We start from the raw sequence: 57,671 nt of genomic DNA on the forward strand, positions 1-57,671 counted from the left end.
TGTGGTGTTTCCTTTGTGGTCAGGTGATGGTCGGTAATGATCACCTGCATACCATGCGCCTGTGCCTGTGCTACACCAGCATGGCTCGAAATACCATTATCGACCGTAATCAGCACATCTGGAGTAAAGCTCACGAAGGCCAAATCAGCAATGGCAGGTGTCAGACCATAACCATATTTGAAACGATCTGGAACCAGATATTCAACATCCGCGCCCATATCACGTAGTGCCAAGACCATCAATGCAGTACTGGTCGCACCGTCGGCATCATAATCACCAACAATGACGATTTTCTTTTGAGTATCAATTGCTTGATCGATTATTTCAATCGCTTGCTCTAAACCCTTTAAGTTTGGCGCATGTAAGTGCTTAAGCTTCAATTCCAGCTCTTGTGCGGAAGAAACCCCGCGACGTGCCAATAAATCAGCAATAAACGGGGCAACGCCCTGAATATCTTCAGGGCGCGTCAAATAGGGTCTTTGTTGAATTAAAAGTTTAGACATTTATGGCATCAGTCGCTGTAAAACCCATTGACCATCCTGTAGTTTATAACTCAAGCGGTCATGTAAACGATTCGGACGGCCTTGCCAAAATTCATAATAATCCGGAACTAAACGATAGCCACCCCAAAACTCAGGTTTCGCCAATACGTCTTTGCTTTCCACTTGATCATGCAAATTTTGGAAACGCTGTTGTAATTCTTCACGACTAGCGATAACACCACTTTGTGGGGTGCTAATGTGCGCTGCAATTTGGCTATCACGCGGTCGCTTATGGTAATAATCTGTCGATTCTTCGAGAGATATCTTTTCGACACGACCACTGACCCGAATTTGACGTTCCTGCTCTTGCCAATAAAACAATAATTCTGCATAAGGATTATCGAGCAGATCATTGCCTTTTTGACTGTCATAGTTGGTGTAGAAGTCATAACCTGCATGGGTCGCACCGCGCAACAAGACCGTCCGCACGTGCGGACGACCTTGGGCATTAGCCGTCGCCAATGACATAGCATAGGGTTCATGCAATTGTGCTTCTAAGGCATGGTTAAACCATAATAAAAACTGCTCATGTGGATCACGGTTCATCTGATCTTCATGCAACTCACCTTTTTGATAAGTTAAACGCAGTTCACTTAAGTCCTTAATCACATCATTCATGCAATTTCCCCTCTTGATTTAAGCTGCATTGGTACGAACAGCATCGGCCAAATGATTTGCTAACGCTGTGACTTCTTCAAGGTCATTACCTTCAACCATGACACGAATGACCGGCTCTGTGCCTGATTTACGAATCAAGATGCGACCACGCCCTTTAAGCTGAGCTTCAGCTTTTTCAAACTCGCTCACCAGTGCAGGTACAGTGTAGGGATCAAACATCGCAGCCAAGCGAACATTCACCAAGACATTTGGTAATAACTCAAACCCTTCCACCAATTCATGCAAAGCTTTACCTTGCTCAACCATCACCGTTAACACCTGAAGTGAAGCAATGATCGCATCACCTGTGGTGCTCTTGTCCAAAGTCAGAATATGACCTGATGGCTCACCGCCCGTTACCCAACCCTTTTCTTCTAGGCCTTGTAATACATAGCGGTCACCAACTTTGGCACGAAGCAAAGGCACATTGGCTTGATCTAAAGCAATTTCAAGCGCCATATTACTCATCACAGTACCCACGATACCCGCAGGCTTTTGACTCGCTTGAGTGGCTAAAATATACAGAATATGGTCACCAGTAATTTGCTGACCGTTTTTATCCACCATAATCACACGGTCGGCATCACCGTCAAAAGCAATCCCTAAATCCGCCTGATGTTCAACAACGGCTTTTTGTAAAAATTCAGGATGCGTCGAACCACAGTCTTTATTGATGTTTAAACCATCCGGTTCGTTAAACAGCGCAATCACTTTTGCACCCAGTTCACGATACACCGAAGGGCCGACGCTATAGGCTGCACCATTGGCACAGTCCACCACAATTTTTAAGCCTGTCAGGTCAAAATGGTACGGGAAGGTTGATTTACAAAACTCGATATAACGACCATTGGCATCTTTTACACGCACACTTTTACCTAAGTTTGCAGGGTCTTCGATCACCAAGTCATTTTCAAGTTCTTTGTTAATGGCTTCTTGAATTTCATCCGGCAATTTTTTACCTTCGCTCGAGAAGAACTTAATACCATTGTCAAAATACGGATTATGAGACGCCGAGATCACGATGCCTAAGCTGGCATGTAATGCACGGGTTAAATGGGCAATTGCAGGTGTAGGTAATGGACCCAACAAATGAACATAAACACCTGCTGCGTTTAAACCGGCTTGTAATGCTGACTCTAAAATATAGCCCGATAATCGGGTATCTTTACCTAGTACAACGATGGGCTTTGCTTTTTTACTGTATTGTTTTAATACTTTACCTGCGGCAAATCCTAGTTTTAATGCAAATTCAGGGGTAATAGGCAATTCACCGAATTTGCCACGAATGCCATCTGTACCAAAATAACTCATGTTGTACTCACTTCTTAATGGTGATCTTAATCATCACTTTTTACTGCAAATACTTTACACCAAAAACAAAAAGGCCGTCATATTAATGACGGCCTTTTCGGCTAAAAGCTACTAAATATCAACCAACACGGTAGTTTGGTGCTTCTTTAGTAATAGTCACGTCATGTACGTGAGATTCAGACATACCTGCCGCAGTAATTTTGACAAACTGTGCATTTTTACGTAAGTCATCGATCACCGCAGAACCGGTATAACCCATAGATGAACGTAAACCACCCATCATTTGATGAACGATGTTACCCATTGGGCCTTTGTACGGTACGCGACCTTCAATACCTTCTGGTACAAGTTTTTCAGCGCCTGCTTTTGAGTCTTGGAAATAACGGTCAGCAGAACCTGTTGCACCTGCCATCGCACCCAATGAACCCATACCACGATACGCTTTGTAGTAACGACCTTGGAAGAATTCAACTTCGCCCGGTGCTTCTTCCGTACCCGCCATCAATGAACCTACCATGATGGTACTCGCGCCTGCACCAATCGCTTTTGCCATATCACCAGAGAAACGGATACCACCGTCTGCGATCAATGGAATTTGATCTTTTAGTGCATTGGCAACGCTGTCAATCGCAGAGATTTGCGGCATACCAATACCAGCCACAATACGTGTAGTACAGATTGAACCCGGGCCAATACCCACTTTCACTGCATCTGCGCCAGCATCTAATAATGCAAGAGCTGCATCACCAGTCGCGATGTTACCGCCAATCACTTGAACTTGTGGATAGTTGGCTTTAACCCAACGTACACGTTCAATTACACCTGCAGAGTGACCATGTGCTGTATCAACAACAATCGCATCAACACCCGCTTCTACCAATGCTTCTACACGGCTTGGTGTTTCTGCACCTGTACCAACTGCAGCACCAACGCGTAAACGACCTAAGTCATCTTTGCAGCTGTTTGGATAGTTTTCAGCTTTACGGAAATCAGTAACCGTGATTAAACCTTTCAGTTCGTTGTTGTCATTTACAACAAGGACTTTTTCAATACGGTGTTTTTGAAGTAATGCTTGGATGTTTTCTTTTGATTCGTTTTCACGAACAGTCACCAAACGATCATGACCTGTCATGATGTTACTAACAGGTTGCTCAAGATTAGTTTCAAAACGAGTGTCACGACCAGTAACAATACCCACCACTTGACCGTCTTTCACCACTGGTACACCGCTGATGTTATTTGCTTGAGTTAAAGCAATCAGCTCACGTACAGTCGTTTCTGGTGTAACGGTAATTGGGTCTTTCACCATACCTGCTTCAAATTTTTTCACGCGGCGAACTTCTGCAGCTTGTGCAGCAATATCCATGTTTTTATGCAGGATACCGATACCACCGTTTTGCGCCATTGCAATCGCCATACGTGATTCAGTCACAGTATCCATTGCAGCAGAAACAAGTGGAATATTCAAATTGATGCCACGTGTGAAACGTGTCTTAAGAGAGACATCTTTTGGGAGAACAGTAGAATAGGCAGGGAGTAATAAGACATCATCAAAGGTTAGGGCTTCTTGAACGATGGTCAACATAACAGTCTCGCTGGTAATTTCCGTGAGCCATTATATACAAATTTCCGTTCAATTTTCATTTTAATTGCGGCAATTCTTTACGGAGTTTTCAATATTAACCATCGAATATGCTGTTTTCAGCAAGAATACTCTGGGGGTTGGTCAGCATCCAGTGCAATACAGGCAGAATCCGAAGATTCTACCTCTTAGATTTCAATAAATTTATTCTGGAAATAAAGCCTTAACTGACTTGATCGAAATCTTCGTCATTTTCAGCGTCATGCAGTGGAATACTGATCAATGGAATCATTTGATGCGCGATGCGTGCTTTATTACATTGCTCATCGGCGATTTGAACTTCTTTACAAGATGAACTACGTGCCTCATACATGTTACAACTCACCTGTTTGCCTACTTCTCCACCTAAAGCAATACAACGTGGATTTGCCTGATTCGTACCCACCATACATGAATACACCGATGTCACAGGTTCCGTATAATGTTCAGGCATATTTAGCCCTTCTGCCCAATAAAAAGAAACGCGATAGTGGGCACAACATGCTCCACACCTTAAACATGCATCCTGAGTCGGTATTTGAGACAACATTTTTATCTATTCTCGTCATCTAAAAGCTTATTTTATGGACGAAAAATATTAAAAAATGTTATCTGGAAACTCAATTATTTTTTGAAATTTTCAAGTCATTATACTGGGCAAGTAAAAACTGTCTCATCCATTAAATCGACACCACATTGTAAGGTTTCGATCCAATCTAAGAATTGATTGATCTGTTCTTTACCAATAAATGGCGTGCCGTGCTGCGGTACGATCATTTCCACATCCATCGTGCGTACCATGTTGACCCACAGACGGATCACTTTGTTTGAACACATATAGCGCTGATGGAAGCCTTTCATTTTAGGGATATGAGCGGCAAAATTTTCTAAAGGTTTAGAGGCGTCGTCCACCATAGATGCGCCCATATCCCCTGAGAATAAAATTTTGGCAATCGGGTCATAAAATTGGAAGTTACCAACCGAATGTAGGAAGTGTGCAGGAACAGCCACCAAATGGCTGTTGCCTAATGGAATCACCTGACCATGATCTGGCAGTTCGATCAAACGATCCAACCAATTGCCTTTCATGCGGTCACTCATAAATGCAGAGTTTAAATGCGGTAAGAAACGCGCCCACAGCTTAGATGCCACCACTTTGGCGTCGGTATAAACCAACCAACGCGGCATCGAGGTAATAATGTCAGGGTCCTGATGCGAGGCCATCACATAGTCAAGATTGGTCAAACGGGTATATTTATTCAGTTCCATAGTCAGTGGGACATAGGTCAAGTCACCACCCGGATCGAGCACTGCTGCGCGCTCATTATCCAAAATCAGGAACTGGTTCGCCTGTACGCCCTCGCCTTTTACCAAGCTGGTAAAGCTAATACATTTATGCTTTCCATCATCATAAAGTACCTGTGATGTTGTGCGTTCGAAAGCCATTCCCATTCCCCAAATTTTTTATCAAAAAATATATATTCTATAGGTGAATAACATATATTTATTTAGGGAAACTTACAATAAATATTCAGTCAATATTATCTGAAATATCAGTGAATTGGGTCTCATTTATTGGCAAATAATCCTGAGTTTTTAACTCAGGATTTCATGTATTTTTAATATGGTGAGATCATTATTTAAAATAAATAGTGTTGTGCCAACGCAGCCAAACCAATCACCAAGAATACCAAGGCGCCAATTTTATGAATCAGTGAAATCGGTAGTTTTTCTGCTAGTTTGTTGCCAATAAATACCGCAGGCGCATTAACCAACATGATGCCTAATGTCGTCCCCAAAGTCACCCAGCCAATACTGTCAAAGCGTGCAGCCAGTGCAACAGTGGCAATTTGGGTTTTATCTCCAATTTCAGCCAAGAAGAACAAAACGAAAGTGGCGCCGAAAACCCCATATTTTTGCCACTTATTGATACTTTCAGATTCATCATCCAATTGATCGGGGATCAACATCCACACCGCCATGGCAATAAAGCCCAGAGAAACGATCCACAATAAAACGATTGGGCTTAAAACGGTGGTAATCCATTGACCCAGCACAGCAGAAACCCCGTGGTTCACCACAGTCGCGAGGAAAATTGCAATTAAGATCGGAACGGGTTTACGAAAACGTGCAGCAAGCAGTAAGGCAAGTAGTTGTGTTTTATCGCCCATTTCTGACAGGGCAACAACAGCAAGGGAAATGAAGAAAGCGGTTAACATGGTGCATTTCTCTGGCTAGCAATAACATATACCGATGACTTATCCCTCCTGCTAGCCAATGTGCAGAGTGATAAATCAAAGGTCTTGCCAACAAAAGAAAGCTACGAAGAGCTCATTTGGTTCTTTGCTATGATGACCATGCTCGTTTTAGAGCAAATATGTTGACCATCACCTTTTTACTTTGCGTAAAAAGCGGCTACTCCCCAATGAAGTAATGCTATTCTAGCGAGGAATGCATGTTTTCGCAATTTTAATTTTCGATGACTCAATTTGATATGCAAAACAATAATCAAAAATTTCAAGAATTTATTCAACACTATATGCATGTGCAGGATGTATTAATCATTGCAGGCGGCCCGTCTCAGCTCAGTTTTGACTTAACCACCATTCAGCCCTCAAAAAAGCTGCTAATCATTTGCTGTAATCAAAGTTTTCTTCAACTTCCTCAGGCTCAAATTGCCCATCATTCAGATTATGCGTGGTGGTTACACTATCAACCCATGCTCAAAGCCTGCTTTCAAGGTGACATCATTAGCGGATGTGGTTTAGGTCACAACCGCCCATATCCTGAACATGAAGTGATTAACTTCAAAACCGTGCGCATCGATACGCAAGCGGATTTATTTCATTCACCGTACTTTGTGTATGGTAATAATTGCGGCCTTCAAGCCTATTCACTCGCACATCTCTTTCAACCGCAGCGTATTTGGCTGATGGGCTATGACTTCCAGCACCAACAGGGCCAAACACATGCGTATCAACATCAACATGTGCAAGAACTGGGGCATTATGAAAAGTTTTGGGGTTTATTTTTAAAAGACTTCCAACGCTTTGAACATTTACGACATAAGCTTTGGTCGACGGCGCAGCCACATCGTACGCTTCCACTCACCTATAACCTCAACGCAAACTCGGCATTAAAGCTCTACCCTTCACCCATTGAACTTCCTGATTGGCTTTGTCAGTCCACCACCACCACGCCATAAAAAAACCCTGCCAAAGCAGGGTTCATTTTGAAACTTAAACAGGTCAGATTAGATCAATAAAGTTCGGATATCTTTGAGCAGCTTCGTCAGTTTATTGGCAAAACGTGCAGCATCCGCTCCATTAATCACACGGTGATCGTATGACAATGACAGCGGCAGCATCAAACGTGGATCAAAGCTTTCACCATTCCATACTGGCTGCATGGTTGCAGGTGAAATACCCAAAATCGCCACCTGTGGCCAGTTGACCAACGGTGTAAATGCCGTGCCACCAATTGAACCCAGACTGGTAATGGTAAAGTTCGCACCTTGTAAATCTTTCGGCGACAATTTTTTGTCACGTGCTTTTTGACTCAGCTCACCCAACTCAATTGCAATCTGCTTAATGGATTTTTGATCTGGATTACGCAGTACAGGCACGGTCAAACCATCAGGCGTGGCAACGGCAATCCCCATATGGATTTCATTACGTAACAATACTGACTTGCCATCATCAGACAAATGACCTGCAAATTCACGCTCTTCTTTCAACAAATAAGCCACTGCTTTGATGATGAAAGCCATAATGGTTAAGCCAATACCTTCTTTCTTAAAGTTAGCTTTTAAATCATTACGCCAAGCTTCAAGATCAGTAATATCCGCTGCATCGAACTGCGTCACTTGCGGGATAAAGTTGTTTAAAGACAATTGCGGAATCGACACTTGTTGTAAACGTGTCAAAACTTTCTCTTCGACACCACCAAAAGCATCAAAACTTGGCAACTTCGGCAAACCTGAAACCTGTGCCACAGCTTGCGCTGCTGGTGCAGCTTGCGGAGTGGTCAAACGGGTTTTCACATAAGCGAATAAATCTTCTTTCATTAAACGCTCATGCGGACCAGATGCTTTGACTTCTGCTAAAACCACACCCAATTCACGTGCAAGCTTACGAACGGCCGGACCTGCATACACTTTGGCATTGGCAGCATTTTGCTCTTTGGTGAGCTTATCTGCGCCTTGTGGTTGCGGTGCTGCTGCTTCAACTTTGCTTTCCGCTTTAGGTGCAACTGTCGCAGGCTGTGCTACAGCTGGAGCAGGTTTCGCTGCTGGTGCTGCAATAGCTTGACCTTCGGCTTCAATCGTCACTAAAGCGACGCCTTCAGAGACACTTTGCCCTAACTGGACATGAATCGCGGTGATTTTACCAGCTGTAGAGCTTGGCACTTCTACCGTTGCTTTGTCTGATTCCACCACGATGATGCTTTGGTCTTTTTCAACCACATCACCCACAGCGACTAAAATTTCAGCCACTGCTGCTTTATCAACACCTAAATCAGGCACTGCAATTTCAACAGGTCCAGACGCTGTAGCCGTAGACGGCGCTGGTGTTGCTTCTGCAACAACAGGTGCAGCAACAGGCTGTGCAGTTTCTTGCACAGCAGCCGATTCAACCGCAGCAGATGAAGTCGCCGTTTTCACCGTTAAAATCACTACACCTTCTTTCACTACATCGCCAGCACTGATCGTGATCGATTCGACACGGCCTGATACAGTACTTGGGACTTCGACTGTCGCTTTGTCTGATTCCACCACGATAATACTTTGATCAACATCAATTTCATCACCAACAGAGACCAAAATCTCACTTACCGTAGCTTTCTCTACGCCAATATCAGGGACTTGCACATCGATGCTTTGCGACTGAGTAGCATTGGCTGCAACAGATGCTGCTGAAGTTTGTTCTGCTTCCACAACCGGAGTTGGTTCTGCTGCTTCGTCTTCAGTTACATTTTGTACTGGCTCAACGGTAGCAGCGCTTTGACCTTCTGCTTCCAACTCGATCAGCACAGCACCTTCAGCAACACTGTCACCCAGATTAACTGCAATGCTTTTCACCACGCCTGCCGAAGTGCTTGGCACTTCAACAGAGGCTTTGTCAGACTCTAACAACACAATGCTGTCATCAACGCTAATGGTGTCGCCGACTTTCACTAAAATCTCAGCGACCGTTGCTTTATCTACACCAATATCAGGAGTCGTAATTTGCATGATTAGTTCTCCTCTTTGTAGTCAGCCACAGCATGCAGTTCCGGCGTTTCCTGCGGAGCCCATGCCACTGGACGGTCAGTATCTAGTTCAAAGCTTGAGATGGCATCTTTAACCAAACGTGCATCAACTTCGCCTTCATCCGCGAGTTTTTTCAATGTTGCTACCACAATATGTGCGGCATCGACACCAAAGTAGCTACGTAAGTTGCCACGTGTATCTGAACGACCATAACCATCTGTGCCTAATGCAACAAACGGACGATTGTCTGGAAGATAGGCACGGATTTGTTCGCTATATGCACGCATGTGGTCAGTTGCCGATACCACAATACCGTCTTTTTCACGAAGTAATTGAGAGACCCAAGCTTCTTTCGTATCTTCAGCCAACGGATGTAGGCGGTTGTATTCTTCACACGCCATACCATCACGAGCTAATTCGTTAAAGCTAGTGACGCTCCACACATTTGAATGAATTTGATATTCATCACGAAGGATTTTCGCTGCTTTAATCACTTCACGCAGAATCACACCTGAACCCATCAACTGAACCGTTGCTTTCTCATCTTCTTCGAAGAGATACATACCACGTTTAATGCCTTCTTCAGCACCTTCAGGAATAGCTGGATGTTCGTAGTTTTCATTCATTACTGTTAAGTAGTAGAACACACGCTCTTGGTTCACGTACATGCGTTTTAAACCGTCATGTACGATTACTGCCAACTCATAACCAAAACATGGGTCATAAGAGATACAGTTTGGAATCGTATTTGCCAAGATATGTGAATGACCATCTTGGTGCTGTAAACCTTCACCATTCAGTGTTGTACGACCCGCAGTTGCACCGAGCAAGAAACCTTGCGCCTGCGCATCACCTGCCGCCCATGCAATATCTCCAATACGCTGGAAACCGAACATCGAGTAGTACATATACATCGGAATCATTGGCAAGTTATTGGTTGAATAACTGGTTCCTAACGCAGCCCAAGCACTCATCGCACCCGCTTCGTTAATCCCTTCTTGTAACATGTGACCATCTTTAGCTTCACGGTAATGCATCAACTGTTCTTGGTCTTCAGGGGTATATTTTTGACCATGCGCAGCATAGATCCCCAACTGACGGAACATACCTTCCAAACCGAAAGTACGCGCTTCATCTGGCACAATTGGTACGACACGATCTTTAATGGCTTTTTCTTTCAATAATGATGAAATCAAACGTACCATCAACATGGTCGTCGATTGCTCTTTACCGCCACTGCCTTTGAGTACCGCATCAAACACAGACAATTCAGGAATCGCCAGCTGCTCGCTTTCTTTACGACGTGCAGGTAAATAACCACCCAATGCCTCACGACGTGCTTTCATGTATTTAATTTCAGGTGAATTTTCACTTGGACGGTAGAATGGCACTTCTTCAAGCTGTTCATCGGTAAATGGCAAGTTGAAACGGTTACGCACGTATTTCAACGACTCAAGCTGCATTTTCTTGATTTGATGCGTCTTATTGACTGCTTCAATCTCTTCCGACAAACCATAACCTTTGACTGTTTTTGCCAAGATAACTGTTGGCTGACCCGTTTCCTTCATCGCTTCGGCATAAGCCGCATACACTTTGAATGGGTCATGACCACCACGGTTCAGGTTATCAATATCTTCATCGCTTAAGTTGCGCACCAACTCTTCAGCTTCAGGATATTTACCAAAGAAATGCGCACGCGTATACGCACCACCTTTCACTTGATAGCGTTGGAAGTCACCATCGACCGCTTCTTCCATCACCGCTTTTAAGGCACCTGAATCATCTTTTGCTAGTAGCGGATCCCAATGACGACCCCATACCACCTTAATCACGCGCCAGCCTGCACCACGGAACAATGATTCAAGTTCTTGAATAATTTTACCATTACCACGAACTGGGCCATCTAGACGCTGTAAGTTACAGTTCACGACCCAAATCAGATTGTCGAGCTTTTCACGACCTGCAAGTGAAATGGCACCTGTACTTTCAGGTTCATCCATTTCACCATCACCGAGGTAAGCCCAAACTTTACGGTTTTCTTCTTTGATCAGGCCACGATTCATCAAGTACTTTTGGATGTGTGCTTGATAGATCGACATGATTGGACCTAGACCCATCGATACGGTTGGGAATTGCCAATAATCTGGCATCAAGTACGGATGTGGGTATGAAGGCAAACCTTTACCGCCGACTTCACGACGGAAATTATTTAAGTGTTCTTCAGTCAAACGACCTTCTAAGAACGAACGTGCATAGATACCCGGTGCACAGTGACCTTGATAATAGATCATGTCACCGCCAAAGCTTTCGCTATTGGCACGGAAGAAGTGGTTAAAGCCCACGTCATATAAAGTTGCAGATGATGCAAAACTTGCCAAATGACCACCTAAGTCATCACCTGTTTTATTGGCACGCAGTACCATCGCTAAGGCATTCCAGCGGATCAGCGCACGAATACGGCGCTCCATATCCGAATCACCTGGCATAGGCGGTTGTTCTTCAACTGAAATCGTATTTAAATAAGGAGTATTTAGTCGCTGAATGGGAACGTGCTTAGCAATCGCTTGTTGATAGAGTTTTTCAAGCAAAAATGCAGCGCGGTCAGTTCCCATGTGCTGTAAAACTGAATCAAATGCGTCCTGCCATTCTTGGGTTTCTTGCGCATCTGTATCGCCATAAAACGCCATACTTCACCTATCCTATGTGCTAAATATATGGCTCTATTAGTACCATATTTTGGCTAGGCTCAGTTATCGCCACAAATGAATACGAAATAGCTCTGTTATTTATTTACTAAATACTCATTGATTAACAATTACACAAATTTACATTTTTGGGTCAATTTTCGCCATTTTTCATACAGACAATATTTTTTAAAATGATAATTTTATAGTTATTAGCGATAAATAAAAAAGCCATTGTCTGTAGAGGTTCAGACAATGGCTTCGTATACCGATGTTATATGTGCTTATGGCAACATCGCTAAATACGTCGATGGGTTTTTACGTTGACCATCTTTCACTACTTCGTAATGCAAATGTGGGCCAGTACAACGACCAGTACAACCAACGTTAGCAATATGCTCACCCGCAGCAACACGGTCGCCTACACGTGCAATTAAGCGTGATGCATGTGCATAACGTGTCAGGTAACCGTTACCATGGTTAATTTCAACATATTGACCATAACCTGTGCCCCAACCTGACTTTGTTACAATGCCTGGACCCGTTGCATAAATAGGTGTGCCACTAGCCGCAGAAAGATCTAAACCTGAATGATTTTCTGCACGGCCACCCATGGTACGACCACCATAGTTTGAACTTACACGCTTCATGTCTGGAAGTGGGTGGGCAATTAACCATGAATATGGATTATTTGAACTTGCTGAATAGTTTTTAGAGGAATTGCTTGAACCGTATTTTTTTGCGATTGTCGCATTGTTGAGTTCAATTGATTTTTCACGAATTTTAACATTCAACTTAGTTTCTGCTGGAATATCAATATCATTGCTTTCAGAGTAAGCACCTTGAGACAAAGTGCGAGTTAACTGTTCAATACGATCTGATGATGAATCTGCTTGATTTAATTCAACTAAATCTGCAAAAGCGACTGAAGCGGCCGAAGCAGCCAATGAAAACGCCAATAAAATACGTCGTAAATGCATAAAAAACCTCTATAAACTGTTCTCTTTTGTTCCTTGTGTGATTTCGTCCTTGATATCAGCCAAAAGGAGCGCATAAGATTAAGACATAAACATGTAGGAAATATGTATGTCAGAACCTGTCAACGTCTTTCAACCAACAAGAAAACACATAAAAACAGGAAACTTTTCGTTTCTCTCAACGCAAGTTGCTGCATGGCAGAAGCTTACGAAAATTGTCCAACCGCTATTGCCCCAACCGGATCAATGGCAAGTCGTTTGTTATATAAATGGTGTACTTATATTAACTGGAGAAAATCAGGCACTGATAAGTCAGTTGGCCTATTTACAAAAGCAATATATTGCACAGTTATCACAAATATACGAATTCAAGGATTTACACAAGATTCAAGTTCGTCTGAGAACTCCGTCTCCAACGCCCCATTCCCCTGAAAAAATTTCAAGAACCCTCAGTACAGAAACTCAGGATTTACTCCGTAATGCTGCTGACTTTGTGAGCGACCCTAAGCTTAGCCAAGCAATGCTGCGTTTGGCAAGCAATAAAAAGTAACCACCGAGTTGTAACAGATAAATTTGAATATTCAGAATGTGACAGACTTAACACTTACAATTGATACAATATAACATCACTATTATAAGACAATGACTTATGTCACATTCACATAACTAATTGGGCAATCATTAATGTCATCAAATGTTACAATTTCATAGCTGTCTGGATCACTTTTGACATTGCGTAATAACTGATTATTTAATGCATGACCTGACTTATAGGCATCATATTTCGCAATAATTTGATGACCGAGCAAGTATAAATCACCCACAGCATCTAATATTTTGTGACGAACAAACTCATCAGAGAAGCGTAAGCCCTCTTCATTGACCACACCATTGTCATCTACACCAATGGCATTTTCGAGACTCGCCCCTAAAGCCAAATTATTAGCTTTGAGGTAGTCCAAATCTTTCATAAAGCCAAAAGTCCGCGCTTCACTGACTTCATAAACAAAAGTTTCGGTTGAAAAGTCGATAGTTGCCGACTGAAATTCTTTCTTAAATGCAGGATGGTCAAAATCAATCGTAAAATTTAATTGGAAACCATCATGCGGTTGGAAGGCAGCACGTTTATCATCGATCAGTGCTTCGACAGGTTTGCGTATTTTTATGAATTTTTTAGGTGCATTTTGTTCTTGTAGTTCACCTTGCATAAGCAAATAAATGAACGGGCCGGCACTCCCATCCATAATGGGCACTTCAGACGCCGACACTTCCACGATCAGGTTATCAATCCCTAAACCAGCAATCGCACTCATAATGTGCTCAATTGTGCCCACCTTGGCATTTTCTTGCACCAAGTTAGAACACATGAATGCTTCTTGAATCAGCATAGCATCGGCTGGAATATCAATCGGTGGATTTAAGTCGATACGACGAAACACAATCCCCCCATCGGCATGATATGGCACAAAGTTTATCATCACTTTTTGCCCACTATGCAGTCCGATGCCACTCGCTTTCACGATGCGTTTCAGGGTACGTTGTTTCAACATGTGTCTTCTATCATCAGTTCACAAAACCGCTATACGTTAGCATATTTAGCCATTGATAAAAAACAAAAAGGTAGCTGATCAGCTACCTTTTGTAATCAACAGACATTTAAGTCATTGAATTTATGTTATTTACGTTGCTGATTTTTCAAATAGTCTTGAATACTCATTGGCGTAGGGCGTGAATTGGATGCTGACGCCACTGCTGCAGCTGGAGCTGCTGCTTCATTGTGCTGACGTTGAATCGCTGGCACATCATCTTCATCTACAGGTACTTGTGCAGAAGCGACTGTACGCGTTGCTTGTGCGACAGGGCGTTTCACTGGCTCAGCAGAATCGGCAGAATTACGAGTTAAACCCGTTGCGATCACCGTTACGCTAATTTCATCACGTGCATCTGGATCAAATACCGTACCGTAGAACACTTGACCTTCATCAAGATCCACAATTTGGTTCACCACATCAGTGATTTCTTCAATTTCACCGAAGGTTACGTCATCGCCACCTGTAACGTTAATCAAAATGCCTTTTGCATTCATGATGGTCACGTTATCTAACAACGGGCTACGGATCGCTTGCTCAGCAGCTTGACGCGCACGGTTTTCACCACGACCAGAACCTGCACCCATCATTGCGTAACCACGTGTACTCATGGCAGTTTTCAAATCGGCGAAGTCAAGGTTGATATGACCTGGACGTACCACCAAATCAAAGATACTACGCACCGCATTTAACAATACATCATCTGCCTTTTTATAGGCATCTTTCATTGAAATATCGCGGAATACTTTAAGTAGACGTTGGTTCGGAATAATAATCAGAGAATCAACATGTTGCTCAAGTGCTTCAATACCTTTCTCAGCAGATTGCTGACGACGTTTACCTTCAAAGTTAAACGGAGTCGTCACCACACCTACAGTTAAGATACCCATTTCTTTGGCAATTTCAGCAACAACTGGCGCAGCACCGGTACCTGTACCACCACCCATACCTGCAGTCACGAACACCATGTCCGTACCTTCAAGGTGTTGGCGAATCAACTCACGGCTTTCTTCAGCAGCAGTTTGACCCACTTGTGGATTTGCACCTGCACCCAAACCACGCGTACTTTGCTCACCCAGTTGGATTTTAAATTGTGCATTCATGCGGTCGAGTGCCTGTTTGTCTGTATTGGCACAAACAAATTTTACACCTTCGATATCTGATTCCAACATGTGTTGCACAGCGTTACCGCCAGCACCACCTACACCGAATACTGTGAAACGGGCTTGACCGTTGCTGTCGCTTTGATCATCTTCTAAAAATTCAAATGAGGCCATGCCTAAAAAATTCCTAATCCATAATTGGCAGACACTTCAGCCCGTATACTGCCTTGATCTTAATAAAAATTGTTTTTTAGAATGCTGTCCAAGTTCCAGCTTGTCAAGTACAAGCAATAATCCGTACAACTTCCCAACAATATTCCCAAATATTTCAACTTAAAAGATCGACTTCAAGGTGTCATTGAAGCCCGACCATGCACGTTTTACCCGATTCAATACTGAAAGTTTTTCCGTATCTTCTGGCTCAACGATCGTATCTTGTGTTTCACTTTGACTGAAAATTAACAGACCTGCGGCAGTCGCGTATTGTGAACGACGTAAAGCGGCTTGCTGTTGATCATCAGCATACACTTGCATAGGTGGATTACCTAAATGTGCAGAAACACCTAACATCCGACGCGCAAATGTCACCATCCCTTCAATTTGGCAGGCATCACCTGTGAGTACAACACCATGGTATAAACCATGAATCGCACCATGATCCACCAACTCATTACGCACTTGATTAAAGATTTCTTCATAGCGCGCAATAATGATTTCGGTCAGTTCAATACGGCTAATGGTTTGTGGACCATCAATACCTTGGAACTGAATCATACTTTCAGGTTTAACCACTTTCAGATCAACACAACCATATAACAGCTTAATACGTTCAGCTTCTTCTGTTGTGGTTTGCAATACAGCAGCAATATCACGCGTTACATGCTCACCGCCACGTTGCAAAGTGTGTGTCATCGCCAAGCGACCATCTAAATACACCGCAATATTGGTCGTACCAGCACCAATATCAACCAAGCACACACCATATTCTTTTTCATCTTTAAGCAAACTAGCTTCAGCAGTTGCTAATGATGAAATGACCATGCGTTCAACACCAATATTGGCACCTTTTAATGCACGATCCAAATTCTGCATGGTGCTGATGGGCAACATCATCAAATGATAATGCCCTGTCATACTCCGTGCTGACATGCGAATCGGGTTTAACACCCATTCAGGTTCATCATCTAGTTCAAAACCTAAAGGTACAGCACTCACCAAATAATGGTCAGATGTTAAATGACTGGCTTTGGCCAGTTCTAAAGCACGCACCACTTCATTGGTGGTAATCGCATGGTCATTATTTTCAATTGGAGTACGACCAGAGGCATAAAAACTTTTTAGTTCAGCACTGGGAATGGAAATCCACGCAGAATGTACACGACATTCCGCCATATCTTCCGCTTCCTGCACTGCATTTTTAATTGCGGTAACAACTTTATCGAGACTGACAATTTTCCCTTTATTCATGCCGCGGTTACGAGCGGTCGCCATCCCTACCACTTGGATATTGTCTGGCGCGTGTACCTTACCAATCAAAACTGAAACTTTGTGTGTCCCAATGTCAATCGCAACAACCGAGGGAACAGCTTCATTCATTATTTACTACTACCATTCACATGTTTGTTTAATTTATGGCTTAAAGCCTCTACTTATAAAGCCGATCATTATGGCTTTACAGGCGCTGCATTCGCAATGCCTATGTCATCACTGGTTACAACAAACTGACCATTTACCGACTTTGCTGGCACAGAGTTTTTCCATTGAATCGCTAAACCATTTCGGTAGCGCAAATCGATGGCAGAAATTCGTGGCCAAACAGGTTTTAAGTCACTGTGTGCGAGATAACTTAAACGCTGCAACTTACTCATGGTCTGATCCTGATCGACAATTACGCGTAAGCCTGAATCAAACTGCATAAACCAAGTCATTCGTTCGGTTAAATATAATTCTTTTAAACGAATGCCAACAGGTATAAATAGTTGATTAATTTCATTATAGCGACGCATCATCATTTTGGACTGACTCGTCGGCCCATGCAATAACGGTAAATTCTGATGATTGGTCGGGGTTAATTCGGCAAATACATCACCACTGTCGCTTAACAATCGCCCAGTTCCCCAACGTGCAATCGCTTGACGCGGCATCACCCGTACACGAATTGCATTTGGCCAAGCACGCGATACCACCACGCGATCGACCCAAGAGATTTCTAAAGTACGGTCACGAATGACACGTAAATCAGAGGTAAAATAGTTTTCAGTCATCATCGGTGAAACGTATGATATGACTTGTTGTTTTTCTTGGGCGCTCCGCACACCCACCACATCAAGTTCAGCCACACGTGCATCCGTCATGACTTTATATAGCCCCCAAATCCCAGCAATCAAGACCACACATGCAATAAACAACAACAGCCATCCACCCACATTGGTAAGCTTTTCCTTACGTGTCGGTGGTTTGTCATGTATCGATGTCGTTGCTGCACGTTTACGGCGCATTGACGCAGGAAGTTGAGCCATAATTTAGTGTGCCGCACCTGTTAGGGTTTGTTCCAAAATTGCAACACAAAGATCATCAAAACTATAGCCTATAGCATTAGCAGCTTTAGGCACTAGAGAATGACTGGTCATACCCGGCACGGTATTTACCTCAAGTAACCAGAAGTTTCCTTCTGCATCTTGCATCGCGTCAATACGGCCCCAACCACTCGCACCTACCGCTTGGAAAGCGCGTAAAGATAAAGCTTGTAGACGCTTTTCTTCATCTTCAGTCAAGCCACATGGAATACCATATTGCACATCGTTACGGTTATATTTCGCTTCATAATCGTAAAAAGCCACATCTGCAGGCGGTTCTAAACGAATCACCGGTAAAGCCTGACCATTTAAAATCACAATGGTAAATTCACGTCCGGTAATCCATTTTTCAGCCATCACGACTGCATCATGCTGGGTCGCTTTTGCAATTGCTGTTGCAAAGTCTTCAATTTTTTCAACTTTGCTCATACCAATGCTTGAGCCTTCATGCACGGGCTTGATGATAAATGGCAAACCAATTGAATCTACAATTTCTTGTAAATCTGAGTCTTTGCTGACAATACGATAAGGTGCTGTCGGTAGTTCTGAACCTTGCCAAACTTGTTTAGTTTTGACTTTATCCATACCAATCGCCGAGCCTTGAACGCCCGTTCCAGTGTACGGAATGTTTAACCATTCCAAAGTACCCTGAATTTGACCATCTTCACCACCACGGCCATGAAGTACGATAAATGCACGGTCATAAGCCACCAACTCAGTCACACTGCGTTGCTGCGGATCGAATGCTTCGGCATTTACACCCGAACGCACCAATGCTTCAAGTACAGCTTTACCACTATCGAGAGAAACCTCACGTTCGGCAGATTTCCCACCTAATAACACGGCAACTTTGCCGAATTTTGAAGCATTTGACACGTTTATATCCTTAAACTTTTATCTACGGTCTAAACAAACTTTGGATCACCAAGCGGTGATCATTTTACATAGAGATTGTTTTGAGCAAGTTCGATTGAGATTGCTCCAACATTACCTGCGCCCTGTGTTAATAACAAGTCATTTGCTTGTAACACTTTTTTCATTACTGCTTGTAAGTTGCCTTCTACTGGATCGATGAGAATCGGTTCAACTTCACCACGTAGACGAATGCTTCGAGCCAATGCACGACTATCTGCACCCACAATTGGTTTTTCACCCGCAGGATAAACTTCTAATAACAACAGTTGATCGACTTGTGACAAGACATCGACGAAGTCATCAAAACAGTCACGCGTACGGCTAAAACGGTGCGGTTGGAACATCATCACTAAACGACGATCTGGATGACTTGCACGTGCCGCTTTAATGGTCGCTTCGACTTCTTTTGGATGGTGACCATAGTCATCGACCAATTTCACCAAGCCATCTTCAACTTCAAATTCGCCTTGTACTTGGAAACGACGACCTACACCACTGAAGCTTTCTAAGGCACGCGCAATCGCAGCATCAGAAACACCTTCATCCGTTGCAATACCAATCGCTGCCAAGGCATTTAAGATATTATGAAGACCCGGCAAGTTAATGGTTAAACGTAACGGCTCACGGTCTTTACGCAAAACTGTAAAGTGTGATTGCATGCCTTCTTGAGCCACATCAACAGCACGAATGTCATTGTCTTCATTGAAACCATAAGTCACGACAGGACGACCAATACGCGGCATAATTTCACGGATGTTGGCATCATCACCACACATCACGGCTAAACCGTAAAATGGAAGACGCTGTAAAAATTGCACAAAGGTATCTTTCAATACATCAAAGCTACCGCCATAGGTATCCATATGGTCAGCGTCGATATTGGTGACAATCGTTGCCATCGGCTGTAAATGCAGGAATGACGCATCTGATTCGTCCGCTTCAGCCACGATATAACGGCTTGCACCCAATGCAGCATTCACACCAGTACGATTTAACAAACCACCAATGACATAAGTTGGGTCTAGATTTTCTTCTGCCAACATGCAGGTCACAAGACTGGTTGTCGTAGTTTTGCCATGCGTCCCCGCAACGGCAATACCATGACGGTAACGCATTAATTCACCCAACATTTCTGCACGACGCACGACAGGTGTACGAGTTTCAATCGCCGCTTTCACTTCCGGGTTTTCAGAATCAATAGCTGTTGATACCACGATTACATTGGCGCCTTGAATATTTTCAGCAGCATGACCGATGAAAACTTGAATGCCGTTTTCTTCAAGCTGAGCCGTGGTTTTCGACGCTTTAATATCTGAACCTGAAACTTTATAGCCTTGGTTTTTCAATACTTCGGCAATACCACACATGCCCGCACCACCAATCCCAATAAAATGGATATGTTTAATACGGCGCATTTCTGGCACTTTAATGAGCTTTTTCGCTTGATCGGCAGGCGTTGATGGAGACATAGATTACTCGAATTTTACAAATCTTGAATTAAACCAACCACGTGCTGTGTCGCATCGGGTTGTGCCTGTTGTCGAGCCTTAACCGCCATTTCCATAAGTCGTTGGCGATTCATCAGCGGCTTCAACAACGCTGTTAAACTTTCTGCGGTCATGTCCGCTTGTGGGCAAATTTTTGCAGCATTGATATTGGCCAAGAACCCTGCATTTGCAGTTTGATGGTCATCCACTGCACTTGGCAGAGGAACAAAGACGGCTGCTACACCCGCTGTCGCAATTTCAGTGACGGTTAGTGCACCAGCACGGCAGATAATCAAATCCGCTGCAGAATAGGCTGCTGCCATATCTTCAATAAACGGCTGAACTTCAACTTGTATATGTTCAGGTGCGTTTGCATAACGAGCCAATGTGCTTTCAGCATTATTTTGACCACACTGATGATATACACTCAGGGGCTGTTCTAATTGCTGCAAAGCAGCCGGCACACATTCATTTAAGGCACGTGCGCCCAGTGAGCCCCCTACAATTAAAACCCGTAATGGCAACCCAGCTTTTTCACGCTCTTGGTAACGCCATGACGGATTTAAAATTTCTGTAATTTCCTTACGTATAGGATTACCTGTGGTTACGATTTTATCTTGTGCAGGAAAGGTATTTGGAAATGCCTGACAGACAATTTTAGCCACACGTGACAACTGCGTATTGGTAAAACCTGCTACAGCATTTTGTTCATGGATAATGACTGGTATGCCCAATGCACGAGCTGCCAAGCCACCTGGCCCAGCCACGTAACCCCCAAAGCCTGCAACTGCATCAACTTTGAGTTGTTTCATATACCGCATGGCACTCAATGTAGCTTTGAGAATTTTAAACGGTGCCATCAGCTTACGCACGACTCCATTGCCGCGCACGCCTTGGATATCGATTTGATAAATTGGAATATTATGATTTTTAAGCAGGCGATTTTCCATGCCTGTAGGCGTTGCAAGCCAAGAAACTTCACAACCTTGTTGTTGCAACTCTTTGGCAACAGCGAGCGCTGGAAAGACGTGACCACCGGTTCCGGCAGCCATCATCATGACATGTTTCGGCTTTACTTGCGTTACTTCGGTCACTGTCTAATTCTTCATTTCTAAAAAGAGGCTAATGATATTCGATTTTAAGCAAACAATTGTAATCACAAACGCATGACCGTGAAAGGTAATTTACTTTTTTTCAACAGGCGTATGATTGTTTTTTTCTACTATTTTAAAAGTTTAAACTAGTTTTATTATTAATCTATGAGAATTGAAAAAAAATCAGACAATTTTTCACTTTAATTGCATTCACTTACAGTTTTTTTGCTTTTTAAGCTTCCCTCCCTTAGCGCAGGACAAAAAAAGAGCCCGTGGAGGACTCTTTTAAATCTAATGCAAAATTAAGTTTTTAAACCTGCCTCAAGGACATCAAATAAATCATCGGCAATCGAGGTGCCAAATTGCGCATCAATTTCACGTACGCAGGTTGGACTGGTGACATTAATTTCAGTCACGTAATTACCAATCACATCCAGACCGACAAACACTAACCCTTTTTCACGAAGGAATGGCCCAACTTTGGCTGCAATGGCTTTATCATTTTCGGTCAATGGACGCGCCTCGCCCAAGCCACCTGCCGCCAAATTGCCACGCACTTCACCATTTTGCGGAATACGCGCCAAACAATACGGTACGGGCTCGCCATTGATCATCAAGATGCGCTTGTCGCCATCCACAATTTCGGGGATATAACGCTGCGCCATAATCGGCTGTGTGCCGTTATTGGTCAGGATTTCAATGGTTGAACCAATGTTTACGCCATCTTGGTATAAACGGAAAATGCCCATACCACCCATGCCATCTAATGGTTTCACGATCACATCGCCATGTTCTTGTAAAAATTCACGAATCAGACTTTGCTGCGAGGTCACCAAGGTCGGTACTTGAAGTTCAGGGAATTGCGTCGCAAACAATTTTTCATTGCAGTCACGTAGGCTTTGTGGCTTGTTAATAATCCATGCGCCTTCGCGTTCAGCCTGTTCCAAAATATAGGTGGTGTAGACAAAGTTCATATCAAACGGCGGATCTTTACGCATCAAAACCACGTCATAAGCTGCAATTGATTCTTTTTGTTTTTCGCCGAGTTCGTAATAGTGGTTGTAATCTTCAAACACTTTCAGCGGTGAAATCAAACCAAAGGCTTTGCCTTGATCGATATATAAATCTTGCTGTAATGCATAGCCTAGCTCATGTCCACGACGTGCTGCTGCCCATAGCATCGCCATTGAGGTATCTTTTTTTAGGTTTACATTTTCGATGGGATCCATCACAACAAGTACACGCATTATTCAGTGCTCTATTCATTATCAATTTATGAACGAGTATAGCCGAGATTTTTCTTTTGTTTATTCTGATTTTGCATGTGTATGTATGGATTCGTGTGATGCAGGCGATAATTCAAAACATTTCTATCATCGGCTTTATCTCAATAATGGAAATAAGCCATGAAAGCATTATGGCGTTAGGCCTGTGTAAATCGACGCCAAGCAATTGAGACAGATATTCATCACATCTACATCTCGCCCATCACTATTTTTGGTGAAAAAACACGTGCTTTTTATTTTTTTAGCTATTGTGTTAATTATTGTAAATAAAAAATAGAATTCATTGATGATCAACATTGAGCAGATGGCTATCATTCTTGATGCTTTACCAGACCCTGCATTTGTCATATCACGTAGTGGAAAATACGTTGCAGTTTTTGGCGGGCGCGATAATCGTTATTACCACGATGGTTCCGGTCTTGTTGGTACCTATATTTCAGATGTGATCAAGCCAGATAAAGCCAACTTTTTTATGCAATTGATCGACCAAGCTCTAGTGTCAGGAAATCTACTCATCGAAGAGTATGAACTGAGCAATAGGGATGTAAAAGGTCTGCCCGATTATGGTCCTGAAGAGTCCATTTGGTTTGAGGTGCGCATCCAAGCTCTCCGTTTTTCGGTAGATGAAGAAGACGTTGTACTTTGGGTCGCAAGTAATATTTCAGCGCGTCACAACCTGGAAATCAAGCTGAAAGAACTCAGCCATACAGATCAGTTAACCGGTCTTTTCAACCGAAGAAAATTAGAGCATGACTTAGCATTACATTATGAGTCATACCTACGGCATTCCATACAGACCTCGATCTTGATGTTCGATCTTGATAACCTCAAAAAGATCAACGACAGCAAAGGCCATCATGTTGGTGATGAAGCAATCCGAGCAGTCTCAGATATTCTTCGTTTAACGCTGCGTAAGACCGATTGCGCCTGCCGCTTAGGTGGAGATGAGTTTGTGGTCGCCTTGCCCAACACGGGCTGCGAGCAGGCCATCCAGTTTGCCAAACGGATTCATGAACATTCCAGAAAAGAATTAAGTCGGTTTTCAATAGATAACGCGCATGTCACCGTGAGCATAGGAGTGACAACCATCATGCCTGAAGATTGCACCTACGAAGATACAATTCAACGTGCTGATCTAGCGCTGTATAAAGCTAAACATGGCGGGAAAAATAGAATTGTCGCGGCCTAAGTGTGCGCCAGAAATAAACCAAATTTCACAGTCTATTTTGCAATTCGATATTCAAGCCGTTGTGATTGCTCAACATGAACTCTTTTCCCTTTTCAGCATCATTTTAATTTAGATAGGTGTTTAATATGCAGCAAGCCATTGTTGATTTTGCCTTGGATGATGAAAATCATTGGTATGCCATTTTAGCTTGTGGTCATACACAGCATGTCCGACATGATCCTCCATGGCAAAACCGCCCTTGGGTTTTGACGGAGCAAGGACGGAATGAAAAGTTAGGAGTGATGTTGGAATGTAAGAAGTGTGATGAAGAGAGTTTCGTATAAGAGATTTTATGTTAAATATAGTCTCAGGCTAATAATTTAAGCTATCTTAGTAAGTTCAAAAAATTATCAAAACTATCACATACTTCTATCAATTCTAATTTAGGCTGTCCATGTTGATCCTTGATATATTGATCATGGTACATAAGAACTACTTTCGGATTATTAACGTCAGATCTGTAGTCAAATCCGATATAGTCACCACAACCATTTAGTCCAAAGACGACTATCTTATCATGGCCATATATATCCTGATCTTGACAGTTTTCAATATGATCACCTCCTACCCCTTGTCCAAAACAACAAAAGGCTATGCTAGATTCTCCAACTTCATTGTTAGAATCAGAATATTCAAAGCTATTCTCAATAAATTGCACCCCATTGTGGGAAGCAATCAGCTTTTTATAACTTAAAGGAAAATTAATTTTATTATCTTGCTCAAAAATTTCTATGACCTTTACGTCGATTGGTCCGAAGTCATACATAATATTTAAGTTCTGATAAGGCATATGATTGTTTTACCTGCTAGGAATAACGAAATTTCGTATAATCGCCATTATGTTAAATAAGAAAATTAGTAATTTATTTCTTATATTATTTATAGGCAGTATTATTAACCCACAATCCTAGCTTCGTAATAAAGCAAGTATAATCATCCTCAACGTCAAAGCTGTAAGTTTTTAATCGGAATGCCTCTGAGAGAACGTGAACACTTTCACCATTAACACATATTGGACTAGGTACATTATCATCACCTATACATTCGATAGGTCCTTCTAAGCCATATTTGATAAAAGTAAAATATTCAACATTTTCAATATCAAAACCTTTTTTATCCGCATTAAATATATTGCTAGGATGGTAACTTCCAGCCACATTTTCCATACTTGTTTTTCGTAATGGATTCACCATAAAAACAAGACCAATGATTTCTTGATCAGATGTTTCTATAGCTTGACCGTTCTTCAACTCATCCAAGCGCGTCCATCCAATATTCTTAACCCAGAATGTCTGATTAGACCTCAGCATATTACTGACCATTTTTCCTTTGCGAGAAAGTTGCAATAATTTGCTTTTATTTAATTTTGATAAATCTGTATTTGCTTTAATTTGGAAATAGGTTAGCTCCCAAATCTCACTATTCTCACAAGTAGATATTCTTATAACAGGTTTATAGCATAACTCTCCGTCACCATTTTTTGGCTTTGACAGTACTAAATCTCCGACTTTAATGTTCTGAATGGCGATTAAACCTTTGTCTGTATTTATACGTGTTCCAGCAGGAAAACCAGCCCCTGAATTAAGATATGAGTCCATAAGTCTCTCTTATATTTTTAATTTGATGATTAGTGAGCTTTCCTAAAATTAACATAATACACGTTATACGAAATTCTTTAAATTTTCTATAAGCATCAATACTTTAACTAAAGCCGTTTCAGTAAATAGCGCACTGAGACGGCTTTTTATTGATTCTTCACGTTTAACGCCTACTTTTTAAGCAATATTTCACGTTTTTTATTATTTAGATGCAACAATCATCATTTAAAGACGTAAAAAAGGCAGCTTCAGCTGCCTTTTGAAATCCCGAAAAATTAGATGCCGTATTTAACACGGTACGCTTCCATTTTCGCCAAGGCTTCAGTTTCGCCTTTTGCATCTAAGAAAGTCATTAAATCTTTCATAGTGATTAAAGCATGTACAGGAATTTCTAACTCTTTTTGTACTTCTTGAATCGCAGACAAATCGCCCTGACCTTTTTCTTGACGGTCTAGCGCCACCAATACGCCCGCAATTTGTGCACCGGCATTTTTCAGAATAGTCACTACTTCACGAATCGCTGTACCCGCAGTGATCACATCATCAATAATCCAGACTTTTTTACCTTCAACAGACGCACCAACCAATACACCGCCTTCGCCATGGTCTTTCGCTTCTTTACGGTTAAAGCCCCAAGGTACGCTCACACCATGGTTCTGTGACAGTGCGACAGCCGTTGCTGCTACAAATGGAATACCTTTATAAGCTGGGCCAAAGACCACTTCCACATTATCGCATTGTGTTAATTTAGCTGCATAGCCAGAAGCCAATAATGATAAGGCTTCGCCATCGTTTAGTAGACCTGCATTAAAAAAATAAGGACTCACACGACCTGATTTTAAAGTAAACTCACCAAATTTAAGCACACCACGTGATAATGCGAGTTCGATAAAAGCTTGTGGATTAAATGCCGCTTGCGCTGTCATGAGGTGCTCCATTTTTTTAAGTTTGAGGTTAAACCTGAGCATGATACCAAAGAGTAGCTATCCAAGTGATCAAAAAATTTTACGTGTCGTTTCAATTAATGTGAATGGTCTGCGTTCCGCTGAAAAAAAAGGTATTTTTGACTGGATGGCAACTTCAGATGCCGATGTCATCTGCATGCAAGAAAGCCGCATTACCCATGAACAATGGACCGATAAATTTAAACCCGAAGGTTGGTTTACACACCTTTTCCCTGCAGAACGCCCAGGCTATGCCGGTACTGCGATTTATAGCCGCCTACCTTTTGTTTCAGTGACAGATGGTTTAGGTTTTGAATTGGCAGACACTCAAGGCCGCTTTATTTCTGCTGAGTTCGATTTAGGACTTGTACAAACTGCACATATTTGCTCGCTCTACCTGCCTTCTGGTTCATCGGGTGAAGAAGCTCAGGCGCGCAAAGACCTATTTTTAGGCGAATATCAACAAATTTTGAAGCAATGGCGTGCTGAAAATAAGTCAGTGATTGTTTGCGGTGACTACAACATCGTGCATAAACGTATTGATATTAAAAATTGGTCTGGGAACCAAAAGGCTTCAGGCTGCTTACCACATGAACGTGCATGGCTCGATCATATTTATGATGAGCTTGGCTATGTCGACACCTTCCGTGAGGTACGTAAAGAAGCCGAGCTTTACTCTTGGTGGTCTAACCGAGGACAAGCGCGTGCCAAAAATGTGGGTTGGCGTATCGACTACCATGCATGTTCACCAGACTGGAAAGAACGTACAGTCAATGCTTGGATATTTAAAGATGAATGGTTTAGCGACCACGCCCCTGTCATTATTGATTATAAAATTTAAGCTTCCAACAATTAATTGAGTGAACGATTGTTTACTCAATTAGAGCTTATTTCTCACATTACATGACGAATTTGTGGATTTATCTCATAACTTGAACATAGCATTATGGTCGCACGGCAAAGGGACATGTCAGGATGACATAAAAGGATTGGACGCCGAAGGAAGTATAAAAACAAACTAAATGATTTAGCTTGTTTTCAAGGATGTGACAATGGACGTTGGATTGAGACCCGCATGATCAGGATGATTAAATGCGGGTTTTCTCTTATCTAGTCCCCACATCTATAGACTCAAACATCCCCCAAATAAAACAGCTAAAAATTCGATCTGCACAGCATTTTCTTATTCTCGCTTTCTTTCTACTTTTGACTGTGCAACCTTAAGCTGAATTTTCTTGTTATTGCATCGCTTTCTTTTCTGAGCATCGTTTTGTTCTGTAGGCTATTCTAAAAGACCAAAATGTCGTTTTGATGACAATACCCAATATTTATTACATGCGACTTTTACAGCAAAACATTTATTTCTCAATCCACATCCAGATCGAGCTTTGAGCATTGATGAATTAGCCTGTAGGATAATGCTGAATTGTATTTTTATCTTATTGTTTGAATAATTGAGGACACCTGTTCATGCTTAAAATTTATGGCATCAAAAACTGTAATACCATGAAAAAAGCTTTCGAATTGCTCAACGAATTAGGCCTAAGCTACGAATTTCATGACTATAAAAAACAAGCGATTGATGCTAAAACCGTAAAAAAATGGCTCGATGCCAAAGGCGCTGATGTGATTCTCAACAAAAAAGGCACCACATGGAAAAAACTCAGTGAAGAAGAGCAACAGACAGCGTTAGCCAGTGAAGAAAATTTGATTCAATGTTTAATAGCGCATAGCAGCATGATTAAACGTCCTGTACTCGATACAGGTAGCGATTTATTGATTGGCTTTGATGAAAGCGCTTACCGTGCATTGAAATAAATTTTTTTATCACACTCATGCACGGCTCTAGTTCAATTGTGGCTGAAAATAGGCTATAAAAAAGCCTGACATTGTCAGGCTTTTTTTGTTTGAATCATGTCAAATTAGTTGGCACGAATCCATGTTTGATTACGACCTAAAGCAGCAACGCCAATAAAGCCGCGAAGCTCTAGTTTTTTGCCACCATCAGCCAATTGACCTTTTAACTTGTAAGTTTTACCTGATTGAGGATCCAAAATTGAACCGTCTTCATAGCTTGTACCACCTACATTTTTAAGACCTGTCACAATACGTAAGCCTTTTAATGATTTGTTGTGATATGGGCCTTCACATTTTTTACAAGCGTTTTCTTCACCTGGTGTCAAAACTGACTGAATGCTCGCAGAAAGCGTACCATTTTTTTGTTCAGTGAATTTTACAATCGCTTTTGGCTGCTTGGTTTTATCATCAATGGTTTTCCAAGTTGTACCATTTAGCGGATCTGCAGCATTTGCAAATGCGGCTAAACTCATCAATCCTAATGCTAGTGCAATTTTTTTCATTTTTGTTTATTTCCCTGGTCTGATATAGACGACATTAGTATCCAAAAGTCACAACAATTTATCAATTTTTGTATGTGACCGTTTAGTGTAACCTTGTAATTTGTGTTGGTAAATATGCTCACACGATTCCAAAAATAGAAAAAGATGGAAAGACAATGAAGATATCGCCACTGACGAAACAACTGATTACAGAAAGCATTTTAAAAACCACAATTCGTGGGCCGAGCCAGTTCAATTTACCGCCCAATACTTTACGTTTTGCTTTGGAACAAATGTGTCGTGCATTTCCCCAAAACCCGGATGTACAAATTCGTCCAATTCGCTTAGCTGGCTTAAAAGCCGAAGAAATCAAGCCGCAACAGGCATCGACCCAACTCATTTTTCATATTCATGGGGGCGCATTTTTCTTGGGTTCGATGAACACGCATCGGGCGTTTCTGACCCAAGTTGCCGCACGCACGCAAATGCAAGTGTTACATTTGGATTATCCTTTATCCCCAGAAGCACAGTTCCCTGAAGCACTCGATGCCCTTTTTGATGTGTATGCGGTGTTATTAGATCAAGGGGTTCAAGCCAAAGACATTATTTTGTCAGGCGACTCTTGTGGTGCAAACTTGGCGCTTGCCTTAGCCCTTAAAATTCAACAGGACCAACTTCCACAAGTCAGTGGTTTGGTGTTAATGTCACCGTTTTTAGACTTGACGCTGAGCAGTGAGTCTTTGCGTTATAACCGTAAGCATGATGCGCTGTTAAGCATAGAAGCCCTCGAAACAGGTATTGATTATTATGTACCCCGCTCGGTCGATCGAGCTGATCCATTGGTCTCGCCTTTTTTTGCAGAGCTCAAAGGACTACCTCCGATTCATATTCAAGTGGGTTCTAAAGAAATTTTATTGGATGATGCGCAGCGTTTTAAAGTCAAAGCAGAAGAAGCCGGCCTAGATGTCGAATTCAAGTTATACACTGGCATGTGGCATAACTTCCAAATGTTTAGCCCATGGTTTGAAGAAGGACAGCGTGCGCTGAGTGATTTAGCCGATTTTGCACACCGACAAGATCAGGACTAATCCCTGAAAACTAATTCCCTAAGAACAGATCAAAGTCACCATAAAAAAAGGTCAGCAGATGCTGACCTAAGAGGGAAATGTCAATCTATTAAATGGCTTGAATTTGAGTCTGAGCTGTCGCCATTGCCTGTGCTTTCATATCTGGTCCCATATTGACACCTTCGGCACGAATCACATCAATATCGCTGACACCTGTGAAATTAAACACGGCTTTTAATAAACCTTCTTGATAATCTACAGGGCTGTTATCGCCATACACACCGCCACGACTGCTGGCAATGTAGACTTTTTTGTCACCTGCCAAGCCCACTGGACCTTGTTCTGTATATTTAAAGGTACGACCTGCAACACTGATACGGTCAATCCATGCTTTCAAAGTTGATGGCAAACCGAAGTTATACATAGCAGCACCAACCACAACCACATCGGCATCTAAATACTGTTGTAACAACTGCTCGCCTAAAGCCGATTGTTCTGCATTTTGACCCATCAAAATTTCACTGCTGAGATGTGGAATCTGCTGTACTGCTAAATCGAGATATTGAACCTGTGCCGCATCACCATGTTTTTGCTGTAGCTGTTGTACAATTTCAGCGCTGAGTTGACGTGAAACTGAAGCGTCGCCCATGATGCTTGAATCAATATGCAAAATTTTCATGACTAAAACCTAAAGCTGTTGTTATTAACTTGAGCCTAGTGTAATCACTTTTCATAAATAGAATAATCCCGATCCTTATGACACTATGTTTTATTTTTAGAACAATCTTTTTAAACTCGTAAAAAATTTAAAATTACTGAGCGGTTCTTGACCGTTATCAAGTGTAAATTTTCATGCTAATGTAAGCCTATAAAATGATATCTATATAAACTTTAAGAAAAAAACTGATAACTCGAACAGGGCAATGACACAGGATGACGGTGAAATCAAGCATACGTGACATGATCCTTCGCAATAGAATCGCCCAGTATTTACTGGAAGATGAAGTGGTCATGAATTGGAGCATCCTGAAAAAGTGTATGCTCATGCTGATGCTTGGCTCAGCCATTCATCTGCTTTGGATTATTTGGAAATTTTATGTTTATGTCACGCCAGAACTTTGGCAGTGGGTTAACCTTGAGCTCATCCACTCTCAATTGTGGACCAACATCGTCTTTTTTAGCCTAATGGTGCTATTGATTTGGCCTTGCTATGCTGGAAAAGAAAACCAAAAAATTCAGCTTGTTTTACCTTATCTTTCGGTCGGCTTATTCGTCATTTCTTTATGTCGTGATGGTTATTTAATTGGTGTCATGAGCCCAGCCACCATGATCTCCTACGTGAGCCTAGTGACCGTTGGATTAGTGCTATTTACACGAAAAATCGTCTATAGCATGCTGATTCCAGCCACGATTTTTTTATCTATTTGCATGTATTTAAGTATTCGCGGCATTATTCCCTATGCCCCGATTTTTCAACCTCATGCCTATGGCTATCAAAATAGTTTTTGGCTCTTCTCAATGATCTTTTTCATTGTTCCTATTTTATTAACCTGTCTGGCTTTATTTGAAATCTTACTGACCCAATGGCGTCACCGTGAGCATTTGATTCAAAAACTCAGTCAAGTCGACCCACTGACCAATTTATTTAATCGACGCAGTATCAATCAGTGTTTGGAACAGCTCGATAGTGCTAAAACAGATACATATGCACTGGTCTTGTTGGACTTAGACCATTTTAAACGCATCAATGATGAATACGGACACGATAAAGGCGATGAAACCTTGATTCTCGTCAGCCAAGTATTAAACCAACATTTACGCGGTAGTGATGTAGTTGGGCGTTTTGGCGGGGAAGAGTTTATTTTGGTGTTAAAAAATTCTAACTTAGAACAAGCGATTTTCATTGCAGAGCGCTGTCGAAAAGCCATTGAACAGCTTGAAATTTGGGGGCATGACGGTCAGTCAATTCATGTGACAGCTAGTTTTGGCATTGCAATTTCTACGCCTGAATTGGTACCGCAACAATTGCTGACCCATGCTGATCAGGCGCTATATGCAGCTAAAGCTGGTGGTCGTAACATGGTCATGGCCTACACCGAACAACAAAGCTTTAGCCATTTGGTTTAAAACTTTTATATAGCTCAGATGCGGCATTAAGCTTTTAACGTGGATACTGTTCCATACGGCGGACTGGCTGTTCCTGTTGAGCAGCCGTGATCCATGCCACCACAGAAGGATGCTGCAAAATCTTTTGCATATAACGCTGTGTGTTGTCACTCACAGGTAGCTGGAAGGTCTGTAAACGTGTCACTACGGGTGCAAAAAATGCATCGGCAATACTAAATTCACCGCATAGAAAGCCATCCACCGCAGGACGACTCGACCAAATCTGCTCGATTCGAGTCACTTCAGCACGCAATTCAGCATGTTCAGACCATAATCTCTGACCATGACGACCATAATCCACCTGCAGATTCATACTGCATAAGCTACGCAATTGCATAAAACTACTGTGCATTTCCGCGCAAATACTCCGTGCCCATGCACGTTGTGTAGCATCTTTTGGCCACAGTGGAAGCTCTTGAAACTGCTCTGCCAAATATTCACAAATCGCCAATGAGTCCCAAATCATCACACCGTCATGTTGTAGTAGGGGCACTTTGCCATTGGCATGTAGGGCTAACATTTGCTGCTTGAATGCTCCGCCATCTGCTTCTTCAGAAAAATGAATCAAGATCTCTTGAAAGGGTAAATTAAACGCGTGTAACACCAACCACGGTCGCATAGACCACGTCGAATAGTTTTTATTGGCAATATATAATTGCATCATTTTTATTCTCCACGCGATTTAAATTTTTCCAATTGCGCTAGCAATTCTTTCTCGCTAAAAGCACCCGTCAAACGCAGTCCACGTATCTCTTGATGCGCTGTATCTAAAAATAAATAGGTCGGTGGCCCTAAAATATCCCATTGATTGAGCAGTACTTGATGGGTTGCATCATACTGACTCAAATCTAACTTAATTAAGTAATACGGTGCCAAAGCCTGTTGTACCGCAGCCGATTTTAAAACTTTATGTTCAATCGGCTGGCAGGCCACACACCAATCGGCATAGACATCAATAATCGCGGATTGACCTTGAGGAATTTCACTTAACAAACGTTGAAACTCTTCCGCTGTATGTGCCACATGCCAAGCACTTTGTTGTTGACTTTCTTCGACTAAAAAACGTTGGCTGTGTTGATATTGACTGTACACAATATAAGGTACAGCTGCACAGAACACCAAGATATACAACCATTTGAGCTGAGTACTGCGCCATAAAATGCGCCAAAGCACATAAGCGCTAAACACCAGCCCCAGAGCAAGGGATAACCACTGTAACCAAGCTTCACTGATCAATGGTCGAATAAAATACAAAGCCAATGCCAACATGATGAAAGCAAAGAGCACCTTGATTTGATTCATCCACAAACCCGCTTTAGGCAATACCCGTGAGCCAAGGACACTGGCCAACAATAGCGGGGTCCCCATGCCAAAGCCGAGGGTGAATAACAATAATGCACCTTGCCACTGACTTTGGGTTTGGGAAATGAATAATAATGCACCTGCCAACGGTGCTGTCATACAAGGACCGACCAGCAATGCTGAGATCATCCCCATGACTCCAGCGCCAACGAGACTACCGCCCTTTTGCATCGACTGCGCTTGGTCTAAGCGATTGACCCAACTGCGTGGCAATTTCAGTTCAAATAAACCAAATAAATTCAGGGCAAAAACTACAAAGAGCACGCTAAAGGCAATTAAAGTCGAGGGTTGTTGCAACCAACGCTGGAAATTCAAACCTGCAGACGATGCCACCAAGCCGAGAATGGCATACACCATCGCCATACTGGTGACAAAAGTCAGTGCAATCATCCATGCTTTTAAACCTCGGCTGTCGCGGACAATCAGTGAGGTTAAAATCGGCAGCATTGGCAATGAACATGGGGTAAAAGCCAGCAAAAAACCCAGTCCAAAAAACAGTAAAAGTCCATAAAATATAGAGCTTTGTGCTAATTTTTCAGACCACATTTGGTCACTTGCGGTATAGCGTTCAGAAGCCAATGCAGCATTCTCTGCCCACTGCTGATCTAAACGATTCGCCATAGGCTGTTCGGCAGTATTTTCTGCTGCAAAGTCGAGTAAGCGTTTATTTGGACTGGCAAGATTTTGCTGTGTGACCAAGCCAGAAGCATCCGTTTCAAAGCTGATGCTCTGTGGTGGATAACACACCCGATCCTTGGCACAGCCTTGCCAACTGACTTGATAGGTCTGCAGTTTTTGAGTCGGAATTTTAAAACTCAACTGTTGGTAATACACCTGCGTATGACCATAGTTATCGTCTTTTAAATTCTCAGCAGCAGGCAAATCCAAAGCTAAAACTTGATTGCCCTGCTTCACCTCTATTTTGTGCTGATACAGATAATAATGCGCTGGAATATCCCAACTCAGCTCCGCCTGATCTGCACGCTCAGAGACGACCGAGAAAGGAAAAGCATCTTCAGCTGAAAGTAATGCATCCTGAGCAGAGACGCCCATACTGAACGACAGCACAGCCGCTGCCGCAACATAAGTCCATTGTTTCATTCAGCTGAATTCATCCTCAGTCTGTATTTATACGTTTTAAAATTTAGGATTCTTTTAGAACAGGTAAGATACACCTAAACCTGACTGATAATTTTTATGACCGCCAGTGAGTTCTAGACCAACGCTCGCATCCAACTGCATACGATCTGAAACGGCATACGTCAAACCTGATGCTAATGACACTTCCTGATCGGTACTCTCTGCTTTGCGATAAACCAGCTCAGAAAAACCCGATAAATTACCCGCTATTTGATATTCCAATCCAGGAATAGCACTCACAGCCCAATCACCATCTTGAACTTCATAACGCATGGTCATTGAAGTCCCAATTGTATCGCTATAATCATAAGCCACGGCTGAAGTCAGACTATAAATATCGTCCTCAGCACTAAAACCTTCATTGCCTGTCGCAATAATCGCTTCAGCAAGAATGGCCATCGATAATTTCTCATCATTCAAATCAATGGCTTTTTTCAGGCCAATGCTGACATCACCCAAACCATCTTCTTCAACTGAGCGACCCGCAACTTTGGTTTTAGACCATGCAGGACCTTGCCAACCCAATTGCAATTCCAAATCTTTTGCCAAACCAGTACGGAATAACATGTCTGCATTTAAAGTAGTGTTTTTTACTTTTTCACCATTTTCATCACGACTTTCACTATAGCTCGCTGCCGGCAAACTTTGTTCCCACGCCAAACGACCTACAGGGGTAATGCCTGTGCCCATACCCGCGCCCGGACGGTCAAATGAAAAATCCGCCGCAAATGCAGACAGGCTCAAACCGGATAATGTTGCAATGCTTAAAACTTTAAATACAGTCATGTTTTTACTCACAATTATGCTAATTCTTTGGTCATTTTTGCGCCATGGCTACGCAAAAGCTCCAAGGTTTGTTTTTCTTCTTCCAATGCTTCCGACCAATTTACCGCGTCAAAATCACAGTCAAAAAATAATTCACTAATCGACGATAAAATGGTTAAACCATCGCTATCAATCATATTTGGATTCACTTTTTCATCCAATAAACGCTGTACCGCAGGGACACATGCTGCACTCGCGGCGTCCCATAATGGACCATAAATTTCTTCAGCATCCCATAAATGCACATTGGCTTTGGCTTGAATCAGCGCTTCCAAGATTTGCATATGTACGTCTAAATGTTGTGTTTTCTGTTCTGCTGTTAAGGGTTGGCCTGCTTCATACGCTTCGCAAACCATTTCCCACCATTTAAACAAACCATCAGACCATACAGAAACCGCAGGTCCTTTTTCAAAGTCGATAAAATTTGGATTAAGACCATCTGCCAACAGGCGTTGCACCTGTGCAAGATCTTGTTCTTCTAACGCTTGCACAAAAAGCTGTTGTTGCGCTGTTAACATCTGGAAAGCTCACTTCAATTTATGTTGATCTATTATGCCGAATAAAGCTGCGTTTGTTTGAATTTCATGTAAAACAAAATACAAAACACACAAAAAAAGCCCCGCAGGGCTTTTTTTAAATTTTGAGACTTATTCGTCGTCTACGCTGTCATCCGCTTCAGCAAAAGCAGGTTGCGTACTGCGTGGGTTCTCTTTCTTTTCGAACACATGTTCAAGACTACGTTTAAGTCGATCAATTGCACCGTGAATAGCTGTATCTACATTATGACCACGATGGTTGACCACGACAGGCTTCAAACCTGCTGGACGTGCTTCAATCATACATTTGATGTCGTCGCTACCGCCCTTGTCCCCATTTTCATCACTTAAATGCACCGAAAAGTGGGTAATGCGTTCACTATGGCGCTGAAATTCTTCATTAAGTTCTGCACGAACGTATGTAATTAGTCGATCACTGTTTATAATGTTTTTATCTGTACGGATTTCAATGTTCATAATATCATCCTCATATCTATCTGTATTAGCTATAAAAATTTGTGCAAAACTTATTATCTTGGCACGTTACATTTGCTGTAAATGTTACAGCAATGACCATCTTCAACTTTGTATGGAACGTCGTCCTCCACATTGAATGATGAACACTTTAGAGTCTGCAGATCCGTGTCCTTATACTTCGAATATCGGTCTTAAGTTAGAATTTTGCAAGTGCTATTTTGATATTTTTTTAATATCCATACAAAAAGTAAGACTTTATTGTAGATTTGCATTGTTTTAATTGATTTGGGTCATATTTTTGTGCATTTCCTCGACGCCCACCTTCTATTTGTACAATTCCATTCAAACTCAAAATCTCGCTTTTACCATCATCGATCATTCAAAGCGTATTTCCCCTTCAAATTACAAAACAATTTTGCCGTTGAGTAAAATTTGGCTTTATTTTTGCTTAATAATCTGTATGCTTTCAGTGCTTCTCGGGGGAGATATTTTTTAATGAAACTTACACAAATCGTTGCATCATGTGCATTAGCATCTGCTGCTGCTTTCACTCAAGCTTCACCTATCGTATGGCAAGATTTCAGCTTAACTGGCTTATATGGTGAAAACTATGAAGTTGGTACTGAAGACCGTACAACGATCACAGCCGAATATGCAGCTAAACTGAAATATTCAGATGTATTCTTCTTCGTTGACCAACAATTGGATGGTAACGATGATCAATCAACTTATGCAGAATTAGCGCCACGTTTAAGCTTAGGTGAAGTTTCTGGTAAAGACCTTTCTATGGGTCCAATCAAAGACGTTCTTATTGCAACGACTTGGGAACATAATGCGGGTTACGATCACCACAACTCTGAATTTAACAACTTCTTGTACGGTGTAGGTTTCTCTCTCGATATTCCATATACACAATATGCGAATGTGAACTTCTATAAAGCGGCAAACGACAAGACTAAAGATGATTATCAAATGACAATCACTTATGCCGTGCCGTTCAAATTAGGTTCAGAAGAGTTTTTAGCAGATGCCTTCCTAGACTGGTCTACTGCTGAAGCAGACCATGCAAGTGAATTAAACTGGACATCTCAGTACAAATGGAATGTGGGTAAACACATTTCACCAAAAACTAAATTATATGTTGGTATCGAACATTCAGTTTGGAACAACAAATTTGGTATTAAAGGCGTAGACCAAAACGATGTCAGCGCATTGGTGAAATACCACTTCTAAGTTCGACTCAGAACACTATGAAGAAAAAAGCAAGGTTCATCACCTTGCTTTTTTTATGCCTAAGTTTTTAAATTGACTTTATTTTTATCAGAAATTTGCGCATGTCTTTTCTCATTCGACCTGCAATTCCACAAGACTTAGCGGTCATTCTCGCAATCTATAATCATGAAGTTCTCAACGGCTTTGCGACATGGAATGATCAAGCTTATACCCTTGACTCTTTTCAACAGAAATTGCTGGAATTCCAAAAGCAACATTTTCCATTTGTGGTGATTGAAGATCAGGATCAACAGCAAATCGCCGGTTATGCTGACTATGGTTCTTTCCGTCATTTTGCTGGCTATCGACATACTGTTGAGCATTCTGTTTATATTGACCCAAACTATGCTCGACTTGGTCTCGGTCAGCAATTATTAGAGCACCTAATTCAGCATGCCAAAAGCCAAAATATGCATGTCATGATTGCAGGCATTGATCACGGCAATAGTGCCTCGATTGCCCTGCACAAAAAATTAGGCTTTAAGCAAACAGGTTATATGCCTGAAGTGGGACAAAAGTTTGGTGAATGGCGAGATCTCGTCCTGATGCAACTTCAGTTATAGCCCGTGTTGAGCTGTGTTTATGGTAATTTATCCAAGCGAATACCATCTTGTATCACACTCAGCACCGATAGGTTATGACGCACCGCATCACGATAAAGATCTTGTAACTGTAAAAAAAGCAGTTTTAATTCGGCCAATTTGAGCTCATGCTCAGGTGCGTTTTCTGCAATCGTGACCAAATAGCGTTTTTTGATTTCATCCACGCTTAACTGTTGTAATGCCTGATGGATTTCTGCAACGCGAACTACAGTATTGTAATGCACTGCAAGGCTCAGTCCCGGTCGTCGCTCTGACAGTGGATGTTCTGCCTGAATGGCATAATTCAGTGCAGCAACTGAATCCCTGTTCACGCTTAATAATGGATTCAACTCTTGCCATGCCTCCCCTAAAAAAAAGGAGTGTTGTACAAAGGGTGAATCCAAGACATCTTGAGGGGTTTCTGCTTCTAAAATCAGTGTTTCCAAATCATTCGGTGGGATCAAATATAATATCGCGTCCATATTCTTATCTTCTTGTTATGTATTTAGTAAAGATTAACTTTTATTGAGCAATAATTATACAATTTTTTGTATATCAGCTGACTTATTCAATTCATACATAGCCCAATCTATTCCTACTGAAATCATAAGTAACTCACTATTACTATGCTTACCGCTAATTCAATTAGACCACCTGCTATCAAAAAACAAATGCATGTCTAAAGTTTAAAAGCGAATTATTTCAAAGTATGAATTTTATGCGCTAAAATTTAAAATTATCAAAAATAATCAGGGGGATAAATGGCAAAATTCTTAAATACCAGTGGCACTAACTTCTTTCTTGAAGAGTTAATCAAAAATGCCAAAGAGCGTTTGATTTTAATCAGCCCCTATTTACGTTTAAATGACCGTATTAAGGAGCTTCTTGAAGATAAAGACCGTATGAAAATTGATATTCGTATTGTCTACGGCAAAAGTGACTTACATCCAGATGAAATAAAATGGATGCAAAAACTGGATTATGTCCGCGTGAGCTTTTGTAAAAATTTGCATGCAAAGTGCTATTTAAATGAAGGTGAATGCATTATTTCAAGTTTAAATCTTTATGAATTTAGCCAAGTAAATAACAATGAAATGGGGATTTTAGTTCGTAAATACGAAGATGATGAAGTCTTTAAAGATGCCTATGAAGAAGCCCAACGTATTATTCGCATCAGCGATGAAGTACGCATTACTTTAGATGAGGTGAAAGCAGAAAAACCTACTATTGAAAAAATTGAAGAAGAATCACTTTTACAATCTAAATTAACCAGTTCAAAACTCGCCGCAAAGCACAAATTAAAAACCCCTGAATTATTAGAACTATTGGTGAGTAAAGGGTTACTTGAAGAAAAAGCAGAAGGTAAGCATACGCTTACAGATTCAGGTAAATTCATTGGAGGAGAATTCAAGCCCAATCAATATGGTGGCTATTTTCTTTGGCCTGAAAACATTGAACTTTAATCCACATAAAAATTTCCTCCCTTTAAGCATTACAGCCGTGAGTAAAATACCTACCCCCTCTCTTGCCCCAAATATGGAGCAAAAGAGGGTATTAAACAACCTAAATCGCCACCAGTTCCCGAATGCCTTTTTCAGGCATTTCACTACCGACACCTTGTGCAATCACTTGCCCCCGCGCCATCACGGTATATTCATCTGCCAGTTCTTCTGCAAAATCGTAAAACTGCTCAACCAAAACAATCGCCATTTCTCCGCCATCGGCTAATTGACGAATCACACGACCAATGTCTTTAATAATCGAGGGCTGAATGCCTTCGGTCGGCTCATCTAAAATCAATACCCTCGGTTCGGAAGCAAGCGCACGGGCAATCGCCAATTGTTGCTGCTGACCACCAGATAAATCTCCACCTCGTCGATGTTTCATTTCATCCAATACGGGGAAAATCTCATAGAGATGTTCTGGCACTTTTCGGGTCTTAGCGCCTTTAAATTTTGCCATCCCAATCAAAATATTTTCTTCAACGGTCAAGGTCGAGAAAATATCCCGCCCTTGCGGTACATAAGCTAAGCCTTCACGTACACGCTGTTCTGGACTTAGCTTAGATATGTCTTTGCCATCCAGTAAGATCTGCCCTGACTTGATCGGTAAAATGCCCATTAAACATTTTAATAAGGTGGTTTTACCCACACCATTTCGCCCAAGCACCACTGAACATGCCCCCACGGGAGCGGCAAATGTCACATCTCTTAAAATATGACTGCCACCATAAAACTGATTGACGTCTTTGACTTCTAACATGGTCTGCTCCTTAACGTCCAAGATATTTTTCAATGACATCTTCATTGGCTTGGACTTCGGCCAATGTACCCTCGGCCAAAATCGCACCTTGCGCCAACACGGTGACTTTTTCACTGATGGTGTCAATAAAGCTCATGTCATGTTCAACCACAACAAGGGTATGGTTCTTTTTCAACTCTAAACACAGCTCTGCGGTACGCTCTGTTTCAGCATCGGTCATCCCTGCTACGGGTTCATCCAGCAGAATCAACTTTGGACGCTGCATCAGTAGCATGCCTATTTCTAACCACTGCTTTTGACCATGTGACAACAGCCCTGCCGGTTTATGGATCAATTCTTCTAAGCGGATTTGTGCTAAAGATTCGTCCAAGGCGTTTTGCGCATCTGGATCGAGTTTGCTGAAGAAACTCTTTTTCACCCGTTTATCTTTCGGTGCTGCCAATAACAGGTTTTCCATCACAGTAAAATTTTCAAATACAGTAGGCTTTTGAAACTTACGACCGATCCCGGCTTCTGCTATTTGCTCCGTGCTCATTTTTGCTAAATCATAGGTTTGCCCAAAAAAAGCCGAACCTTCTGTTGGGCGATTTTTACCCGTAATCACATCCATCAGCGTGGTTTTGCCTGCACCATTGGGACCAATGATGCAGCGCAGCTCACCTTCTTTGATATATAACGACAAATCATTTAATGCGCGGAAAGAATCAAACCAAACGCTGACTTTTTCCAAATACAGGGCTATCCCGTGACTGAAATCTGCACCCTGCTCCTTTGGTCGCCCATAGCCTTCAGCAGCATGACCGCCATGCGGTTGAACCCATTGATCATTCATTCGCTGCGCTCCTTTTTAAACCGCTCTAATAGCCCAATCACGCCTTTTGGCAGGAATATCGTTACCACAATAAACAGCGCACCTAAAATCAATAGCCATGCCTCTGGATAAGCCACCGTAAAATAGGTCTTCACCCCATTGATCAAACCTGCTCCCAATATCGGACCAATCAGCGTACCGCGCCCCCCTGCAGCCACCCACACCGCCATTTCAATCGAATTGACAGGGTTCATTTCACTCGGGTTAATAATACCGACTTGAGGGACATACAGAGCGCCTGCAATCCCTGCGATCACAGCGGACAAGACCCATGCAGAGAGCTTGTACCATAAGGTGCGATAACCTAAATATTGCAAACGGTTTTCACTGTCACGAATTGCACCAAGTACGCGACCATAGGGTTTATTCATCAGGTGACGTAAACCGACAAAACAGACCAGCAAAGTCAGTGCCGTGAGGAAACACAAGGTTGCACGCATTGGTGCAGAGGTAATATCCATACCCAAAATGGTTTTAAAACCGGTAAAGCCGTTGTTACCACCAAAGCCTGTTTCATTGCGGAAAAACAGTAGCGCCGCGGCAAAGGTCATGGCTTGGGTGATAATTGAAAAATACACGCCTTTAATTTTTGAGCGGAAGGCAAAGAAGCCAAAAATGAAGGCAATCAATCCCGGAACTAAAACCACCAAAGCCAATGCCCACACGATATGTTCAGTGCCCATCCAGTACCACGGTAGCTCAGTCCAACTCAAAAAGCGCATAAAATCGGGTAAGCCATCGCCTGCCGCTTCACGCATGAGATACATGCCAAAGGCATAGCCGCCCAAGGCAAAGTACAAACCATGCCCCAAACTTAAAATGCCGGCATAGCCCCAAACCAAATCTAAGGCCAATGCCACCAAGGCGAGACACATAATCTTGCCTATGAGCGTGACCCAATACGCTGATAAATGCAGTGCTGAATCGGCTGGCAATACATGTAGCCAAGGCAAAATCAGTAAAATGGCAAAGCACACGGCAATTGCCATACCGCTATAAGGTTTATCCGACAATAACGAAGTGATTTTCATGCGCTTACTCCACAAAACGGCCTTTGATGGCAAACAAACCTTGTGGACGTTTTTGAATAAACAAAATCACAAGAACCAGTAGAATAATTTTCGCTAAGACTGCACCCATGCCGATTTCCAGCACTGTGCCACTGACACCTAGACCTAAAGCCGCCAATACTGCGCCCCATACTTGGCCAACACCGCCAACCACAACCACCAAGAACGCATCAATAATATAGTTTTGTCCTAAATCAGGACCGACATTGCCGACTTGTGCTAAGGCACAGCCTGCTAGACCTGCAAGCCCCGAACCTAAACCAAAAGCCATCATGTCAATGCGGCTAGAACGGATACCTACGGCCTGTGCCATTTGACGGTTTTGCGTCACGGCACGAACAAATAAACCAAAGCGGGTTTTATTCAGCAAGTAAACCAGCAACAACAGTACCGCAATGGTAAAGCCAATAATGGCAATACGGTTATAAGGCAGCATCAGGCTCGGTGTCACAGCAATGCCTCCTGACAGCCAGGAAATATTCGACACCTCAACGTTCTGCGCACCAAAAACCATGCGCACCACTTGCATTAAAATTAAGCTCACACCAAAGGTGGCTAATAGTGTTTCCAATTGACGGCCATACAAGGGACGAATAACGGTACGTTCAATCAACATGCCGATCAAAGCACTTACAATAAATGCGGCAGGAATCGCGGCAATCAAGTACCAATCGACATAGCTACTGAGATGACTCTTAAACAGGCTTTGCACCACATACGTGGTATAGGCCCCGATCATGATCAGTTCACCATGTGCCATGTTAATTACGCCAAGCAGACCATAAGTGATGGCTAAGCCCAACGCCGCCAGCAGTAAAATACTGGCCGTGCTAAGTCCGGAAAAGACATGCCCAGTCCATTCACTGGCCTGAATACGAGTTTTAATATTGCTCTTGGCTTCTGTCAGTGCGGCTTTTAACTCGGGATGCAGATTGGCTTGTTGTAAGTCCTGTTCCACCATCGCCAATACATCGGGACGGTTAGAATCTTGCAGCACTTTGGCCGCCTGTATTTTTTGTAAAACATCGGGATTTTGATAGTCCAAGCGCGCTTTGAGCTGCGCTAAACGGGCTTTAACTTTGTTATTTTTTTCATTTAAATACAATTGATTAATATTTTTAACATCCAACTCAGCCAAGTTATTTTCTAAAATATCGATCGCATCTAAACGCTGGTTTAAATCATCCGATTGCAGCTTTTCTTTCGCTTGAGCAAACGTTAAGGCTTTACGAAGGGTATTCACCAAAGTGACTTGAGATAAATCGGCAGGCCAATCCGTCACGGTTTGCAAATCTGGATAGCTCAATAATTTTTCGTCAGTTTCTAAAATATAGGTTTGACCGCTTTGACCACTATATAACTGGTCTTTTTCGACCAATGCGGCCAACTGATCTAAGGATTCAATATCGCCCGGCCATTGATTCAGTAAACTACGTCGCTCGGTAAAACTCCCGCGAACAAATTGCTGAATGGCGTCACCTTGCTGCACAGATTGCACCGTAGACACCACATCCGCTGCAGTTTCTGCATGCACGATTTGCAGACAGAATAATTGGCTCAGGAATAGAAAAAGGATCGGGAAATTGCGTAATTTTTTCATCTTATAAGCATCCCTATTGAGTAATAGAACAACCCCATCTAGGGATCACATCAAAAAATGCCTGCTACACAATAGCAACAGGCATTCGAATTGAATTATTTAGGGATGTACGGGCTCCATGGCTCTGCAGCAATGGTTTTTGCCGTTTTGTGTACCACATCAAACTGACCATCGGCACGGATCTGACCAATCATGACTGGTTTATGCAAATGATGGTTCGACGCATCCATTTGCAAGGTATAGCCCGATGGCGCTTTAAATTCTTGGCCGGCCATAGCTTCACGCACTTTATCGACATCTGTGCTTCCTGCTTTTTCTACCGCTTGTTTCCACATATTGATGCCGACATAGGTAGCCTCCATCGGGTCATTGGTCACAAATTTATCGGCATTTGGCAGTTTGTATTCCACGGCATACTGCTTCATTTTATTGGTGAATTCAGTATTCACTGGATTTTTCACTGACATGAAGTAGTTCCACGATGCCAAGTGTCCGACCAGCGGCTTGGTGTCGATACCGCGTAATTCCTCTTCACCTACAGAGAACGCCATCACTGGAATATCCGCAGCTTTGATGCCTTGGTTGCCCAATTCACGATAGAACGGCACATTTGAATCGCCGTTAATGGTCGAGATCACAGCAGTCTTTTTCCCTGCCGCAAACTTCTTCACATTGCCCACAATGGTTTGATAGTTGCTATGACCAAATGGGGTATATTCTTCCATGATGTCTGCATCGGCAATGCCTTTCGACTTCAAAAATGCACGTAAGATTTTGTTGGTGGTACGTGGGTAAACATAGTCTGTGCCCAATAGTACAAAGCGTTCTGCCTTACCACCCTCTTCACTCATCAGATATTCAACAGCAGGAATCGCTTGCTGATTCGGTGCTGCACCTGTGTAGAAAATATTTTTAGACTGTTCCTGACCTTCATACTGAACAGGGTAGAACAATAAGCCATTTAATTCTTCAACCACGGGTAAAACCGACTTACGAGATACCGACGTCCAGCAACCAAAAATCACGGCTACTTTGTCTTGGGTAATCAACTGACGGGTTTTTTCCGCAAATAGTGGCCAGTCCGATGCCGGATCCACCACCACAGGTTCTAGTTTTTTGCCCAATACCCCGCCATTGGCATTAATTTCATTAATCGCCATCAAGGCCGTATCTTTTAGAGAAGTTTCTGAGATCGCCATCGTGCCTGACAGCGAATGTAAGATCCCGACTTTAATAGTATCGCCACTTGCTGCAGCGGCTTTTGGTTCTGATGTAGCGCTTTCTGTTTTTTCTTCTGCAGGTTTTGAACAGCCCGTTAAAGCAATCGCCCCAGTCATCGTTGCCGCTAAAATACTTTTAGCAAATACATTGCGTTGAAACATTATTCACACTCCCAACCTAAGCTTGTAATTCACATTTTTAAAATGCATTTGTTGTCTTTCATCACAACAGAGCAATTCAATAACTGTGCCAAGCCTTATTTTTTATTTTGATTGAGTGCTTTTATTTATTTTTAAATATTATTTTTCATATAGTTATATTCAAAAAACCTGCTTGTATTTTTTTATGGGTCGACTCAAACACAGTCAAATCACCGCAAAGATGCATACAAACTTGTATCCAACATTTGACCTATAATTGAACAATTTTGCGACGTTTTTCAAAAAACACGGTGTTTTAGCACACAAATCATGCAGCTTTTCCTACATTTGAAGCAAAAAAAACCACTTACGTGGTTTTTTCTTATTGCCATTTTAAACTGCCAAATCGGCTAAATTACCCTTCTGCTCTAGCCAGTGTTTACGGTCTGAAGAGCGTTTCTTCGCCAATAATTTGTCGAGTAAACCTGAAGTAAACTGTACGTCATCCAAGTCCAGTTGCACTAAACGACGTGTATCGGGATCCATGGTGGTTTCACGCAGCTGACTCGCGTTCATCTCGCCTAGCCCTTTAAATCGAGTGATTTGAGGATTTTTGGTTTTACATTTCTTTAAGATGCTTTCTAGTTCATCTTCATCCAAGGCATAGTGCACATCTTTATTGTCATCTATACGGAACAGCGGTGGCATCGCCACAAACAGATGTCCTTCCTCAACTAAAGTATGGAAATGTTTGACGAATAGTGCGCAAAGTAAAGTTGCAATGTGCAAACCATCTGAGTCGGCATCGGCCAAGATGCAAATCTTGCCATAACGTAGTTCTGACAAGTCGTCACTGCCCGGATCAACGCCAATGGCAATTGCAATATCGTGTACTTCTTGCGATGCTAAGACTTCATCAGAAGACACTTCCCAAGTATTTAAAATCTTACCGCGGATCGGCATGATCGCTTGGAAGTTCTTATCACGTGCTTGTTTGGCAGAACCACCTGCAGAATCCCCTTCCACAATAAACAGTTCTGATTCTTCGAGGGTATGCCCCACACAGTCAGCCAGTTTACCCGGTAAAGCTGGACCTGAAACGATTTTCTTACGTTCAACTTTTTTCGCAGCTTTTAAACGGCGACCGGCCTTGGCAATCACCATTTCTGCCAGTTGCATAGCAATATCGGAGTTTTGATTCAGCCACAGTGCAAAGGCATCTTTGGCAATATTTAACACCACACTAGAGGCTTCACGGCTTGAAAGTCGTTCTTTAGTTTGACCCGAAAATTGTGGCTCTTGGAATTTTAAAGACAGAATAAAGTTGACACCATCCCACACATCTTCGGCAGACAGCTTCATATTACGCGGCAACAAGTTACGTAATTCACAGAACTCACGAATCGCATCTGTCACACCCGAACGTAAACCGTTGACATGTGTACCGCCTTGCGCAGTTGGAATCAAATTGACATAACTTTCTTGAATCTGTTCGCCGCCTTCAACGTTCCAGCAAATGGCAAATTCAGCACTAGCACGTTCAGCTTCACCAGTCGCCACAAATGCAGGAACAGGAACGATGTCACGGTCTTGTAGCTCATCCATCAAATAGTCGACCAGACCATTTTCAAATTGCCATTCGATCTTTTCGTTGTTGATTTGATCGATATAAATAATCTGCAAGCCTGCCGCCAAAACAGCCTTGGCTTTTAAGTTGTGTTTTAAGGCTTTCAGCGCAAATTTAGGCGAATCAAAATATTTGGCTTCAGGCCAAAAATGCACGGTAGTACCCGTTGCACGTTTAGCGCATTTACCTTCCAACACCTCAAGCGGTGCCACAGGAACGCCATGTTCAAAGGCCATTTTATATAGATTGCCTTGACGCTGAACTTCCACTTCAACACGATCTGACAGTGCGTTCACCACCGAAATACCCACACCGTGTAAACCACCTGAAAATTGGTAGTTATCGGTACTGAACTTACCACCGGCATGTAATTTGGTCAGAATAATTTCAATCCCGCTTTGGCCATACTCAGGATGAATATCAACAGGCATACCGCGTCCATTGTCTTCTACCGACAAAGAACCATCTTTATAAACCGTCACAGTAATTTTGTTGGCATGACCTGCAAGCGCTTCATCGACGGAGTTATCTATCACTTCCTGTGCCAAATGGTTTGGTCGTGTAGTGTCTGTATACATACCCGGACGACGACGTACCGGATCTAGGCCAGATAAAACTTCAAGTGATTGAGCCGTATATTGCGTCACGTTGCAAAATTCCCTGCTTTTTTGGTTAAAACATTTCTTCAAGCGCTACAGTATATGCTTTTTTATTAAAATGCATATCTCTTGCGATCAGCCGCCATTTTCTTAAACAATTTAAACGTCAAATGATGTCGTAACTGCCCATTTTTTGTATGTTGGATCTAACTTTTCAGCATTTGTATTGGATCATTTTATTTAGGCATATTTTTGACAGCATCAGATAAAAACTGCAAGAGCATCGGTATTTTTTCTGCAAAATCATCCATGCCATGTGTTCCACCCACCTCAGTGATCAGCATAGCCGTGCCGGCTTGAACCGCACTATAAAACCTAGTGGCATCACGATAATCCAAGGTTTCATCACCTTGTTGGAGCAAGACCAACAGTTGATCTGCATTTTCAACCTTAGATACAGCCAAAGCCTGCATTTGATTGAGCTGTGCATCATCCAAGCACCACGTTTCAGTCACCTGATAAGGCAATGCCGTCTCACCAAATAAATCACGAAATAATTGCCATGGATAGACCGCAGGATTGATGAGCACCGCAGGAATGTGATGGCGTGTCATCAACTGCGTCGCATAAAAGCCACCTAAACTGCTACCGACCAAAACCACATCATCTAGACCGTCAATCAGCTCTGACATCTGCTGCATTACCTGTAGCGGTGGCATATTCAAATCTGGCAAATGCACGTGCACACCATTTAAGTCTGCGCAATGGCGCCGCAGTATCTGTCCTTTCACTGAATTTGAGTTACTTTGAAAACCATGCAAATACACAATATTCATCATTTTGATTCCAAATTGATCTTTAAATTGCTTTAAAAGTGGCATATAAGTGCTAACTGCGTCACATTTTCTAAATTTGAATTTTTAGTAAAATTGTCAGACAAAAGGCATTCACCGACAGGTCTGTTATCGGTATTGTAAAAGCTGTTCGTGAGAATTTTATAAAATAAACAATGAAACTTCAGGCTATTCCAGTAATAAATACAATCGAGGGATAGCATTGAATGTAAGGATAGGAACATTATGCCTAGCTTAACACCATTGCATGAAACCTATTGTAAATGGGACCGCACGCCACCCAGTCAAGCAGATGTGCTGGAAGGTTTGGCACAACTCGTGACAATACGTTTTAGTGATGTCGTGCATGACTTGATCAAAAACATTCAACGTGAAATTTTAATCAGTATTTTTGGAATGAGCGAACAAGGCTCGAAAGCCTTTCATAAGCAGCCGACCATTGCACGGATTTATGAATTTTCTTACAACACCTTTTTCAATTATGGCAATTATTTACTCGCACCGACGCTGCGTAGCATTATTGAAAAATTCCCACGCTTACACGACAAACCCCTCACCCCGTCTTTACATTTTCTAGTGGGCGCGCTGAATGGGGTCTTGGGCGACTATTTACTGAAATATCACAACCCGATGGCTTTACCGATGGTGGTTTACGACCATTATGGTGCGGTACAAAAAGGTGAATTAACTGGTCGTATTACCCTACTGATTCATGGGCTCTGCATGAATCATCTGTCATGGTCGACAGCCAAATATGGCGGCATTGGTGAAAAATTACTTTCTCAACGTGACCACAACACCATGCTGTATTTAAATTACAACACGGGTCGTCGTATCTCGACCAATGGTCGCAGCCTTGCCAATACATTAGAAGATTTGGTCCGTCGCAACCCGGGTATTACCAGTATCGACTTAATTGGTCATAGTATGGGGGGCTTAGTGTCCCGTAGTGCCATTTTTTATGGCAAACAAAATATGTATCAATGGATTCATCAAGTAGAAAATCTAGTCTGCTTAGGCTCACCGCATCATGGTGCTGTGCTTGAACGTATCGGATTTCATCTGCAAGATCAATTGGGGCGTTTCCCCTTGGTCAAAATCGTGGGCCACGTGGTGAATATTCGCAGTAACGGCATTTTAGATTTGCGCTATGGCAGCGTGCGTGATGATGATTGGGAACATAATGATGTCCGTATTGGACTCATGGACGACAACCGTAAACCAGCCCCGATTCCATCGCATATCAATACCTACCTCGTTGCAGGGACCATTGAATATGAACATCGTCGCAATAAAACGCGACATGTGATTGGAGATTACTTGGTCAGTGTGAAAAGTGCGTTGGGGGAACATCCAAATGCACGTTATCAACTGAAGGTGCCAGATTCACATAAAGCGATTTTTTATGGCCTGAACCATTTTGAAATTCAGCATCATCCGCAAGTAGCCGAGCAAATCGTGCATTGGTTCTATCCAAACAATGACGATAAAGCTTGTGATCATATCTATGAATTTATGATGGACTTGGAAAGTATGGAAGGCATTGCCCTAACGTAAATTTCCCCCATGCAGACTCGTAAAAAAAAGCCCTCAACTGAGGGCTTTTTTATGTATCACTGAATTAAAATTTATCACGTAAACGTGGCACTGGTTTGCTTGGATATTTACGCAATAACTGCCAAAGACTGAGCAAGGTTAATACCGCAAAAAACACCAATGACCAAACCGGTAATGATTGTCCCAAGAAGGTCCAATCCACTTTGGCACATTCACCAGAGCCGGTCAGTACTTGCTCAAAGACTGATTTTAACGGCAGCGTTTCTACCCAATAATCCAGTCCTGGGCCACAGCTCGGTACTTTGTCTGGCGGTAAATTTTGCAGCCAAATATGACGCGCAGCCACCCCAGCAGACCAAAGAATTGATAGTGTCCCCAACAATGCGTAAATGCGTTTACCCCAATTCGATGCTGGATTGTGAATCAATGCAATCAATGAAATGATGCCGAGTCCAATCAAACCAATACGTTGGAATACGCACAACGGACATGGTTCTAAGCCTTGTACATGTTCTAAAAACAGCGCAAAAGACATACCGATCACGCTGGCTAAAAACAACAAACCACTCACGAAGCGGAAACTCCATTTCATGGTAAATCCTCTTAAAATTTTTTATCTAAAGTTTTTCAAATATTCTTCAAAACTCAAGGTACAGTCTTGCTCAAGTTCAGCCTGTTTTTCTAAAGACTGCTCAGCAGCTTGTGCAAAATATGCAGCAGTTTCAGGGCTCAAGACATGCTGCTCATACACTTCAGCATGTTGTAAGGCCATAAAGCTACCAAAGCCCCAAGTTCCACCTTGTTCTAAAGTATCGCTAATCATACGTGCCGACAATGTTTCATCGACTTCATCGATGCGTGATTGCATCACAGCCATTGCCTGAGTGTAAATATCTGTATTGTAAGAATCATCCAGCAATTCAGCCAACGGTTGCATCGCAGCAACATGTGTACGACACCATGTTTCAATTGGAACCGCTTGGCCTTGCTGTAAAATCACTGCGTTTGGCGCACGACCACGGTTTACCACTTCCGCTTGATTTTTCTCAATTTCATTTTGTTCGGCATCTAACAATGCTGGGCTGTCTTGCAATAAACAGTATAAAGCCACCACTTCGAGCAAGCCTGCCGTGTCTTCATTGATCCCAATCGGGCTATAAGGATTGACGTCTACCGCACGTAATTCAACATAACCTACGCCACGATTTTGCAGGGCTTCAGATGGTGTTTCACCATCCTGTGGCACTTGTTTCGGACGAACCAAACTGTAGTATTCATTTTCAATTTGCAACACATGGTCATTAATTTGAATCGGTTCACCCTGTTCATCATTTAAACCTAAATGACTAAATGCGGCATACGGGGTATGGACCGCTTTTTGCAAACCTTCTAAATACGCCTGAATGTCGTTGTAGTGAATCCCTAACTGTTTTTGTGCCGAATTTTGATAACCAAAATTTCCCATACGCAGCGCCGTTGCATAGGGTAAAAATAGCGTGCCTTTTAAGAGCGGTAACAGCTGATGTTCACGTCCGGTCATAAAACATTTACACACCGACGGGCTCGCCCCAACCAAAAACATCACCAATGGCGTTAAACGGATAAAATTACGGATCAGGCCAAAATAACGATGACTGCGATAATCCTGTAAGCTCAATGCTTTAAGGGCATCGTCAGTTTCGTGCTGTTGCAGTGCTTCAAAGAAATGATCTGGGAAGGATAAATTATAATGCACCCCTGAAATGGTCTGCATCCGGCGACCATAGCGCACCCCTAAACCACGACGGTACAAGGTTTTAAAACGTCCTATATTCGAGCTGCCATATTGCGCTAAACGAATACTGTCTTCGTCTTTATCCAACATGCATGGCATCGACAATGGCCAAAGTTTTTCACCATGTTCTAAATGCGTATGTGCAACAGCATGAATATCTTGCAGATAGTTCAACGCCTCTGTAATAGTTTCTTTTGGCGGCGTGATAAATTCCATTAAAGCTTCAGAATAGTCTGTCGTGATATGCGGATGAGTCAAAGCCGCACCCAAAGCTTGGGGATGGTCGGCCTGAGACAAGAAACCGTTGCTTTGCATACGTAAGCTTTCACGCTCAATACCGCGCAACATTCCTTTAATCAGCGAAGAATCTACCCAAGTCGGTAAAATGTCTTGAGAGGTCGATTCGGGTTGACTCATTGCTATCTCGCTTAAATGGAAGAAACTACTAAAATAAAATCATCAGTTTATATCAGTATAACGCGATTTGAAGTGGGCATATGACCCACTGTATAGTTTTGAGACAAACCGTGATTTTATTTTGGCAATTTTTTATCACAAACTTACTCTATATGACATTTGAAATTTGTGATTTTATAAACAAATATATGCTAATAATGCTTAAAACTTATGAATTATCAAGATATTCTCGAATTTTGGTTTAACCCAGAAAATCAGCCCAATTGGTTCGCTAAAAGCAATAATTTTGATGTTTTAATCGAAAAAAAGTTTAAAGACATCCATCAAGCGGCCAGTCAAGCAGAACTGTGGCAATGGCGTACTACTGCCGAAGGTCGATTGGCTGAAATTATTGTTTTAGATCAATTTTCTCGAAATTTATTCCGTGACTCTGGCTTGGCTTTTGCCCAAGATGCACTGGCTTTGGCGCTTGCACAAGAAGCTATCGCGCAGGGTTTAGATCTACAATTAAGCCCTCAACAGCGCTCATTTTTATATATGCCTTTTATGCATAGCGAATCGACAAAAATCCATCAAAGCGCGTTAAAATTATTTGAGCAACTGGGCAATCCGATCAACTTAGAATTTGAAAAAAAGCATAAAGTGATTATCGATCGATTTGGACGTTACCCGCATCGCAATGCGGTATTGGGCAGAACATCCACAGCAGAGGAATTGGAATTTTTAACCCAGCCCAATTCTAGCTTTTAATTGACGGCTTTTGGCCAGTATCTCCCCTTGCCATGAACCGACTAAACAGGAGTGTGCGCATGAACAAACTCATTATCGCAGCAGCCATAACCGCAGCACTGGGCTTCACCGGCTGCGCAAGCACCCCATCGAAGCCTTTAACCTTCGAACAATTGGGTCGTTATGCTGCAACGCCATTAAATGCTCAAAGCTATCGGATTAGCTTCCAAGCTAGACCCAATATGAGCTATGGTACTGCCGAAGAAATCACCTTGGTTAAAGCCGCTCAAACCACCCTACACAATGGCTTTCAATATTTTAAAGTCATGGATGACCCGAGTAATCGGAGTCAAAAACCGCCGCGCCAAGCGGTGATTTACCCAGACCCAATGCCTTATCCATATGGCTATTACCGTCGCCATCCTGGTTTTTGGCCAGGCCCGTTTTATGACGTTCCACAGGTGGTCACACTCGATCCAACTCAAGTTTCCTACAGTATTACTTGCTATAAAGATCGTGCCAAAGCCCCTCAGGATGCCTTTGATGCTCGCTTGATTTTGCAGTCACTCGGAGCTAAATATGGTTTAGACAGCCAAGGAAATCCTTTGCCTGTAGCCGCTGAGCCCACCTCTAAATAAGTCAACCCATAGAGACCCGATCATTGATGAGCCCAACTGAACAGCCCGCTGTTTCACCTAGTCTGCAACGCAGTAAACGCTTCGCCACCATTGCTTTGGTGGTGGCGGTGCTGGCGTGGATTGCATTGATGATCGCAGCTAAATTGCTGCCCGAATACGTCTGGCTCATTCATATTTTAATGCTTTCAGCAGAAGCTGGAGTGGTTGGTGGTTTGGCAGACTGGTATGCGATAACCGTTTTATTTCGCAATCCCTTTGGTCGTATTCCGATTCCTAAATTTTTACGTGACCACACAGAAATTATTCCTCGTAATAAAGCACGCATTGCCGAGTCAATGGGCCGCTTTGTTCAGGAGAATTTTCTTTCACCACAAGTGGTTGAAAAAAGCTTAGCGGAGACGGATCTCTCTCTTGCCGTCGGGAAATGGTTGGCCAATCCGCACAATAATGCTCAAGTGACCCAAGTCATTCAGCAAACGGTACCGAAAATTTTCGAATTTGTCGGTCAGGAACAAATTGGACAATTTATCCAAAATAACAGCATGCAATGGGTACGCAATACGCAAGTCAACCATCTTGCCAGTGAAATGCTACGGGCAGTTTTAGAAAATGACTTCCATCAAGATGTGTTACAGCGCGGGCTCGATTTAGCCCATGATTGGGTCACACAGCATCCAGAACAAACCCGCGACCTTTCACGCCAGTTGTTTAAAGAACTTGGGGTATGGAAGTTAGCTAAAGGCGCCAGCTGGATCGGCATTGATGTACAACAACGCACCATTGATTCACTGGTCAGTCGTGTCGAGTCGATGCTTGCCGACCATGAACATCCGTGGCGTCGAAAAATTGAAGAAATGGCACAGCAACTCATGCATGAGTTGGCAGACAATCAAAGTGTAGCCAGCCAACGCCTGAACAGTACCAAAGATGCCATGCTCGATAGTCCACAAATGTTGAATTTTATCAGTGGCGCAGTGGTGATTTTATGCGATGCCATTCGTTCTGATTTAGAAAAGCCCAACTCTGGCATTGCACAAAACCTACGCGTCGCCATTCAACAAATGGGCGAAAATATTGTCTCTAACGTCGCTGTACGCCAATTGTTGAATGAAAAAATGAGTGATATTGCCATCAATCTCTCTGATCAATACAGCGAAAAAGTCATTCGGTTTATCAGTGAACGTATACATGAATGGGACTCACGTGAAATGATCGATAAGATCGAAAACGAAGTCGGTGGCGACTTGCATATGATTCGAGTCAATGGTGTCGTGGTCGGTGGTTTTATTGGCCTCGCACTGGGGATTATTCGTGCCTGTGTAGAATGGCTGCTTTAGCCGCCTGCAGCAGTCCTCCTCAAAGGAGATTGGCCGCAAGTTTGAGCTTTATGCGTAGAACCGTTAAACTTTGCCGATCCGAAAATTTAATAGAACAATAAAATCTATGCATTTACCTGCCATCTATACACTACCATTCATTCTAATCATCAGTAGCTTAAGCGCTTGCCAGACCATTTCCAAAACCAGTAGCACAGTCAGCGACAAAGTGATGGGCATGCTCGGTAAAGAAAAAGCCCCTGAAATCGATAAAAAAGGCACTATCGATATCAGCAAAAGTACCCAACAACAGTTAGAAACTCTGCTGACCAATATGCCGAAAAATCAGTGGATCTATATTGAAAATGATCAACAAGGCACATCTACCCTCAAAAATAAATCGGCAGACAATTTCACCTTGAGCCTCAAATTGAATTGCAAAATCAGCACTCAGCGCCCAACGTTCAGTTTAAGCAATGCAGATGGCCAAGACATCCTAAAAGCCCATGACACGAATGTGGGACAAATTCAAATTCTGCTCGACAATAAAAACTTTGGAAATCCGTTTGAGACAGCCAATCAGCAAAAGTTCCAAAACTTTAAAACCGCTATCGCTCAAGCTAAAGTCATCAAAGTGTTTAATGCCTCAAAACTCTATACCTTCCAAAACAACAAAGCCGAGTTACTCTCTAAAGCGGTGAGTTGTCGCGATAGCTTATAAATATTCAAGGCAAAATGTGGTAAGTCACCGTTTGACTCAGCTGTGACTTACATGCAGGCTTATTTTACAGGTGGCTGCGGCCCTGACATATCGACCAACAGGCCTGTAAACTTTCGAACAAAAGGCAATAAAATTAGCACAATAGGAAAAGCAATTGCCCAAGAAATCATCCAATTATGCAGCCATAGGGTAAGAAAACCCTCAAACCAACCTAAATTTCTGAGCATATTAATAAACGAAATAATGCCGCTCATGAGACAAGACAAAATAAACGGCACGATAATCAGCGCCCAACGTGCAGCTAACTTCGGCACATTGCCAAAAATTTTAGGGGTGGGTTGTGACATGTCCATATACTCAAGCAGTGATCCTGAATCGCTAAACCACTTATATCGTTTTACTTCGATATAAGCAATGCTTCACTTTTATCGAATATTTTTTATTCGCAACAAATGGGTTCACCTAAAGAGCCTGAAATTTGCTATATTTACCGTTTTTCTGCGACATTTATTTTTCGACTGATTATGAATACGGCAATACAAGCAGCGCTCGATCATGCAGTGCAATCCCTTCAAGCTGAAGGTGTACTCCCAACTGACTGGAACAATACTAGCAATTTGACCCGAACCAAAGACCGAAGCCACGGTGACTTTGCGTCAAACATTGCCATGATTGCCTCTAAAGCTGCAGGTATGAAGCCGCGTGATTTAGCCGAAAAAATTCTGGCAAATCTTCCAGAAGTCGCAGATATCAGCAAAGCAGAAATTGCAGGTCCTGGCTTTATTAACTTCTTTTTAAATGCTGACCAACGTTTTGCTGTCTTAGACCAAATTCAAGCTCAGAAAGATCAGTTCGGTCGCACACAGGCCAATGCTGAAAAACGTGTTCAAGTGGAATTCGTTTCAGCCAACCCAACGTCTAGCCTACACGTTGGTCATGGTCGTGGCGCAGCTTACGGTATGACCGTTGCCAATCTTCTTGAAGCAACAGGTGCTAAAGTTGACCGTGAATACTATGTCAACGATGCTGGCCGTCAAATGGATATCTTGGCGACATCGACTTACTTGCGTTATTTAGAATTGACCGGTCAACAACTGATCTTCCCTAAAAATGCATACCAAGGCGACTACGTTAAAGAAATCGCACAAAGCATTATCGACAAAGATGGCGATGCTTATGTACGCCCTGTTGCCGACATCTACAAAGATGTTCCTGAAGATGTGCAATATGCTGCCGAACTCGATAGCGAAGGCAATAAAGTCGTTGTTTCAGGTGATAAAGAAAAACACATTGATGGTTTGATTCATAATTCACAAAACCATTTGGCTGCGGGTTACCGTGTGTTCCATCAAGCTGCGCTGAAAGCCATTCTTGATGACATTAAAGATGACCTCGGTGAATTTGGCGTGACTTTCAATCAATGGTTCAGCGAAGCAACCTTGACTGAAAAAATTGATGAAGCATTACAAATGCTCGATCAACGTGGTTTCTTATACGAAAAAGATGGCAACATCTGGTTCAAATCAACTGAATTTGGTGATGAAAAAGACCGTGTTGTGAAACGTCGTAATGGTCAGACTACATACTTCGCATCCGACATTGCTTATCACTTAAATAAACTACAACGCGGCTATACCGATATCGTGG

The 57,671-nt window shown here is 42.4% G+C and carries 56 protein-coding genes and 1 riboswitch (2 of these 57 only partly in view); of the genes, 17 read left to right on the forward strand and 39 right to left on the reverse strand.

From position 1 onward, the window contains the following. The 7 genes from recJ to FTU62_RS01690 form a co-directional block, all read right to left on the reverse strand. Positions 1-503, reverse strand: the start of a protein-coding gene (gene recJ / locus FTU62_RS01660) for a single-stranded-DNA-specific exonuclease RecJ (protein WP_180101660.1). Its footprint begins 1,201 nt before the window's first position; only the first 503 of its 1,704 coding nucleotides appear in the window; the start codon lies at positions 501-503; the stop codon falls past the left edge of the window. Continuing rightward, complete coding sequence (gene pdxH, locus FTU62_RS01665) at positions 504-1,160, reverse strand: pyridoxamine 5'-phosphate oxidase (protein ID WP_180101661.1); 657 nt, start codon at positions 1,158-1,160, stop codon at positions 504-506. Between the two features lie 18 nt (positions 1,161-1,178). After that, a complete protein-coding gene (glmM, locus tag FTU62_RS01670) occupies positions 1,179-2,510 on the reverse strand; it encodes a phosphoglucosamine mutase (RefSeq protein WP_180101662.1) in 1,332 nt (443 codons plus the stop codon). A 118-nt stretch (positions 2,511-2,628) separates the two neighbouring features. Beyond that, positions 2,629-4,095, reverse strand: a complete 1,467-nt coding sequence (guaB, locus tag FTU62_RS01675) for an IMP dehydrogenase (protein ID WP_078190562.1) — start codon at positions 4,093-4,095, stop codon at positions 2,629-2,631. Positions 4,096-4,315: 220 nt separating this feature from the next. Next, positions 4,316-4,681, reverse strand: a complete 366-nt coding sequence (locus tag FTU62_RS01680; protein ID WP_180084433.1) for a YkgJ family cysteine cluster protein — start codon at positions 4,679-4,681, stop codon at positions 4,316-4,318. 98 nt (positions 4,682-4,779) lie between these two features. Then, a complete protein-coding gene (locus tag FTU62_RS01685; protein ID WP_078190564.1) occupies positions 4,780-5,577 on the reverse strand; it encodes an MBL fold metallo-hydrolase in 798 nt (265 codons plus the stop codon). 194 nt (positions 5,578-5,771) lie between these two features. Beyond that, entirely contained in the window at positions 5,772-6,350 is a 579-nt protein-coding gene (locus FTU62_RS01690) for a TMEM165/GDT1 family protein (RefSeq protein ID WP_078193209.1), read from the reverse strand. A gap of 74 nt (positions 6,351-6,424) precedes the next feature. Next, positions 6,425-6,567: riboswitch (yybP-ykoY riboswitch) on the reverse strand. A gap of 58 nt (positions 6,568-6,625) precedes the next feature. Between FTU62_RS01690 and FTU62_RS01695 the strand changes: the two genes are divergently transcribed. After that, positions 6,626-7,336: a methyltransferase type 11 gene (locus tag FTU62_RS01695; protein ID WP_180101663.1), complete on the forward strand. Its 711-nt coding sequence runs from the start codon at positions 6,626-6,628 to the stop codon at positions 7,334-7,336. A 48-nt stretch (positions 7,337-7,384) separates the two neighbouring features. On the opposite strand, the gene FTU62_RS01700 is transcribed toward FTU62_RS01695, so the two are convergent. The 3 genes from FTU62_RS01700 to FTU62_RS01710 all read right to left on the reverse strand — a co-directional run bounded on the left by FTU62_RS01700 (position 7,385) and on the right by FTU62_RS01710 (position 13,046). Next, entirely contained in the window at positions 7,385-9,364 is a 1,980-nt protein-coding gene (locus tag FTU62_RS01700; protein WP_180101664.1) for a 2-oxo acid dehydrogenase subunit E2, read from the reverse strand. A 2-nt stretch (positions 9,365-9,366) separates the two neighbouring features. Beyond that, positions 9,367-12,069, reverse strand: coding sequence for a pyruvate dehydrogenase (acetyl-transferring), homodimeric type (gene aceE, locus FTU62_RS01705; protein WP_180101665.1), 2,703 nt, complete (start codon positions 12,067-12,069; stop codon positions 9,367-9,369). Positions 12,070-12,350: 281 nt separating this feature from the next. Next, on the reverse strand, positions 12,351-13,046 hold the full coding sequence (locus tag FTU62_RS01710; RefSeq protein ID WP_078193213.1) for a M23 family metallopeptidase: 696 nt from the start codon (positions 13,044-13,046) through the stop codon (positions 12,351-12,353). A gap of 106 nt (positions 13,047-13,152) precedes the next feature. Between FTU62_RS01710 and FTU62_RS01715 the strand changes: the two genes are divergently transcribed. Beyond that, positions 13,153-13,593: a DciA family protein gene (locus FTU62_RS01715; protein ID WP_111884464.1), complete on the forward strand. Its 441-nt coding sequence runs from the start codon at positions 13,153-13,155 to the stop codon at positions 13,591-13,593. A gap of 97 nt (positions 13,594-13,690) precedes the next feature. Here FTU62_RS01715 and lpxC read toward each other — a convergent pair whose 3' ends face one another. From lpxC to gshB, 8 genes are all read right to left on the reverse strand, one after another. Continuing rightward, positions 13,691-14,593, reverse strand: a complete 903-nt coding sequence (gene lpxC, locus FTU62_RS01720) for a UDP-3-O-acyl-N-acetylglucosamine deacetylase (protein WP_180101666.1) — start codon at positions 14,591-14,593, stop codon at positions 13,691-13,693. A gap of 125 nt (positions 14,594-14,718) precedes the next feature. Further along, entirely contained in the window at positions 14,719-15,909 is a 1,191-nt protein-coding gene (gene ftsZ / locus FTU62_RS01725) for a cell division protein FtsZ (protein WP_180101667.1), read from the reverse strand. Between the two features lie 159 nt (positions 15,910-16,068). Continuing rightward, complete coding sequence (ftsA, locus tag FTU62_RS01730) at positions 16,069-17,331, reverse strand: cell division protein FtsA (RefSeq protein WP_111884462.1); 1,263 nt, start codon at positions 17,329-17,331, stop codon at positions 16,069-16,071. Between the two features lie 68 nt (positions 17,332-17,399). Next, complete coding sequence (locus FTU62_RS01735) at positions 17,400-18,254, reverse strand: cell division protein FtsQ/DivIB (RefSeq protein ID WP_078193218.1); 855 nt, start codon at positions 18,252-18,254, stop codon at positions 17,400-17,402. A 3-nt stretch (positions 18,255-18,257) separates the two neighbouring features. Next, positions 18,258-19,187 (reverse strand): D-alanine--D-alanine ligase, encoded by a 930-nt coding sequence (locus FTU62_RS01740; protein ID WP_111884461.1) that lies wholly within the window; start codon positions 19,185-19,187, stop codon positions 18,258-18,260. Between the two features lie 59 nt (positions 19,188-19,246). After that, on the reverse strand, positions 19,247-20,695 hold the full coding sequence (gene murC, locus FTU62_RS01745; RefSeq protein ID WP_078190576.1) for a UDP-N-acetylmuramate--L-alanine ligase: 1,449 nt from the start codon (positions 20,693-20,695) through the stop codon (positions 19,247-19,249). 14 nt (positions 20,696-20,709) lie between these two features. Then, on the reverse strand, positions 20,710-21,807 hold the full coding sequence (gene murG, locus FTU62_RS01750; RefSeq protein ID WP_180101668.1) for an undecaprenyldiphospho-muramoylpentapeptide beta-N-acetylglucosaminyltransferase: 1,098 nt from the start codon (positions 21,805-21,807) through the stop codon (positions 20,710-20,712). A gap of 302 nt (positions 21,808-22,109) precedes the next feature. After that, positions 22,110-23,054, reverse strand: coding sequence for a glutathione synthase (gene gshB, locus FTU62_RS01755; protein WP_180101669.1), 945 nt, complete (start codon positions 23,052-23,054; stop codon positions 22,110-22,112). 325 nt (positions 23,055-23,379) lie between these two features. Here gshB and FTU62_RS01760 point away from each other — a divergent pair, with 325 nt between their 5' ends. Together FTU62_RS01760 and FTU62_RS01765 are read left to right on the forward strand one after the other, a co-directional pair. After that, on the forward strand, positions 23,380-24,282 hold the full coding sequence (locus FTU62_RS01760) for a GGDEF domain-containing protein (RefSeq protein ID WP_180101670.1): 903 nt from the start codon (positions 23,380-23,382) through the stop codon (positions 24,280-24,282). A gap of 125 nt (positions 24,283-24,407) precedes the next feature. Further along, a complete protein-coding gene (locus FTU62_RS01765; RefSeq protein WP_180101671.1) occupies positions 24,408-24,605 on the forward strand; it encodes a DUF3565 domain-containing protein in 198 nt (65 codons plus the stop codon). Positions 24,606-24,646: 41 nt separating this feature from the next. Here the strand turns inward: FTU62_RS01765 and FTU62_RS01770 are convergent, their stop codons facing one another. From FTU62_RS01770 to pyrE, 3 genes are all read right to left on the reverse strand, one after another. Beyond that, complete coding sequence (locus FTU62_RS01770; protein ID WP_076753373.1) at positions 24,647-25,111, reverse strand: SMI1/KNR4 family protein; 465 nt, start codon at positions 25,109-25,111, stop codon at positions 24,647-24,649. 85 nt (positions 25,112-25,196) lie between these two features. Next, positions 25,197-25,919: a hypothetical protein gene (locus tag FTU62_RS01775; protein ID WP_180084441.1), complete on the reverse strand. Its 723-nt coding sequence runs from the start codon at positions 25,917-25,919 to the stop codon at positions 25,197-25,199. A gap of 275 nt (positions 25,920-26,194) precedes the next feature. Continuing rightward, positions 26,195-26,845, reverse strand: a complete 651-nt coding sequence (pyrE, locus tag FTU62_RS01780; RefSeq protein ID WP_180041430.1) for an orotate phosphoribosyltransferase — start codon at positions 26,843-26,845, stop codon at positions 26,195-26,197. Positions 26,846-26,885: 40 nt separating this feature from the next. On the opposite strand from pyrE, the gene FTU62_RS01785 reads away from it, so the two are divergent. Beyond that, the gene (locus tag FTU62_RS01785; RefSeq protein WP_180101672.1) at positions 26,886-27,704 is read left to right on the forward strand and encodes an exodeoxyribonuclease III; all 819 of its coding nucleotides are present in this window, start codon (positions 26,886-26,888) and stop codon (positions 27,702-27,704) included. A 629-nt stretch (positions 27,705-28,333) separates the two neighbouring features. Beyond that, complete coding sequence (locus FTU62_RS01790) at positions 28,334-28,681, forward strand: Spx/MgsR family RNA polymerase-binding regulatory protein (protein WP_180101673.1); 348 nt, start codon at positions 28,334-28,336, stop codon at positions 28,679-28,681. Positions 28,682-28,785: 104 nt separating this feature from the next. Here FTU62_RS01790 and FTU62_RS01795 read toward each other — a convergent pair whose 3' ends face one another. Further along, a complete protein-coding gene (locus tag FTU62_RS01795; protein WP_078193227.1) occupies positions 28,786-29,223 on the reverse strand; it encodes a DUF2147 domain-containing protein in 438 nt (145 codons plus the stop codon). A 155-nt stretch (positions 29,224-29,378) separates the two neighbouring features. Between FTU62_RS01795 and FTU62_RS01800 the strand changes: the two genes are divergently transcribed. Further along, positions 29,379-30,290 carry an alpha/beta hydrolase gene (locus FTU62_RS01800; protein WP_180101674.1) on the forward strand — a complete coding sequence of 304 codons (912 nt, stop codon included), beginning with the start codon at positions 29,379-29,381 and terminating at the stop codon, positions 30,288-30,290. A gap of 88 nt (positions 30,291-30,378) precedes the next feature. Here the strand turns inward: FTU62_RS01800 and FTU62_RS01805 are convergent, their stop codons facing one another. Continuing rightward, positions 30,379-30,948: an FMN-dependent NADH-azoreductase gene (locus FTU62_RS01805; protein WP_180073355.1), complete on the reverse strand. Its 570-nt coding sequence runs from the start codon at positions 30,946-30,948 to the stop codon at positions 30,379-30,381. A 281-nt stretch (positions 30,949-31,229) separates the two neighbouring features. Between FTU62_RS01805 and FTU62_RS01810 the strand changes: the two genes are divergently transcribed. After that, positions 31,230-32,396, forward strand: coding sequence for a GGDEF domain-containing protein (locus tag FTU62_RS01810; protein ID WP_257223027.1), 1,167 nt, complete (start codon positions 31,230-31,232; stop codon positions 32,394-32,396). Between the two features lie 34 nt (positions 32,397-32,430). Here FTU62_RS01810 and FTU62_RS01815 read toward each other — a convergent pair whose 3' ends face one another. The 5 genes from FTU62_RS01815 to FTU62_RS01835 all read right to left on the reverse strand — a co-directional run bounded on the left by FTU62_RS01815 (position 32,431) and on the right by FTU62_RS01835 (position 36,775). Then, on the reverse strand, positions 32,431-33,099 hold the full coding sequence (locus FTU62_RS01815; protein ID WP_180101675.1) for a glutathione S-transferase family protein: 669 nt from the start codon (positions 33,097-33,099) through the stop codon (positions 32,431-32,433). 2 nt (positions 33,100-33,101) lie between these two features. Then, positions 33,102-34,898 carry a protein-disulfide reductase DsbD gene (gene dsbD, locus FTU62_RS01820; protein WP_180101676.1) on the reverse strand — a complete coding sequence of 599 codons (1,797 nt, stop codon included), beginning with the start codon at positions 34,896-34,898 and terminating at the stop codon, positions 33,102-33,104. Positions 34,899-34,952: 54 nt separating this feature from the next. Further along, the gene (locus tag FTU62_RS01825) at positions 34,953-35,723 is read right to left on the reverse strand and encodes a transporter (RefSeq protein WP_180101677.1); all 771 of its coding nucleotides are present in this window, start codon (positions 35,721-35,723) and stop codon (positions 34,953-34,955) included. Between the two features lie 14 nt (positions 35,724-35,737). Beyond that, on the reverse strand, positions 35,738-36,280 hold the full coding sequence (locus tag FTU62_RS01830; RefSeq protein WP_078190592.1) for an ankyrin repeat domain-containing protein: 543 nt from the start codon (positions 36,278-36,280) through the stop codon (positions 35,738-35,740). 129 nt (positions 36,281-36,409) lie between these two features. Next, positions 36,410-36,775, reverse strand: coding sequence for an HPF/RaiA family ribosome-associated protein (locus FTU62_RS01835; protein WP_078190593.1), 366 nt, complete (start codon positions 36,773-36,775; stop codon positions 36,410-36,412). Between the two features lie 495 nt (positions 36,776-37,270). Between FTU62_RS01835 and FTU62_RS01840 the strand changes: the two genes are divergently transcribed. Further along, positions 37,271-38,008, forward strand: coding sequence for an outer membrane protein OmpK (locus FTU62_RS01840; protein WP_078190594.1), 738 nt, complete (start codon positions 37,271-37,273; stop codon positions 38,006-38,008). 101 nt (positions 38,009-38,109) lie between these two features. After that, positions 38,110-38,610: a GNAT family N-acetyltransferase gene (locus tag FTU62_RS01845; RefSeq protein ID WP_180101678.1), complete on the forward strand. Its 501-nt coding sequence runs from the start codon at positions 38,110-38,112 to the stop codon at positions 38,608-38,610. A gap of 17 nt (positions 38,611-38,627) precedes the next feature. Here FTU62_RS01845 and FTU62_RS01850 read toward each other — a convergent pair whose 3' ends face one another. After that, positions 38,628-39,110 carry a DUF1877 family protein gene (locus FTU62_RS01850; RefSeq protein WP_180101679.1) on the reverse strand — a complete coding sequence of 161 codons (483 nt, stop codon included), beginning with the start codon at positions 39,108-39,110 and terminating at the stop codon, positions 38,628-38,630. 279 nt (positions 39,111-39,389) lie between these two features. On the opposite strand from FTU62_RS01850, the gene FTU62_RS01855 reads away from it, so the two are divergent. Then, the gene (locus FTU62_RS01855; RefSeq protein ID WP_180035416.1) at positions 39,390-40,091 is read left to right on the forward strand and encodes a phospholipase D family protein; all 702 of its coding nucleotides are present in this window, start codon (positions 39,390-39,392) and stop codon (positions 40,089-40,091) included. Positions 40,092-40,191: 100 nt separating this feature from the next. On the opposite strand, the gene urtE is transcribed toward FTU62_RS01855, so the two are convergent. From urtE to FTU62_RS01890, 7 genes are all read right to left on the reverse strand, one after another. Continuing rightward, positions 40,192-40,890, reverse strand: a complete 699-nt coding sequence (gene urtE / locus FTU62_RS01860; RefSeq protein WP_068532840.1) for an urea ABC transporter ATP-binding subunit UrtE — start codon at positions 40,888-40,890, stop codon at positions 40,192-40,194. 10 nt (positions 40,891-40,900) lie between these two features. Next, the gene (gene urtD, locus FTU62_RS01865; RefSeq protein ID WP_180101680.1) at positions 40,901-41,722 is read right to left on the reverse strand and encodes an urea ABC transporter ATP-binding protein UrtD; all 822 of its coding nucleotides are present in this window, start codon (positions 41,720-41,722) and stop codon (positions 40,901-40,903) included. Continuing rightward, on the reverse strand, positions 41,719-42,792 hold the full coding sequence (urtC, locus tag FTU62_RS01870; RefSeq protein WP_068532834.1) for an urea ABC transporter permease subunit UrtC: 1,074 nt from the start codon (positions 42,790-42,792) through the stop codon (positions 41,719-41,721). Before urtC ends, urtD begins: the two co-directional genes overlap by 4 nt. 4 nt (positions 42,793-42,796) lie before the next feature. Next, positions 42,797-44,431 carry an urea ABC transporter permease subunit UrtB gene (gene urtB, locus FTU62_RS01875; protein ID WP_180101681.1) on the reverse strand — a complete coding sequence of 545 codons (1,635 nt, stop codon included), beginning with the start codon at positions 44,429-44,431 and terminating at the stop codon, positions 42,797-42,799. Positions 44,432-44,526: 95 nt separating this feature from the next. Continuing rightward, positions 44,527-45,813: an urea ABC transporter substrate-binding protein gene (urtA, locus tag FTU62_RS01880; protein ID WP_180004371.1), complete on the reverse strand. Its 1,287-nt coding sequence runs from the start codon at positions 45,811-45,813 to the stop codon at positions 44,527-44,529. A gap of 372 nt (positions 45,814-46,185) precedes the next feature. After that, complete coding sequence (parE, locus tag FTU62_RS01885) at positions 46,186-48,066, reverse strand: DNA topoisomerase IV subunit B (RefSeq protein WP_180066486.1); 1,881 nt, start codon at positions 48,064-48,066, stop codon at positions 46,186-46,188. A gap of 188 nt (positions 48,067-48,254) precedes the next feature. Next, a complete protein-coding gene (locus FTU62_RS01890; RefSeq protein ID WP_180101733.1) occupies positions 48,255-48,854 on the reverse strand; it encodes a YqiA/YcfP family alpha/beta fold hydrolase in 600 nt (199 codons plus the stop codon). 243 nt (positions 48,855-49,097) lie between these two features. Here FTU62_RS01890 and FTU62_RS01895 point away from each other — a divergent pair, with 243 nt between their 5' ends. Then, complete coding sequence (locus FTU62_RS01895) at positions 49,098-50,429, forward strand: alpha/beta hydrolase (RefSeq protein ID WP_180101682.1); 1,332 nt, start codon at positions 49,098-49,100, stop codon at positions 50,427-50,429. A 64-nt stretch (positions 50,430-50,493) separates the two neighbouring features. On the opposite strand, the gene FTU62_RS01900 is transcribed toward FTU62_RS01895, so the two are convergent. Further along, positions 50,494-51,021: a disulfide bond formation protein B gene (locus FTU62_RS01900; RefSeq protein ID WP_078190602.1), complete on the reverse strand. Its 528-nt coding sequence runs from the start codon at positions 51,019-51,021 to the stop codon at positions 50,494-50,496. Between the two features lie 21 nt (positions 51,022-51,042). Then, on the reverse strand, positions 51,043-52,620 hold the full coding sequence (gshA, locus tag FTU62_RS01905; RefSeq protein WP_180024649.1) for a glutamate--cysteine ligase: 1,578 nt from the start codon (positions 52,618-52,620) through the stop codon (positions 51,043-51,045). 210 nt (positions 52,621-52,830) lie between these two features. On the opposite strand from gshA, the gene FTU62_RS01910 reads away from it, so the two are divergent. From FTU62_RS01910 to FTU62_RS01925, 4 genes are all read left to right on the forward strand, one after another. Continuing rightward, positions 52,831-53,370 (forward strand): DUF924 family protein, encoded by a 540-nt coding sequence (locus FTU62_RS01910; protein ID WP_180101683.1) that lies wholly within the window; start codon positions 52,831-52,833, stop codon positions 53,368-53,370. 59 nt (positions 53,371-53,429) lie between these two features. Continuing rightward, positions 53,430-53,987: a hypothetical protein gene (locus FTU62_RS01915; protein WP_180101684.1), complete on the forward strand. Its 558-nt coding sequence runs from the start codon at positions 53,430-53,432 to the stop codon at positions 53,985-53,987. Positions 53,988-54,013: 26 nt separating this feature from the next. Next, positions 54,014-55,324: a DUF445 domain-containing protein gene (locus FTU62_RS01920; RefSeq protein WP_180101685.1), complete on the forward strand. Its 1,311-nt coding sequence runs from the start codon at positions 54,014-54,016 to the stop codon at positions 55,322-55,324. A gap of 106 nt (positions 55,325-55,430) precedes the next feature. Next, complete coding sequence (locus FTU62_RS01925; RefSeq protein WP_180101686.1) at positions 55,431-56,024, forward strand: hypothetical protein; 594 nt, start codon at positions 55,431-55,433, stop codon at positions 56,022-56,024. A 59-nt stretch (positions 56,025-56,083) separates the two neighbouring features. On the opposite strand, the gene FTU62_RS01930 is transcribed toward FTU62_RS01925, so the two are convergent. Continuing rightward, positions 56,084-56,371, reverse strand: a complete 288-nt coding sequence (locus tag FTU62_RS01930) for a DUF2798 domain-containing protein (RefSeq protein WP_373886315.1) — start codon at positions 56,369-56,371, stop codon at positions 56,084-56,086. A 177-nt stretch (positions 56,372-56,548) separates the two neighbouring features. Here FTU62_RS01930 and argS point away from each other — a divergent pair, with 177 nt between their 5' ends. Next, positions 56,549-57,671: the 5' portion of an arginine--tRNA ligase gene (gene argS / locus FTU62_RS01935; protein ID WP_180101688.1), read on the forward strand. It continues 668 nt past the right edge of the window; the window shows 1,123 of its 1,791 coding nt (coding positions 1-1,123); its start codon is at positions 56,549-56,551; its stop codon lies off the right edge, out of view.

The sequence above is a fragment of the Acinetobacter sp. YH12126 genome, assembly GCF_013418745.1.
Taxonomy (GTDB): Bacteria; Pseudomonadota; Gammaproteobacteria; order Pseudomonadales; family Moraxellaceae; genus Acinetobacter; species Acinetobacter amyesii.

Excerpts from the sequence above, each read along its gene's own strand:
- FTU62_RS01915 (WP_180101684.1), top strand. The coding sequence starts at position 53,430 with ATGAACAAACTCATTATCGCAGCAGCCATAACCGCAGCACTGGGCTTC.
- FTU62_RS01735 (WP_078193218.1), bottom strand. The coding sequence starts at position 18,254 with ATGGCTCAACTTCCTGCGTCAATGCGCCGTAAACGTGCAGCAACGACA.
- FTU62_RS01715 (WP_111884464.1), top strand. The coding sequence starts at position 13,153 with ATGTCAGAACCTGTCAACGTCTTTCAACCAACAAGAAAACACATAAAA.
- urtE (WP_068532840.1), bottom strand. The coding sequence starts at position 40,890 with ATGTTAGAAGTCAAAGACGTCAATCAGTTTTATGGTGGCAGTCATATT.
- murC (WP_078190576.1), bottom strand. The coding sequence starts at position 20,695 with ATGTCTCCATCAACGCCTGCCGATCAAGCGAAAAAGCTCATTAAAGTG.
- urtA (WP_180004371.1), bottom strand. The coding sequence starts at position 45,813 with ATGTTTCAACGCAATGTATTTGCTAAAAGTATTTTAGCGGCAACGATG.
- aceE (WP_180101665.1), bottom strand. The coding sequence starts at position 12,069 with ATGGCGTTTTATGGCGATACAGATGCGCAAGAAACCCAAGAATGGCAG.
- FTU62_RS01710 (WP_078193213.1), bottom strand. The coding sequence starts at position 13,046 with ATGCATTTACGACGTATTTTATTGGCGTTTTCATTGGCTGCTTCGGCC.
- FTU62_RS01925 (WP_180101686.1), top strand. The coding sequence starts at position 55,431 with ATGCATTTACCTGCCATCTATACACTACCATTCATTCTAATCATCAGT.
- FTU62_RS01770 (WP_076753373.1), bottom strand. The coding sequence starts at position 25,111 with ATGCCTTATCAGAACTTAAATATTATGTATGACTTCGGACCAATCGAC.
- FTU62_RS01920 (WP_180101685.1), top strand. The coding sequence starts at position 54,014 with ATGAGCCCAACTGAACAGCCCGCTGTTTCACCTAGTCTGCAACGCAGT.
- FTU62_RS01765 (WP_180101671.1), top strand. The coding sequence starts at position 24,408 with ATGCAGCAAGCCATTGTTGATTTTGCCTTGGATGATGAAAATCATTGG.
- FTU62_RS01800 (WP_180101674.1), top strand. The coding sequence starts at position 29,379 with ATGAAGATATCGCCACTGACGAAACAACTGATTACAGAAAGCATTTTA.
- FTU62_RS01790 (WP_180101673.1), top strand. The coding sequence starts at position 28,334 with ATGCTTAAAATTTATGGCATCAAAAACTGTAATACCATGAAAAAAGCT.
- FTU62_RS01760 (WP_180101670.1), top strand. The coding sequence starts at position 23,380 with ATGATCAACATTGAGCAGATGGCTATCATTCTTGATGCTTTACCAGAC.
- dsbD (WP_180101676.1), bottom strand. The coding sequence starts at position 34,898 with ATGAAACAATGGACTTATGTTGCGGCAGCGGCTGTGCTGTCGTTCAGT.
- FTU62_RS01695 (WP_180101663.1), top strand. The coding sequence starts at position 6,626 with ATGCAAAACAATAATCAAAAATTTCAAGAATTTATTCAACACTATATG.
- ftsA (WP_111884462.1), bottom strand. The coding sequence starts at position 17,331 with ATGAATGAAGCTGTTCCCTCGGTTGTTGCGATTGACATTGGGACACAC.
- FTU62_RS01910 (WP_180101683.1), top strand. The coding sequence starts at position 52,831 with ATGAATTATCAAGATATTCTCGAATTTTGGTTTAACCCAGAAAATCAG.
- FTU62_RS01775 (WP_180084441.1), bottom strand. The coding sequence starts at position 25,919 with ATGGACTCATATCTTAATTCAGGGGCTGGTTTTCCTGCTGGAACACGT.
- gshB (WP_180101669.1), bottom strand. The coding sequence starts at position 23,054 with ATGCGTGTACTTGTTGTGATGGATCCCATCGAAAATGTAAACCTAAAA.
- ftsZ (WP_180101667.1), bottom strand. The coding sequence starts at position 15,909 with ATGGCCTCATTTGAATTTTTAGAAGATGATCAAAGCGACAGCAACGGT.
- pdxH (WP_180101661.1), bottom strand. The coding sequence starts at position 1,160 with ATGAATGATGTGATTAAGGACTTAAGTGAACTGCGTTTAACTTATCAA.
- FTU62_RS01830 (WP_078190592.1), bottom strand. The coding sequence starts at position 36,280 with ATGTTAACAGCGCAACAACAGCTTTTTGTGCAAGCGTTAGAAGAACAA.
- lpxC (WP_180101666.1), bottom strand. The coding sequence starts at position 14,593 with ATGTTGAAACAACGTACCCTGAAACGCATCGTGAAAGCGAGTGGCATC.
- FTU62_RS01815 (WP_180101675.1), bottom strand. The coding sequence starts at position 33,099 with ATGATGCAATTATATATTGCCAATAAAAACTATTCGACGTGGTCTATG.
- FTU62_RS01785 (WP_180101672.1), top strand. The coding sequence starts at position 26,886 with ATGATACCAAAGAGTAGCTATCCAAGTGATCAAAAAATTTTACGTGTC.
- FTU62_RS01895 (WP_180101682.1), top strand. The coding sequence starts at position 49,098 with ATGCCTAGCTTAACACCATTGCATGAAACCTATTGTAAATGGGACCGC.
- FTU62_RS01685 (WP_078190564.1), bottom strand. The coding sequence starts at position 5,577 with ATGGCTTTCGAACGCACAACATCACAGGTACTTTATGATGATGGAAAG.
- glmM (WP_180101662.1), bottom strand. The coding sequence starts at position 2,510 with ATGAGTTATTTTGGTACAGATGGCATTCGTGGCAAATTCGGTGAATTG.
- urtC (WP_068532834.1), bottom strand. The coding sequence starts at position 42,792 with ATGAAAATCACTTCGTTATTGTCGGATAAACCTTATAGCGGTATGGCA.
- guaB (WP_078190562.1), bottom strand. The coding sequence starts at position 4,095 with ATGTTGACCATCGTTCAAGAAGCCCTAACCTTTGATGATGTCTTATTA.
- FTU62_RS01700 (WP_180101664.1), bottom strand. The coding sequence starts at position 9,364 with ATGCAAATTACGACTCCTGATATTGGTGTAGATAAAGCAACGGTCGCT.
- FTU62_RS01900 (WP_078190602.1), bottom strand. The coding sequence starts at position 51,021 with ATGAAATGGAGTTTCCGCTTCGTGAGTGGTTTGTTGTTTTTAGCCAGC.
- gshA (WP_180024649.1), bottom strand. The coding sequence starts at position 52,620 with ATGAGTCAACCCGAATCGACCTCTCAAGACATTTTACCGACTTGGGTA.
- urtB (WP_180101681.1), bottom strand. The coding sequence starts at position 44,431 with ATGAAAAAATTACGCAATTTCCCGATCCTTTTTCTATTCCTGAGCCAA.
- FTU62_RS01855 (WP_180035416.1), top strand. The coding sequence starts at position 39,390 with ATGGCAAAATTCTTAAATACCAGTGGCACTAACTTCTTTCTTGAAGAG.
- FTU62_RS01795 (WP_078193227.1), bottom strand. The coding sequence starts at position 29,223 with ATGAAAAAAATTGCACTAGCATTAGGATTGATGAGTTTAGCCGCATTT.
- FTU62_RS01680 (WP_180084433.1), bottom strand. The coding sequence starts at position 4,681 with ATGTTGTCTCAAATACCGACTCAGGATGCATGTTTAAGGTGTGGAGCA.
- FTU62_RS01890 (WP_180101733.1), bottom strand. The coding sequence starts at position 48,854 with ATGAATATTGTGTATTTGCATGGTTTTCAAAGTAACTCAAATTCAGTG.
- FTU62_RS01840 (WP_078190594.1), top strand. The coding sequence starts at position 37,271 with ATGAAACTTACACAAATCGTTGCATCATGTGCATTAGCATCTGCTGCT.
- FTU62_RS01810 (WP_257223027.1), top strand. The coding sequence starts at position 31,230 with ATGATCCTTCGCAATAGAATCGCCCAGTATTTACTGGAAGATGAAGTG.
- pyrE (WP_180041430.1), bottom strand. The coding sequence starts at position 26,845 with ATGACAGCGCAAGCGGCATTTAATCCACAAGCTTTTATCGAACTCGCA.
- FTU62_RS01930 (WP_373886315.1), bottom strand. The coding sequence starts at position 56,371 with ATGTCACAACCCACCCCTAAAATTTTTGGCAATGTGCCGAAGTTAGCT.
- FTU62_RS01690 (WP_078193209.1), bottom strand. The coding sequence starts at position 6,350 with ATGTTAACCGCTTTCTTCATTTCCCTTGCTGTTGTTGCCCTGTCAGAA.
- FTU62_RS01805 (WP_180073355.1), bottom strand. The coding sequence starts at position 30,948 with ATGAAAATTTTGCATATTGATTCAAGCATCATGGGCGACGCTTCAGTT.
- FTU62_RS01825 (WP_180101677.1), bottom strand. The coding sequence starts at position 35,723 with ATGACTGTATTTAAAGTTTTAAGCATTGCAACATTATCCGGTTTGAGC.
- FTU62_RS01845 (WP_180101678.1), top strand. The coding sequence starts at position 38,110 with ATGTCTTTTCTCATTCGACCTGCAATTCCACAAGACTTAGCGGTCATT.
- FTU62_RS01850 (WP_180101679.1), bottom strand. The coding sequence starts at position 39,110 with ATGGACGCGATATTATATTTGATCCCACCGAATGATTTGGAAACACTG.
- FTU62_RS01835 (WP_078190593.1), bottom strand. The coding sequence starts at position 36,775 with ATGAACATTGAAATCCGTACAGATAAAAACATTATAAACAGTGATCGA.
- urtD (WP_180101680.1), bottom strand. The coding sequence starts at position 41,722 with ATGAATGATCAATGGGTTCAACCGCATGGCGGTCATGCTGCTGAAGGC.